General features: G+C 71.9%; 30 protein-coding genes (1 of these 30 running past the window's edge). 19 read left to right on the forward strand and 11 right to left on the reverse strand.

Annotated elements, in window-relative coordinates; genetic code table 11:
• Window positions 1-10: 10 nt before the first annotated feature.
• From ACIBMZ_RS10340 to ACIBMZ_RS10350, 3 genes are read left to right on the forward strand one after another with little or no spacing between them, the layout of a single operon-like run.
• Complete coding sequence (locus tag ACIBMZ_RS10340) at window positions 11-298, forward strand: YbaB/EbfC family nucleoid-associated protein (RefSeq protein WP_396692270.1); 288 nt, start codon at window positions 11-13, stop codon at window positions 296-298.
• A 9-nt stretch (window positions 299-307) separates the two neighbouring features.
• The gene (locus tag ACIBMZ_RS10345) at window positions 308-1,009 is read left to right on the forward strand and encodes a hypothetical protein (protein WP_396692271.1); all 702 of its coding nucleotides are present in this window, start codon (window positions 308-310) and stop codon (window positions 1,007-1,009) included.
• A gap of 41 nt (window positions 1,010-1,050) precedes the next feature.
• Entirely contained in the window at window positions 1,051-2,502 is a 1,452-nt protein-coding gene (locus ACIBMZ_RS10350) for a hypothetical protein (protein ID WP_396692272.1), read from the forward strand.
• 10 nt (window positions 2,503-2,512) lie between these two features.
• Here ACIBMZ_RS10350 and ACIBMZ_RS10355 read toward each other — a convergent pair whose 3' ends face one another.
• Entirely contained in the window at window positions 2,513-3,211 is a 699-nt protein-coding gene (locus ACIBMZ_RS10355) for a LuxR C-terminal-related transcriptional regulator (RefSeq protein WP_396692273.1), read from the reverse strand.
• Window positions 3,212-3,374: 163 nt separating this feature from the next.
• Between ACIBMZ_RS10355 and ACIBMZ_RS10360 the strand changes: the two genes are divergently transcribed.
• From ACIBMZ_RS10360 to ACIBMZ_RS10385, 6 genes are all read left to right on the forward strand, one after another.
• Window positions 3,375-6,344 carry a hypothetical protein gene (locus ACIBMZ_RS10360; protein WP_396692274.1) on the forward strand — a complete coding sequence of 990 codons (2,970 nt, stop codon included), beginning with the start codon at window positions 3,375-3,377 and terminating at the stop codon, window positions 6,342-6,344.
• Window positions 6,345-6,437: 93 nt separating this feature from the next.
• Entirely contained in the window at window positions 6,438-6,992 is a 555-nt protein-coding gene (locus tag ACIBMZ_RS10365) for a sigma-70 family RNA polymerase sigma factor (protein ID WP_396692275.1), read from the forward strand.
• Between the two features lie 57 nt (window positions 6,993-7,049).
• The gene (locus ACIBMZ_RS10370) at window positions 7,050-8,696 is read left to right on the forward strand and encodes a S8 family serine peptidase (protein ID WP_396692276.1); all 1,647 of its coding nucleotides are present in this window, start codon (window positions 7,050-7,052) and stop codon (window positions 8,694-8,696) included.
• 7 nt (window positions 8,697-8,703) lie between these two features.
• Window positions 8,704-11,445 carry a right-handed parallel beta-helix repeat-containing protein gene (locus ACIBMZ_RS10375; RefSeq protein WP_396692277.1) on the forward strand — a complete coding sequence of 914 codons (2,742 nt, stop codon included), beginning with the start codon at window positions 8,704-8,706 and terminating at the stop codon, window positions 11,443-11,445.
• A gap of 25 nt (window positions 11,446-11,470) precedes the next feature.
• Entirely contained in the window at window positions 11,471-12,850 is a 1,380-nt protein-coding gene (locus tag ACIBMZ_RS10380) for an EsaB/YukD family protein (RefSeq protein WP_396692278.1), read from the forward strand.
• Window positions 12,851-13,014: 164 nt separating this feature from the next.
• On the forward strand, window positions 13,015-41,073 hold the full coding sequence (locus ACIBMZ_RS10385; RefSeq protein ID WP_396692279.1) for a hypothetical protein: 28,059 nt from the start codon (window positions 13,015-13,017) through the stop codon (window positions 41,071-41,073).
• A 245-nt stretch (window positions 41,074-41,318) separates the two neighbouring features.
• On the opposite strand, the gene ACIBMZ_RS10390 is transcribed toward ACIBMZ_RS10385, so the two are convergent.
• Window positions 41,319-42,167 (reverse strand): SDR family oxidoreductase, encoded by an 849-nt coding sequence (locus ACIBMZ_RS10390; protein ID WP_396692280.1) that lies wholly within the window; start codon window positions 42,165-42,167, stop codon window positions 41,319-41,321.
• A 120-nt stretch (window positions 42,168-42,287) separates the two neighbouring features.
• Here ACIBMZ_RS10390 and ACIBMZ_RS10395 point away from each other — a divergent pair, with 120 nt between their 5' ends.
• The gene (locus tag ACIBMZ_RS10395; protein WP_396692281.1) at window positions 42,288-42,650 is read left to right on the forward strand and encodes a winged helix-turn-helix transcriptional regulator; all 363 of its coding nucleotides are present in this window, start codon (window positions 42,288-42,290) and stop codon (window positions 42,648-42,650) included.
• A 63-nt stretch (window positions 42,651-42,713) separates the two neighbouring features.
• On the opposite strand, the gene ACIBMZ_RS10400 is transcribed toward ACIBMZ_RS10395, so the two are convergent.
• Window positions 42,714-43,313, reverse strand: coding sequence for a ClpP family protease (locus ACIBMZ_RS10400; protein WP_396692282.1), 600 nt, complete (start codon window positions 43,311-43,313; stop codon window positions 42,714-42,716).
• Window positions 43,314-43,523: 210 nt separating this feature from the next.
• Window positions 43,524-44,171 carry a helix-turn-helix domain-containing protein gene (locus ACIBMZ_RS10405; RefSeq protein ID WP_396692283.1) on the reverse strand — a complete coding sequence of 216 codons (648 nt, stop codon included), beginning with the start codon at window positions 44,169-44,171 and terminating at the stop codon, window positions 43,524-43,526.
• Between the two features lie 157 nt (window positions 44,172-44,328).
• On the opposite strand from ACIBMZ_RS10405, the gene ACIBMZ_RS10410 reads away from it, so the two are divergent.
• Window positions 44,329-45,342 carry a potassium channel family protein gene (locus ACIBMZ_RS10410; protein WP_396692733.1) on the forward strand — a complete coding sequence of 338 codons (1,014 nt, stop codon included), beginning with the start codon at window positions 44,329-44,331 and terminating at the stop codon, window positions 45,340-45,342.
• Window positions 45,343-45,355: 13 nt separating this feature from the next.
• Here the strand turns inward: ACIBMZ_RS10410 and ACIBMZ_RS10415 are convergent, their stop codons facing one another.
• Window positions 45,356-45,838, reverse strand: a complete 483-nt coding sequence (locus tag ACIBMZ_RS10415; protein ID WP_396692284.1) for a MarR family winged helix-turn-helix transcriptional regulator — start codon at window positions 45,836-45,838, stop codon at window positions 45,356-45,358.
• A gap of 83 nt (window positions 45,839-45,921) precedes the next feature.
• On the opposite strand from ACIBMZ_RS10415, the gene ACIBMZ_RS10420 reads away from it, so the two are divergent.
• Window positions 45,922-46,563: an FMN-dependent NADH-azoreductase gene (locus ACIBMZ_RS10420; protein WP_396692285.1), complete on the forward strand. Its 642-nt coding sequence runs from the start codon at window positions 45,922-45,924 to the stop codon at window positions 46,561-46,563.
• 68 nt (window positions 46,564-46,631) lie between these two features.
• Here the strand turns inward: ACIBMZ_RS10420 and ACIBMZ_RS10425 are convergent, their stop codons facing one another.
• The gene (locus ACIBMZ_RS10425; RefSeq protein WP_396692286.1) at window positions 46,632-47,666 is read right to left on the reverse strand and encodes a 2-oxoacid:ferredoxin oxidoreductase subunit beta; all 1,035 of its coding nucleotides are present in this window, start codon (window positions 47,664-47,666) and stop codon (window positions 46,632-46,634) included.
• Complete coding sequence (locus tag ACIBMZ_RS10430) at window positions 47,659-49,506, reverse strand: 2-oxoacid:acceptor oxidoreductase subunit alpha (protein ID WP_396692287.1); 1,848 nt, start codon at window positions 49,504-49,506, stop codon at window positions 47,659-47,661. The genes ACIBMZ_RS10425 and ACIBMZ_RS10430 overlap by 8 nt, the downstream gene beginning before the upstream one ends.
• A gap of 329 nt (window positions 49,507-49,835) precedes the next feature.
• On the opposite strand from ACIBMZ_RS10430, the gene ACIBMZ_RS10435 reads away from it, so the two are divergent.
• Window positions 49,836-50,213 (forward strand): NADH-quinone oxidoreductase subunit A, encoded by a 378-nt coding sequence (locus ACIBMZ_RS10435; protein ID WP_396692288.1) that lies wholly within the window; start codon window positions 49,836-49,838, stop codon window positions 50,211-50,213.
• Window positions 50,214-50,244: 31 nt separating this feature from the next.
• Here the strand turns inward: ACIBMZ_RS10435 and folP are convergent, their stop codons facing one another.
• Window positions 50,245-51,114: a dihydropteroate synthase gene (folP, locus tag ACIBMZ_RS10440; RefSeq protein ID WP_396692289.1), complete on the reverse strand. Its 870-nt coding sequence runs from the start codon at window positions 51,112-51,114 to the stop codon at window positions 50,245-50,247.
• A gap of 143 nt (window positions 51,115-51,257) precedes the next feature.
• Between folP and ACIBMZ_RS10445 the strand changes: the two genes are divergently transcribed.
• Complete coding sequence (locus ACIBMZ_RS10445; RefSeq protein WP_396692290.1) at window positions 51,258-51,965, forward strand: DivIVA domain-containing protein; 708 nt, start codon at window positions 51,258-51,260, stop codon at window positions 51,963-51,965.
• Window positions 51,962-52,459: an SRPBCC family protein gene (locus ACIBMZ_RS10450; protein ID WP_396692291.1), complete on the forward strand. Its 498-nt coding sequence runs from the start codon at window positions 51,962-51,964 to the stop codon at window positions 52,457-52,459. Before ACIBMZ_RS10445 ends, ACIBMZ_RS10450 begins: the two co-directional genes overlap by 4 nt.
• A gap of 127 nt (window positions 52,460-52,586) precedes the next feature.
• Here ACIBMZ_RS10450 and ACIBMZ_RS10455 read toward each other — a convergent pair whose 3' ends face one another.
• Entirely contained in the window at window positions 52,587-52,814 is a 228-nt protein-coding gene (locus tag ACIBMZ_RS10455; protein WP_396692292.1) for a hypothetical protein, read from the reverse strand.
• A gap of 186 nt (window positions 52,815-53,000) precedes the next feature.
• Here ACIBMZ_RS10455 and ACIBMZ_RS10460 point away from each other — a divergent pair, with 186 nt between their 5' ends.
• Window positions 53,001-53,591 carry a DNA-3-methyladenine glycosylase I gene (locus tag ACIBMZ_RS10460; protein ID WP_396692293.1) on the forward strand — a complete coding sequence of 197 codons (591 nt, stop codon included), beginning with the start codon at window positions 53,001-53,003 and terminating at the stop codon, window positions 53,589-53,591.
• Between the two features lie 4 nt (window positions 53,592-53,595).
• Window positions 53,596-54,219 (forward strand): hypothetical protein, encoded by a 624-nt coding sequence (locus ACIBMZ_RS10465; RefSeq protein WP_396692294.1) that lies wholly within the window; start codon window positions 53,596-53,598, stop codon window positions 54,217-54,219.
• Between the two features lie 10 nt (window positions 54,220-54,229).
• Here the strand turns inward: ACIBMZ_RS10465 and ACIBMZ_RS10470 are convergent, their stop codons facing one another.
• Together ACIBMZ_RS10470 and ACIBMZ_RS10475 are read right to left on the reverse strand one after the other, a co-directional pair.
• Window positions 54,230-55,021, reverse strand: coding sequence for an enoyl-CoA hydratase/isomerase family protein (locus ACIBMZ_RS10470; protein WP_396692295.1), 792 nt, complete (start codon window positions 55,019-55,021; stop codon window positions 54,230-54,232).
• Window positions 55,018-55,842 carry a PaaX family transcriptional regulator C-terminal domain-containing protein gene (locus ACIBMZ_RS10475; protein WP_396692296.1) on the reverse strand — a complete coding sequence of 275 codons (825 nt, stop codon included), beginning with the start codon at window positions 55,840-55,842 and terminating at the stop codon, window positions 55,018-55,020. Before ACIBMZ_RS10475 ends, ACIBMZ_RS10470 begins: the two co-directional genes overlap by 4 nt.
• A 191-nt stretch (window positions 55,843-56,033) precedes the next feature.
• Here ACIBMZ_RS10475 and ACIBMZ_RS10480 point away from each other — a divergent pair, with 191 nt between their 5' ends.
• Together ACIBMZ_RS10480 and ACIBMZ_RS10485 are read left to right on the forward strand one after the other, a co-directional pair.
• The gene (locus ACIBMZ_RS10480; protein ID WP_013283866.1) at window positions 56,034-56,201 is read left to right on the forward strand and encodes a DUF3117 domain-containing protein; all 168 of its coding nucleotides are present in this window, start codon (window positions 56,034-56,036) and stop codon (window positions 56,199-56,201) included.
• 142 nt (window positions 56,202-56,343) lie between these two features.
• On the forward strand, window positions 56,344-57,671 hold the 5' portion of the coding sequence (locus ACIBMZ_RS10485) for a leucyl aminopeptidase family protein (RefSeq protein ID WP_396692297.1). Its footprint extends 139 nt past the window's final position; the window shows 1,328 of its 1,467 coding nt (coding positions 1-1,328); its start codon is at window positions 56,344-56,346; its stop codon lies off the right edge, out of view.

Genomic DNA, 57,671 nt, shown 5'->3' on the forward strand with positions numbered 1-57,671 from the left:
TTTCAGCGAGATGTTGGCTCGGACCCAGGCGCTTGAGCACGAGGTCGCCGAGCTGGCGCAGTCGATGAGCAACTCCGAGGTGGTCGGGTCGGCGGTCGGCGGGGGCGTGACGGTCACGTTGGCCGACAACGAGTTCCAGGCGGTGCACATCGACCCGCGCGTGATGGAGACCTGCGACGCCGACGAACTCGGCGACCTGGTGCTGGCGGCGCTGCGGGACGGGACCGAGCAGTTGCGGGTGAAGGCTGCCGAACGGATGGCGCTGCTGACCGAGTCGATCAACAGGCTGGCCGGGTAGCAACCGATCGTGGACCCCACCGAGGCGACGCAGACGCCGGCCCGGCGGACGGTGCGGTGGCGATCGGACTTCGTCACCGCGTTCGTCGAGCACGCCGGGTCGAAGCCGGCCAGTGACCGGCTGTCGGTCAGTGTGCCGACGCTGATCACGGTGACTGCGGTGTGCGTGCTGATCTCCCTGGTGGTGGGGATCTTCTGGCAGCTCATCAGCCCGCGCTCCAAGGCCGGGGCAGCCGACCCGGGCTACACGGCGACTGCGGGCTGGGGCTGCGACACCAGCGACCGGCACGGGTTCGACGTGCAGGGTCGCACCGACCAGTGGCGTACGGTGGCGGACGGCGGATGGTCCGAGGGCGGCTGCCGGGGCACCTTCCAGACCCTGCCGATCAGCACCGGCACCGACCAGTTCGTCCAGTGGTGGTTCGTCCCGTCCAACGGCGGGCAGTGCCGCGTCGAGGTGTACGTGCCGCGTGACCTGTCCAGTGCCGGCACCTGGGTGACCAGCGTCCGCTACGAGGTGCTGGCCGGGCGCGGCGGTGCCGGGTACGCCGAGTTCGAGGTGAACCAGGCGCAGAACACCGGACGCTGGGTGGACGTCGGCGCGTTCCCGCTGCGCGGCAGCGAGTTGGCGGTACGCGTGACGGCGCAGGCGGCGGGAGAGGCCGACGCCCGGCTCGCGGTCTCCGCAGTCCGGGCCACCTGCGGCCGGTGACGGTCGCCTTCGGGCAGCGAGTCGGAAGAGGGAGGGGAACAGTGCGAGGGCTGCGTCGGATCGTCGTGGTGTGCCTGACCGCCCTGGCCGTGCTCGGACCGGTCGGGCCGGTCCACGCCGCCCCGGCCGATCCTCCGCCCGCCCCGGCCGGGTCCAAGTACTACATCGTCGGTGAGCCGGTCGCCGGCCAGCGCGAGTCGCTGTACGAGATCGCCGCCCGCACCCTCGGCACCGGCCGACGGCACCTGGAGATCTTCGAGCTGACCAAGGGCCGTCCGCAGCCGGACGGTGGGAACCTCACCGACCCGATGGTCCTGAAACCCGGGTGGATCCTGACGCTGCCCGCCGACGCCAGCGGCCCCGGCGTCTACGACGAGTACCCGGTGGCGACCCAGGCGGCGCCCCCGGCGGCCCGGGACTCGGCGACTCCGGGACGGCAGGGCGCCCCCATCTTCGAGGCCATCGGCGTGTTCGCGGCCGTCATGCTGTTCGCGGTGGCGGTGGCGGTACTCCGTGGTGGACGGGGCACAAGGGGAGTCACCGCGCAGGCGGTGTCCGCTGGGCCGCCGCCGTTGTCGGACCCGCCGCCGCTGTCCGACCCACCCGCGTCGTCGGATGCGCCACCGGCACCCGGTCGCCCGGGCCGGTCCGGCCCGCCGCCGACCGACGCCGAGCGCGAGCTGGTGCTGGCCGGTGCCCACTCCTCCGCGCCGCCGGTCGTGGACCCGTACCCGGCGACCGCCACGTCACGGGCACCGCACCTGCCGCCGACAGCGCCCGAGCGACCGGTGGCGCCGGAACGGCCGACGGCCCCCGAGCGTCCGGCCCGTCCCTCGCTGGGCGGTCGCCTGCGGCCGATGGGACCGCCCTCTCCCGAACTGCCGCGCCGGACGCCGACGCCGGCCCCGGTGCCGCTGTCGGAGCCGTCCGCCGGACCGGAGCGGCCGGAGGTCGGCGACGCCACCGAGCTCAGCGCCGACCTGCAGGTCGAGGGGCTCAACCTGAGCGTGTCCCTGAACGGGGCCCGGGACGCGGCGGCAGCGCCGTTCGGCTGGTACGGCCCGGGTGAGGCACCACCGGCCGCCACCCTGCCGCTGCTGCTCGGTGACCGCGACGGCTGGCGGCTCTACGTCGACCTGGTCCGCTGCCCGGACGTGCTCACCGTCGCCGGCAACATGCCCGACGGGCAGCGGTACGCACGTCGGCTGATCCGGCAGGCCCTGGCCGACGGCAACGAGGTGACCGTGGTCGGGGACGTGCTCGGCGACTCCCTCCCGAACGGCTGCAACCGGGCGGCGCAACTGTCCGACGTGGAGCCCTCGCCGACCCCGGGCATCGTGGTCTGCGCCCGGCTCGGCGGCGGCGACGCACGGGTGGCCCGCGAGTTGCGGACAGCCGGAGTCCAGGTGCCGGTGGTGCTCGGTGAGGTGACGCCGTCCCGCTGGTCGATCTCGGTGCGGCCGACGAGGGAGCCCGATGCCGAGCTGTCCTGAGTGGAGCGGGCTAGGAGGCGGCGCGCCAGCCGTGGCTCAGGTGACCGTGGGTCAACCGGCCGTGCGCCACGCGTCCCTGGGTCACGTGGCCCAGCTCGATCGCCATCCGGGTCAGCTCCGCCTTGTTGGTCACGTTGAGCTTGGCCCGGATCCGCTTGGCGTACGTGTTGACGGTCGCCTGGGACAGCCCCATCCGGGTGGCGATCTGCGCGTGGGTGAGCCCGAGCGCGATCCAGCGCAGCGTCTCCACCTCGCGTGGGGCCAGTCCGTTCTCGTCGGCGTCGGCCGGGCGCGACAGGTCCGCCGTGAACCGGTCGGCCAACTCCGCACCGATATGCAGCCCGCCGGTGGCGACCACCCGCAACGCCAGGCGCACGTCGGGTTGCTCGGCGTACCGGGTGATCACGCCGCGGGCCCCGGCCCGGACGGCGGAGAGCAGGCCCGGCGGCTGCTCCCAGGTGGCGCAGACCAGCGGGGCGCCACGGGTGGCGAGCTTCCCGATCAGCTCCAGCACGCTCGCACCGGGCAGCGCCGGCAGGTCGATGAAGATGACCCGGTAGTCGGCCGGTCCGGCCTGCTCCAGCTCACCGGCCGAGCCGACCGAGGGGCCGAGCGCGAGACCCGGCTCGTCCTGCACCAGACGTTCCATCCCGACCCGCGACAACGGCTGGTCGCACACGATCGCGACCGTACCCAGATCCTGTTCCATGGCCGTACCCCTTCTCTGCCCGGTGCATCACACGACGGACGCGGGACCCGCCGTGTTCAGCGGGGTGATGGCACGGACTCGCCGACGTCGGATTGAGAAAACCAGGCACCGCCGTCCGTTGAGAGGACGTGCAAGGGGGGACATCGAGGAACGGACGAGCGTCATGACCGGCAGGCTGCCGCCGACACCGGCCACCCGGGCACGCCCGGAACACCGCCGAATCGACGGGCTCTACGACATCTGGCTGCGTACCGGCCCGGACGGTCTCCCGGTCGCGCTGCGCGGCAGTGGGACGCCGCTCGACGCCGGACAGCTCGCCGACCTGGTGCGCCGGGGCGGTGGAGCGGGCGACGACGTCCGGATCATGATGGACGGTGCCGAGGATCACGCGGAGATCTTCGCCGAGCTGGCCGGGATCCTCGGGCGGGACGTGCTGATCAGTCCGGTCGGCAGCATGCTGCGTTTCGACGGGGACCGGGAGCCGGAGCCCAGCCTGGTGGACGCCCGGACCGGGCGACCGGTGGAGTGGCTCGTCGTCCAACCCCCGGCGATGGCCACCGACCTGCCCGGCTGGTACGAGACGACCGGCGGCGTGCTGCGCCCCCGGTCCGGTGTCGTCGCCGCGCCACTGCCCGGTGGGCTGACGCTGGCCACCCGCGCCGACTTCGTGGCCCGCCGGGCCGCTGCGGTGGACCTGGCCCCGGGGCACCCGGAACTGACCACGATCGGGGTGTCGGTCCGGGGCGGTGGCTTCGTGGTCGGCGACTACACCGGCTCCTATCGGGTGACCGGTGGGCGTCAGCTCGCCGCTGCCCTTTCCGACGTGCCGTTGTACGGCAGCGAGATCCGGATGTGGCTGCACTGGCCCTCCGACCCGGAGGAGCGGCAGCGCCTGCACGCCAATCTGGCCGCGTTCGCGGACAACACCGGGGCGATCGTCTGGGCGCCGGAGCGTACCGCCGCCCTGGAGGTCCTGGAGAGCTGCCAGGACCTCAGTGCGGTGGACCGGGCCGGCGGCCCGGCCGAGTGGCGTACCTATCTGCCGCCGATGGCCGCCTCGCCGCGCTTCGAGCCGGACCAGGATGGTCGGCTGTCCCCGGCCGGGCGGATGGTCGTCACGCCCTATCCGGGCGCACCCCTGGTCAGCGTCGCACCCGCCCGCCAACGGGCGATGAACTCGCGGTACAGCAGCCTCCAGGCCCAGCACGGGCTGTTCCGGATCGACCTGACCATCCTCAACGACGGCCGGTGGGCGGTGCAGTACGCCGACTCCGGGCCGCACGCGCTCGGGCCACGGGTGCTGCAACGGATGCTGCGCACCGCCGGATGGCAGGGGGAGGACCTGTTGCTGCTGGCGAGCTATCCGGCCTCCGCCGAGGCCGGGGTCCGCCACTACGGCAGCCGGTTGGTGGAGGGGCTGCGCGCCGAGGTGTGGGTGCTGCCGCCGGGGGCCGCCTTCGACAGCGTCGACGGTACGGCCCGCGCGGTCGACGAGCGGGGTCGTCCGGTCGACTGGCAGCGCCTCGACCAGGACGACTCGCAGCGCCGCTGGCAGAGCGACGACGGTGTGCTGGTCACGGCGGAGAGCAACAGCCGGAGCACCACCGTCGAGGTGACACCGTCGGTCGACCGGCAGCAGGCGGGTGAGCCCGGGGCGTCGGCTGTGGCCTCGGCCTCCGACGTCCGGGCGTACCCGGCGCCGTCGTCGGTGGGCCGCGTGCCGGCGGTGACGTCGGACCCGGTGCCCCCGGTCCCGGTGCACGCCGCCCTGCCCCTGCCCGTGCCGACGTCCCCGGCCCCGGAGCTGCCCCCGGCCCCGGAGCTGCCCCCGGCCCCGGAGCTGCCCCCGGCCCCGGAGTCGCCCCCGCCCCCACCCCCGCCGCCGTTCACCCCACCTCCGCCGTCCACTTCTTCGACTGCACCGACCCGGGCGGGCGGCTGGGCCCAGCCCAACCGGACCGAGCCGAGGCGCGTCGAGCGGCAGGTCGGGCCACCACGACCGCTGGTCGGACCGGTGGCGGGCCCGCGTCCGGCGAGCGGGCCGCGCGTCGAGGCCGGTCCGGTGCGGGAACCCGATCCGCGAGCGGAGCGACGCCCTGGTCCGGTCGTGGAGCCCGGGTCGGGGACGCCGCGACGGCCCGGTAGCGGCCCGGTGATGGAGCCCGGGTCGGGGCGGCGGCCCGACCGGCCCGCCCCGCCGCCCGGGCCGGAGCTTCCGGTCAGCGCCGCACCTAAGCTCGGCACGGTACGTCGGCCGGTGTCGCACGCGATCTACTGGATCGCCGAGCGACCGACCGTGAACGCCGATCCGGTCGAGCTGTACGTGGTCGCCGGCTGCTCGCCGACCGAGGCCACCGGCACCGGCGTACCCACCGCGAACCTGTTCCTGGTCGGCACGCTCCGCCCGCCGGTGCCCGCCGCGCTGCGGGCGGACGAACACCTGCTGCGGGTACGCGTCCTCGCCGGTGGCGCGGTGGACATGTCCTCGATCACCGTGCACGAGCCGCCGGCCCTGCACGAACTGCTCGTCGACCGGGACGAGTCGTACCTGCTCCCGGGTGGTCTGCTGGACCGAACCCAACTCGTCGCCGGGTTCGGTGTCGACGCGTCCGGGCGGTACGTGGAGCAGCCGGTCGCCCCGTCCACGCCGCCGTTGGCGCTGCGCTGCACCGGTGCCGGGCACGGCGTCGAGGGGTTGCCGGCCGACCTGCCCCGCTGGCCGTACGAGGCCGACGCGCTCGCCTACGCGCTGGTGCGCGATCCCGGGTCGACGATCCGGAACCAGGGACTGGTGCTGCTGCGCAACCGGCCGCGTGCCCGTCGGGGGCGGCTGCTGGTGCAGGTGCGGGTGCCGTGGCGGTGCGCGGTCGACGTACGGGCGACCGTGGCGCAGATCGGCGACCTGCCGCAGATCCGGTCGGCGGCCGGTTCGATGCTGGAGGCCGGCGCGGGCCTGCTGCTGCCCCGGGAGGCGAACGAGGAGGTCGAGGTCGTCCGGCTGCTCTCGGCGGGCCGATTCGGTTGGCGGACGGTGGGCGAACCGGAGATGTCGTTGGCCGACTTCCTCGCCAGCCGGGCCGACACCACCACCCGGCCGGGCAGCACTGCTGGGACCAGACCTGGGCCCCACTGAGTCCTTCGGCTCACGCCGCCCGCCGCCCGAATCACTAGCGTCCCGATTGAGCGGTGCGGGGCAAGGGTCCGGGTCCTGGGGAGGGCTGCAGCGATGGGTGCCAACGTTGGTGTGCAGGAGCGGGTCGAGACAGATGTCGACCTCGATCACCGGATGCGGCGTGTCTTCGCGGACAACGCCCAACCGTTGTACTACTACCTGCTGCGGCTGACCCGGGGGCAGGGCCAGCTCGCCGAGGACCTGTTGCAGGAGACCATGCTGCGGGCCTGGTCCCGGCTGAGCGAACTGCCCGCCGACGACGCCACGATCCGCCGGTGGCTGTTCATCGTGGCGCGGAACCTCTCGATCGACACCGCCCGTGCGCGGGCCGCCCGACCCACCGAGGTCTACGGGATGGACGTGAGCTGGGCCCACTCGCCGGACGACGAGTTCGACGGCCTGCTCGACCGGTTCGCCCTGGCCGACGTGCTGCGCAAGCTCACCCCCGAACACCGTGCGGTGCTGGTCGAGCTCTACTACGGCGACGTGTCGGTGGCCGAGGCGGCGGCCCGGATCGGCATCCCGGAGGGGACCGTACGATCGCGGTCGTTCTACGCTCTGCGCGCCGCGCGGGGCATCATCGGCGGGCCCGGCGCACTGGCGGCGTGATCGGAAACTCCCGACGCGGCGACTGAACGTCGTGGCGACCGGGACCGTCGTGGAGTCGTGAGTCCGGACCCGGACGGGCACGACGAGGGGGCGAGGGAGATGTTGGTCAGCCGGTACCCGTCACGGGTGGGACGGTACGTGGTGGTGGTGCTCGGAGTACTGCTGGCCGCACTGCCCGTCCTCCCGGCCCGCGCCCAGGCCGCACCGTACGTCAAGTACTACACGGTGGAGTCCGCGTACGCGGGCAAGCCGGAGGGTCTGCGCGACATCGCCGAGCGTTTCCTCGGCACCCGGGACCGCGCGGAGGAGATCTTCAACCTGAACGTCGGCCGGGCCCAGCCCGGCGGCGGTGCCCTCACCGACCCGAGTCAACTGCGTGCCGGCTGGCACCTGGTGCTGCCGTGGGACGCGGTCGGTGACGGGGTGGAGCGCGGCTCGCTGCCGTCCCCGTCGTCGCCGTCGGCCCGTCCACCGTCGGGCGGGGCCTCCGCCGCACCACCCGCGACGAACCCGCTGCCCCGCCCCACCCTTCCCAGCCCCAGCCCCAGCCCCACCCCGAGTCCGAGCGGGACCAACAAGCCCGGTTCGGGGGGCGCCAAGTGCGGCACTGCGACACGGGGCGACAAGGACCGCGCGGACTGGGCGGAGCGGCGGATGTCACCGGAGCGGGCGTGGTCCCGGAGCCGGGGCGAGGGCCAGATGATCGCGATCGTGGACTCCGGTGTGGACGGCAGCCTCGCCGAGCTGCGCGGCCGGGTCACCCAGGGCATGGACGTGGTGGCCGGTAGCGGCCGGGGCGACGTCGACTGCCTCGGTACCGGCACCGCGATGGCCGGTATCGCCATCGCCCAGTCCGGCTCGAAGGGCAAGGTGACGGGAGTGGCTCCGGAGGCGACCGTGATGCCGGTCCGGGTCGTCACCACCAAGGCCGAGTCGCAGCCGGCGGACCAGGCGGCCGGTATCGAGGTGGCGGTGGCCGCCGGTGCCACCGTGATCGCACTCGGGTCGTACGTGGACCCGAACGTCCCGGCGGTCGCCGAGGCGATCGCCACCGCCGTCAAGCACGACATCGTCGTGGTCTCCGCCGCCGACCTGGAGTCGAGCGACCCGGAGTCGGGGCTGCCGGACCGGGGCATGCTGCGGGTCGGCGGCATCGACGGCGACGGCAAGATGGCGGCCAGCTACCGTGCCGGGGGCGTGGACGTGGTCGCGCCCGCCGTGGACGTGGCGAGCCTCGGCATCGGCGGTGCGGGCGAGTTCGTCGGCAGCGGCACCCAGTACGCGGTGGCGTACGCGGCGGGTCAGGCCGCGCTGGTCCGGTCCGCGTACCCGAACCTGTCGGCCGCTCAGGTGACCGAGCGGATCCGCAGCACGGCCAGCCGCACCGCGGAGACCTCGGAGGATCCCGCCTCCTACGGCGACGGCGTCATCGACCCCTTCACCTCGGTGAACGCGGCGATGGAGAGCGACGGCGGGGCGGCTGCCCCGAACGGCCCGCCGGCCGGTGACAGCGACTCGTCGACCAGCGGCGGCCAGGTGGCCATCTTCGTGCTCATCGGGTTGGTGCTGGTGGCGGTGACGGTGCTGTCGGTGATGCGGCTGCGGACCGTGCTGCGCTCCGACGACCGCAAGGACCCCGAACCGGAGCTCGACGCGCCCGCGATGCGTCCGGCCGACCCCTCCGATGCGCAGCGGTTGAGGTGATCGCCAAGTGACGGGGCAGCCAGCGGTCTCCGTCCCGGCCAGCGCGCCGTCCGGCCGCATCGAACGGGTCTCCACCCGCCCGTGGAGCCGGCACCGCACCATCTCCTCGGCGATCCGGGCGGCCCGTGACGGCGGCGTGGTGTCGGTGGTGGCCGGCGTGTACCGCGAGTCGTTGACCGTGGACAAGTCGGTGACGCTGGTGGCCGAGAACGACGGCGGCGCGGTCGAGCTGGTCGCGCCGCACGGTCCGGCGCTCGCCGTACGGTCCGGGTCGGCCACCGTCCGCGGGTTCGTGCTCAGCGGCTCCGGTGCCGTGGTGGTCGCCGCCACCGGCCGGATCGCGCTGGAGTCGACCACGGTCACCGGAGGCGCGGTCCAGGTCAGCGGGGACGCCTCGGCGACCCTGCGGGACTGCGCCATCCTGCGTACCGGGGCGGCTCCCGGGCTCATCGCCGCCGACCAGGCGACGGTGGAGGGCACCTCGGTCGAGATGACCGAGACCGGGGGCGCCGCCGTCGAGGCCGCCGGTAGTGCCCGGGTCACCCTGGCCGACAGCCGGATGGGCGGTGTCGGCGCCGGTGCGCTGGTGGCGGACAACGCCACGCTGACGCTCACCCGGTGCGAGATCGGGCCCAGCGGCGGGGTGGGTGTCGAGGTCAGCGGCGGCGGGCAGGCCCGACTGACCGACTGCCAACTGCACGACCTGGCCGCCGAGGGGCTGCGGGTCAGCGGCAGCGCGACCTTCGGTCCGGACTGGTGGCCGCCGCTGCGGCCCGAACACGCCGGGACCTCGGGCACGGGGGAGACCGGCGAGACCGGCGGGGTGCTCGTCCGGCGGTGCACGATCAGCCGTGCGGCCTCCGCTGGAGTGCTCCTCGCCGGGTACGGCCACCTGCACCTGGACGAGTCGACCGTGGACGCCGCCCGAGGTCCGGGCGTGCTGGCCGGCGGCGACAGCCGGCTCTCGATGGCCGGCAGCCGGATCAACCAGGCCGGTCAGACCGCGCTCGCCGTCCGGGACCGCGCCGAGGTCCGCCTCACCGGGGGCACCTTCGCCGACTCGGCCGCCAACGGGCTCTACGCCGCCGACGACGGGCGGATCCTGATGCACGGCAGCGAGGTGCGGCGCTCCGAGTACAGCGCGGTGCACCTCACCGGTACGGCCAGTGCCGCGCTGGTCGAGTGCACCATCGCGGACACCCCCGAGTTCGGGGTACGCGCCTCGGACCGGGCCCTGCTTCGGGTGGAGGGCGGCACCATCACCGGTGCCGGACTCGGCGGCGTGCAGATCGACGGTGGCGCCGACGCCGAGTTGCGCGGGCTGACCGTCACCGACTCCCGGGCCGGCGTACGCGTGGACACCCCGCACCGCCCGCTGCTGACCGACTGCGAGGTCCGCGACGTCGAGCAGACCGGGATCGAGGTCGCCCCGCACGCCGCGCTGCTGGCCCGGAACTGCCGGATCGCCTCCTGCGGCGCGGCCGGAGTGCTCGTCGACGCGTACGCCACACCGACGCTCGAAGAGTGCGAGATCACCGACATCGGCGGCAGCGGGCTGGTGCTCTGGGAGGGCGCCGCGCCGATGATCCGCAGCCTGACCGTGCGGGAGTGCCGCAAGAACGGCGTGTACGTCGGCGACGGCGCGCACGGCAGCCTCACCGACTGCGACATCTCCCGGACCGACTACCCCGCCGTGCACGTCGGCGCCGACGCCGATCCGGCGTTGTTGCGCTGCCACGTGCACGACGCCGGGGCCGACGTCGACCAGACCGACCAGGGCCGGGCGACCTTCGAGGAGTGCTGGAGCACCGACGTCGCCGAGGCGACCCTGCCGACCGAGCCGGTCGCCGCCCGCGCGGTGCCGGCCGGTCCCGGTCCGCGTCGCCCCGCCGCCGCACCCCGAGCCGGTGCCACCAGCAAGGTGCCGGAGTTGGCCGACCTGCTCGGCCAGCTCGACGACCTGGTCGGGATGGCCCGGGTCAAGCGGGACGTGGGCACCATGGTCAAGCTGGTGCAGACCGTCAAACGTCGTCGGGAGGCCGGTCTCGCACCGCCGCCGATGTCCCGGCACCTGGTCTTCGCCGGCAACCCCGGCACCGGCAAGACGACCGTGGCCCGGCTCTACGGGCAGTTGCTCGCCGCGCTGGGCATGCTCGAACGTGGACACCTGGTCGAGGTGGACCGGGGCACGCTGGTCGGCGAGTACGTGGGCCACACCGCACCGAAGACCCAGGCGGCCTTCCGCAAGGCCCTCGGCGGGGTGCTCTTCATCGACGAGGCGTACGCCCTGGTACCCACCGGGGGCGGGACGGACTTCGGCCAGGAGGCGATCTCGACGCTGGTGAAGCTGATGGAGGACCACCGGGACGAGGTGGTGGTGATCGTCGCCGGTTACCCGGACGAGATGCGGCAGTTCGTCGCGGCCAACCCGGGCCTGTCCTCGCGCTTCTCCCGGACGCTCAGCTTCGAGGACTACTCGTCCGTGGAACTGGTCCAGATCGTGGAGAAGCAGGCGAGCCGACACCAGTACCACGTCGCGGAGGGCGGCCGTGCCGCACTGCTCACCTACTTCGACGGCGTCCTGCGGGGCGAGGGCTTCGGCAACGGCCGGTTCGCCCGCAAGGTCTTCCAGATGATGACCGAGCGGCATGCCGCCCGGATCGCCGAGATGGACGCGCCCAGCACCGCCGAGCTGAGCACGTTGGAGGCCGACGACCTGCACGCCGACGACCTGGAGGTGGCCGGATGACACGGCTCGGGTGCCGGGAGGGCCGATGAGCGGCGAGCGGAGCCGGATCACGGTGGTCGGCACCCGCCGCCGACTGGACGTGTCGGTGCCGTCCGGGGCACCGGTCGGCGAGTACTCGGCCCGCCTGGCCGAGATGTGCGGCCAGGACCGGGCCGACGTGCTTCCGCCGGCCTGGTCCCTGGCTCCCGCCGGCCATCCGCCGCTGCCGCTGGACGCCACCCTGCTCGATGTCGGCGTGGTCGACGGCCAGGTGCTGTACCTCCGCGACGCCGCCCAGGAGCCGAACGACGCGCCACTGGTGGAGGAGATCGAGGAACTCGTCGCCGACGAGACCCACCGGCATCGCCAGCAGCGACTCCGGGGTGGCACGACCGTCCTCGGCCTTGGTCTGTTGTGGACGACGGTGGCCGCGATCACCGCGGGACTCCGGTTCGAGGGCGGTGCCGGCACCGCCGCCGGGCTCGTCCTGGCCGCGTTGGGCCTGCTCGCCGGAGCGTGGAGCCTCACCCAGCACCGCGAGGTGGTGCCGGACTGGCTGCGGATGGCGGTCGCGTTGACCTCGGTGCCGTGTCTGGCGGCGGCCGGCATGCTGGTGACCCGGGTGCTCGGCGCGACGGCGTACCGCTGGGACGGCGCGGTGTTCGGCGCCTGCCTGGCCGCGCTGATGGCGCTGGTGGTCATCCCGACCGCCGCATTGGTCGTGGTGCAGTTGCACCTGACCGTCGGCCTGGCGCTGGTGTCCCTGATCCGGGCGCTGGACACCGACCGCGCCGGTGCCGCCGCGGTGGTCACCGTGACGGCGATGGGGATCATCGCGGTGGCCCGGCGGATCGCCGCCACCGTGGCGTCGTGGGGACAGCGCCGACCGCCGGACCAGTCGGCCGCCCTGCCGGTCACGATCGGGCTGGTCGACCGCTCCCACCGACTGCTCTCGGTGGTGCTCGTCGGTCCGGCGCTGGCGCTGACCGCCGCGCTTCCGGTGCTGGCCTCGAACGGCGGCGGCTGGGCGGTCGCGTTGACCGCGGTGGCCAGCATCGCCCTGATGGCCCGCTGCCGGCTGGTGGCGTTCTCCGCCGAACTGCTCCTGCTCGGCACCGCCGCACTGGTCGGCTGCTTCAGCCTGATCCTCGCGGTCGTCGGGATGCTCGGCGCGGGCCCCGGCGCGACCCTGGTCGTGCTCGTGCTGGCCGGGCTCGGCGTCGCCGGAGCCGGGGTGGCGCTGAGCCTGTTGCGTCCCTCGACACCCGAGCCGCCACGCGACGGGCCGATGGTGCACCCCTCGGCCCGTCGCCGCAGCCGGGCCGAGGTGTTCGGGGTGATCACCAGTCTGCTCATGGTGCCGTTGGCGCTGGGCGTGCTCGGCGCGTTCCGACACATGGTCGAGGTGGGTCGCAACATTTTCTGACCCCCAGGGGGACGGGACCACAGCCCGAATGGGGACTTTCGGGCATCCCGCTTAGGGGTGCCATGGTGTACGACGGGTGCGGCGTGCCGCAGTGGCGGCGACCCGCATGAAGTGGCGACGAGGCGAGGTATCAGGTGCCCGGCGGCGACGGTTGCAAGGAGATCATGGCCGTTCCGGGCCGATTCGTGCTCACCGGCGCGATGACCCAGCAGGAGCACCCCCTCGCCCGGGCGGTCGCGGTCGCCACCCCGACGCCGGACGACGGCACGCTGGTCTACCTGATCGAGGAGACGCCGCGCTCCGCCGCCGGCCTGAACTACCTGCGTGTACAGCCGTTCCCCGATGCCCTGGTGCTGGTGCCGTGGGAGCTCGACCGCTGGGCCACCGGGGGGCAGCCGCTTCCGGACGACCCGGAGGGCCTCGGTCGCCTCGCCGACCTCTACCGCCTCCAGGTGCAGGTGCCGGTGGGTGAGGCGCGTGGACCGCAACTGGTGCCGGTCGACGCGCACGGCCGGGAGGCGTCCTGGGACGACGCCACGTCGGTACGGGTGCTGCCGTGGTCACACGTGGCCGGGCGGGCAGGGCTGCAGAGTGCGTACGGACGGATCAGGGCCGGGGAGAAGCCGGGCCGCCAGCGGGTCGACGCCCTGTTGGCGGACCTGGCGGAGATCCAACTGGCGCTGCGGGACACGATTCCGCCCGGGAGCCTGGCCGCTGCCGTGCACCTGGCCCGGGCGGGCAACGAGGCCGACGCGGAGACCCTGGCCCGGAAGGTGCTGCCGGTCGCCGCCTCGGACCTGCCGGATCTGGTCGGCGGCACCGCACAGCCGATCGCCGCCGACGTGCTCCTCGATGCCCTGCGCAACACCCCGGACTCGGCTGCGCTGGTGTCGTTCCTGGCACCCAACGGCGGGCCGACGGTGGCGTGGCTGCTGCCGGATGGCGAGGACGTGCTCTGGATCGGGTCGCCTGAGTCGGACGGAGCGCCGATCGTCACCCGGGTCACCGACGACTGGCGGATGGTGGCGCTGCGCGACGGTGCCACCACGGTGGTGCTGCTCGACGCGGACCATCGGCCGGTCGGCGTGGACGTCGACACCTCGCCCGCACCTGCCCTGTCCGGCGACACTGTCGAAGAGTGGGCGGATCACCCGCCGGTGATCGCCCAGCGTTCCACAGAGGTGGAGGCGCGCCTGGCCGAGATGCGGCGCGTATTCATCGAGACGGGCACCGAGCTCCGGGAGTTGCGCTCCGCGCCGAGCGCCGTCGACCGGGGCCGCGACGCCGAGGAATCGACGACCTCCGCCGGGGCTGCCGATGTGGCGGCACGGGAGTGGGAGATCGCTGCCGAGGTCGATCGTCAGCGGACGCGAATCGCCGAGCTGACCAAGATCACTGAGCACGAGCCGATCGAGGAGACGCCGGACGGCGTTCTGCACGGCCACGTCTGGGTACGGCAGGCGGTGCAGGGCCGCACCGGATACGTCCGGATCCCGGTGGTCGTCGACGAGGCGGGGGTGCACAGCATCCACCCGGGCACGGGCGAGATGACCGGTGACCTTCGCCTGGTCGACGGCGAGTGGATGCCCAGGGTGCTCGGCGGCGCGCCCGGCTCGTCGCAGCGACGGGTTGGTTCGTCGTCAACCCGGCAGGGCGGTTCCGGCTCGTCGTCAGCTCGGCGTAGCGGGCCTGGATCATCGTCGGCGGCAAGGACGGCCGCGTCCGGTTCGACAGGTGCTCCCGTCATCGTGGTGCCCCCCGGTTACACCGAGCAGGACCTGCGGCGGAACTGGCCCGACCGGTATGTCGAGCGCCGACGGTCGGGCTGGGAGACGGAGACGCTCTGGGCCTCCGTGCCGATCCCGCCGGAGCTTGCCTTCACCACCGGTTTGCAGCAGCGCGTACACGACGGCCCGGACGGCGTCATGCCGGTGTTCGACGGTGTAGCGGGCATGGCGAACGGCCTGGTGGGCTTCGGGGTCGACCGGTTGCACCGGATGCCCGCCGACGGCGAGATGGTGTACGCGGTCATGGCGCCCGGTGGTATCGACGTGAGGAGGAGCCCGGCCACGGCAGCGGCACCGCCGACGGCACCCGACGTCCTGGGGCAGTTCCCGGGGAGCACCGTTGTCGCCGGATGGCTGGTCTCGGTGAACCCCGGCACCGGGCAGATCATCCTGGGACCGGTGGCGCCGAACCCCCATCTGGCGGTGTTCCGGCGGAGCGCGAACGGGTCCGCGGAACCGGTATCCCCACCCGAGCTGGCGCGTCTGGACGGTGCGCTCGCTGCCCGACTCGCCAACCTCGCGAGAGAACGCAGCACGACCCTCGTGCGTGGGGGCGGAGAGTGGAAGCCGAGTACGGCCGTCGAGGACTACGGGCTGTTGCAGGCGAGGAGCCCGGCCTACTGGGCGGAACTGCGTCGTCAGGCCCGGGTGGACTACCCGGCGCTGGGCGGCGGGCACGGGCCGAGCCGTGCCTGGCAGGAGAAGAGCGACCTGCTCTTCCAGTACCTCAGCGTCGGTACCCGCGGCATCCCGTCGGCCGGTACGACTGTCATGGACCAGGAGGAGAAGCCCTACGTAGCAGCGGCGTTCGACGGCGGACGATGGGCCATGGAGGTGGTCGAGTCACGCCCCGTCGACTACCGGCTCGCCACCTTCGTGCACGAAGGAGTCCACGCCGAGCAGTACGCGTTGATGGGTCGGCTCGTCGCCGGTGCCACCAACGACCCTGAGGTCATGGACCACGTCACCGATAACGAGGGCGCGCGGCAGGCGCTGTGGGCACAGCCACTCGGTCGCGACGATCCACGCTATCCGTTGGCGCTGCGCACGTGGTGGCAGCACCACGCCGGACTCGATTCGGACATCGACCGCATGCGGGCCCGCGCGATGTCACTGGCCGAACGGAACGCGGACCAGGTGGTCAAGGCCAGGGGGATCCCGCAGTTCAGTCCGCTCGTACGCGAGCTGCTGGAGGCACGGATACCCGGCCTGGCGGCGCGTGACTTCGAACTGGGCGCCCTGGTGCTCCGGTCTGGTCTGGAAGGTCCGGCATACCGTGCAGGTCTGGAGTTCGAGACCGGCGGATCCGTGCGGGACTGGCGGGAGGACCCGACCGCCCTGGTGCCGCCGCTCTCGGGCTACCTGGCCGAGAGCGACGCCTCCGGGACACATCTGTGGCGTGTTCTCCATCAGCGGCAGGACCGCTTTGCACGTCTGGTGCATCACTCCCGTCCCACGATCGTGGTGGAGCTAGGTCGGGCCGGGAACGCGGCGGCGCGTCTTGCCGGAATCGTCTCCGCGCTGCCGGAGGACGCCCTGATCGAGGTGGTGACCTCCGACCCGTTGACGCCGACTCAGGCGGTGGAGCTGGCGGCGACTGTCGGCGCGGGTCAGATGCTGGCCGTCGCGGTCCCGACCGGTTTCCGCGTCGGCACCGACGATCCGCTGTTCGACCACTTCGTTCCACACTCGTGGTGGCACGCGCGCTCGATGAGCCTCTTCGCCGACTACTTCACGGTGCACACCACACCGCAACGGCCCGCGCTCCGACTCAACAAGTCCGTTGCGCCGCTCACCAATGTCGGGCGTGGGGTCTTCGTGCGGAAGCACGTGGCGGACTGGCAGATCAGGCCGGTGGGGCAGACGGTCTGGGTGCGTGCCGCCGACGGGGCCTCGGGGGCGGTGCCGGTGCCGGTGGAGCGCGATCTCGGCATGCCGAGGATCGTCGTCGGCGCACCCGACCGGGACACGCCGTGGGCGATCGTCCAGCTCGGACTCCTGCTGGCCGAGCAGCTTGCCGGAGTCGCCGACAGCCGCGGTGACCTGCGCCTCGTGCAGATCCACCGGCCCGTCCTCCAGCCACCCGACCTGGCGGATCTGACCTCTGGTCTGGCCGCCGGTCCGTGGACCGGACAACTTCTGGTCAGCGCCTTCGGTCAGCAGGGCGCCGGAGACACCGAGTTCGCGCACGTGTCGGACGTGGACGACTTCGACATCGACCCGTTCATGGTGACGGCCGCACTGGTGGGTGCCGTGGAGCAGGCACCGCAGGCGATGTCGCAGTCCCAACTCGTCGACGTGCTGACCGGCTTGGCCGCCAGGCTCGGCGTCGGCCGTGCGGAGTTGCTCGCGGTCGGCTTCGCCACGGCGTACGCCTTCGGTATCGGCCACGTCACCGTGCCGCGCCTGACCGTGACGAAGCGGGCTCTGCTGGCCCTGCCCGGTAAGCGGGCCGAGGATCCGATCGACCGCCGGCTCGTGGACGAGTTCCGCCGCCTGGTTCCCGACGGCGACGAACGGCGCGCCAAGCAGGGACTCACGCGACTTCTGGAGTGGCTCGGGCACCCGGGCACGACGTGGCCGCCTGCGGGGTTGACCGCCGAGAACGTGAGCCAGATCTTCGGTATGGACCGGAACTGGATCGACCGGTCGCTGTCGCAGCCGGACGGTACCGGTGTCTGGTGGCTGGGGCCGGCGGCGCAGCGGCAGCTCGTGGGTCCGGTCGAGGGCGCTCTCGTGCTCGCGTACGAGGCCGGGGCTGATCTCCTTCCGGTGGGGTTGCCGGTCCCCGGGGGCGCGGCGCTGCTGGTGCGGGTGGGTCAACTGATTCGGCGGCAGTTGCCCGAGGACGAGCGTGAAGCGCCGGTGCTCGTGGTGCCGGTGACCTCGGCGCCGGTCGAGAACGACTGGTTGCGGGCGGACCTGGCGGAGATCGAGGACCGGCTGGGCCTCGGGGTGACGATGGCCGAGCCGGTCGTCCTGAGGTCGGCTGTCGAGATCGACGGGGTTCCCGACGCGATGAGCCTCGACGAAGGCGGGGCCGGCTCGGCGCTCACGCAGTCGTCCGAGAACGCCGGTGAGGTCGCCTTGGCGGCGATGCGGCGGGATCTCATCGGGTGGGGTCAGCAACTGAGCCGACTCACCACGGCCGGGCCGAGCGGCAGCGCCGGCAGCGGGGAAGAGGTGGCGCGGGCCCAGGCGGAGATCGACCGGTTGCGGGAGCGCATCACCGAGCTGACCGAGGTCGTGGCGTACGGTCCGGTCACGGCGACGGGGAGTGGGCTTGTCGGTCGCGTCTCCGTGCGACAGTGGATGGCGGGCCGCTTCCAGCGGGTCGAGATCCCGGTGTTCATCGACGACTCCGGGGTGCACGGCCTGTACCCGGAGACCGGCGAGCTGACCGGTGACCTTCGCCTGGTCAACGGCGAGTGGATGCCCCGGGTGCTGGGCGGCGCGCCCGGCTCGTCGTCACGGCGGGATGGGTCGGGATCGCCTTCGGCGGACACGGCTGCGGCCGACTCAGCACCGGACGTTCCCGAAATCGTGGTGCCTTCGGGGTTCACCGAGAGGCAACTACGCAGCGAGTGGCCGGACTTGTTTGCCGAGAGCCGGCGGCGGGGCTGGAAGACGGAGACGCTCTGGGCTGCCGTGCCGATCCCGCCGGAGCTTGCCTTCACCATCGGCCTACAGGAACGGGTAGTCGACACTCCGGACGGCATCATGCCGGTGTTCGACGGCACTGCGGGCATGGCGGACGGGTGGGTGGGCTTCGGCGTCGACCGGTTGCACCGGATGCCCGCCGACGGCGAGATGGTGTACGCCGTGGTGGCGCACGGTGGCATCGACGTGAGGGAAAGCCGGGCCACCAAAGCGGCGTCACCGACCACCGCACCCGACGTATTGGGTCAGTTTGCGGGAGAGAACGTCATCGCCGGGTGGCGGGTCTCGGTGGACCCGGACACCGGTGAGGCCACCTTGCACAAGGTGGCGAGGAACCCCGGCTTCTCGGTGCGCGACAGGGGCGAGTACGTCCCCCGGGCATCCGATTCCGAGCTTGCCGAACTGGATCGTGCGCTGGCGACCATGGTCGGCGAACTCGCGACGGAACGTAGTGCGACCCTCGTCCGCGGGGGTGCGGAGTGGAAGCCGGGCAGGGTCGCCGCCGACTACGAGTTGCATCGAGCGGTGAACCGGGACTACTGGGCCGATCTGCGACGTCAGGCCCGGGAGGAGTACGACACCCTGGGTGCCGCGCGCGGCCAGACAGCAGCCTGGCAGCGTCAGACCGACCTGCTCTTCGCGCATCTCGGTACCGGCACCCCATACGGATTCTCGTCGGCCGTCACCCAAGTCAGGGACATGTCGGGCGAGGACAGCCATGCCGCCTTCCACGGCATGAGCTGGTCCATGTCGCTCCCGCGGCCGGAATCCGTCGACGAGAAGCTCCGGCTCTTCTCGCACGAGGGGCTCCATGCCGAGCAGCGGGTGCTGATGGGCCGGCTGGTGGCCGGCGCCACCAACGACCCCAGGGCCATGGATCAGATCACCTTGGCCGACCCCGTGCGCGACGATCTGTGGGACCAACCACTTTGGCGCGATGATCCGCGCTATCCGTTGGCATTGCACCTGTGGTGGCTGATGCGTCTGGGCCTCGACGAGGAACTCCACCGCGAGGCCGAGCAGGCAGTGACGCTGGCCGTCCGGAGCTCGGAACAGGCAGTCAGAGTCAGAAAGATCGAGCAGTTCAGTCCGTCCGTGCGGGAATTGCTGGAAGCGCGGAGGATCGGCCGGGCGGCACCTGCGTCCCTACTGCAAATGATGATCGTTCGGCTCGGTCTGGAAGGTCCGGCGTACCGTGCGAGTCTGGAGTTCCCGGCCGAGGGCTCCGTGCGGGACTGGGAGAAAGTCTCGTCCGCCCTGGTGCCGCTGATCTCCGGCTACCAGGCCCGGACGAGCGAGGTCGGCACACACCTGTGGCGGGAACGACAGGAGCCGCAGGACAGCGTCGCGCGACTGGTCCACCATTCCCGCCCGATCGTGGTGGCGGAGGTGGGCCGCGCCGAGAATGCACTGGCGCGTCTTGCCGGCATCGTGCCTCGACTGCCGGCGGACGCCCTGGTGGAGGTGGTGACCTCCAGCCCTCTGACGCTGGCGCAGGCCGTGGAACTGGCGGCGACGGTCGGCACGGGTCAGATGCTGGCTCTTCCCGTTTCGGCCGGCTTCCAGATCGATCCGGCCGATCCGCTGTTCGACCACTTCGTCCCGTACTCGCGGTGGCACACACAGTCGATGAGCCTCTTCGCCGACTACGTCACCGTGCACACGGAGCCGCGACGGCCCACGTTCCACCTCGGGGTCCCGGTCGCAGATCTGACCAATCTCGGGCGTGGTGTCTTCCACCGGCCGAACCAGGACGACTGGCGGATCAGGCCGGTGGGACGAACGCTCTGGGTACACGCCACCGATGAGCCGTCGGCGGCGGTGCCAGTGGCGGTGGAGCCCGATCGCGGCATGCCGAGGATCATCGTCGGCGCTCCCGACCGGGACACCCCGTGGGAGATCGCGCAGCTCGGACTGTTGCTGGCCGAGCGGCTCATGGCCATCCCGGACGGTCGCGTCGACCCGGATCTGGTGCAGATCCACCGGCCCGTCCTCGACCCACCCGAGTGGGTCGACCTGACCTCTGGTGACGCTGCCGAGCCATGGACGAGACAACTCCTGATCAACGCCTTCGGCGAGGGCGCCGTCGACGATTCGCAGCTCAAGCACAAATCGGGTGCTGGCGACTTCGACATCGACCCGTTCGTGCTGACGGCCGCCCTGGTGGACGCGGTGGAAGCGGCACCACAGGCGTTGTCGGAGGTCCAACTCGTCGAGGTGCTCGACGGCCTCGCCGCCAGGCTCGGCGTCACCCGTGCGGAACTGCTTCCGGTGGGCTTCGCCACGGCGTACGCCTTCGGTATCGGCCATGTCACCGTGCCACGCCTGGCCGTGGTTACGCGGGCCCTGCAGAACGTGAACGGCTATCGGTCCTACCTCGATTTCGGTGACGGATACCAGTCGAGCACGCCCTGGGCCACCGGGGGGCCGATCGAGAGCTGGCTCATCCGGGACTTCGAAGAACTGGTCACGGCGGGCGACGAGCGTCGCGCTAAGCAGGAGCTCGCCCGGCTCCTGGAATGGCTCGCCCATCCGGACACGACCTGGCCCGCCGAGGGACTGACCTCCGAGTACGTGCAGCAGGTCGTCGGTCAGGACACGAGCTGGGTCGACCAGGTGCTGTCGCGGCGTACGCCGGATGGCAGTGGGGTTTGGTGGTTGGGGCCGGTGGGCCAGCGGGACCTCGTCGCTCCGGTCGAGGGTGCGCTCGTGTTCGCGTACGAGGCCGATGCTGATCTTCTGCCGTTGGGGTTGTCGGTCCCGGGGGGTGCGGCGCTGCTGGTGCAGGTGGGTCAACTGGTGCGCCAGCAGCTACCAGTGAAGAAGCCGGACAATCCGGTCCTGTTCGTGCCGGTGACCTCTGCGCCAGCCGAGAGCGACCGGCTGCGGGCCGAGTTGACGGAGTGGGAGAACCGGCTGGGCTTCAGGGTGACGATGGCCGAGCCGGTCGTCGCCGCCGTGCCGGGTGATGCGGCTTCCGCTCCGGCGGACCCCGACGAGAGCGTGGCCGGCCCGGCGACCGGGCAGCAGCCCGAGGACGTCGGTCAGGTGCGCCTGGCCGCGATGCGGGGCCTTCTCATCCGGCGGGCGGAGGATCTGACGCGGCTGCGTGCGGACGGTGCGGGCGCTGACGTGCCGCATCAGGTTGCGCAGGTCCAGTCGGAGATCGACCGGTTGCGGGAGCGCATCACCGAACTGACCGCGATCGTGGCCCACGCCCCGGTGGCGGCATCGAACGGAGGACTTCGCGGTCGGGTCACGGTGCGGCAGTGGGTGGACGGCCGCATGGATCGGGTCGACATCCCGGTTACCTTCGACGACTCGGGAGTGCACGGCCTGCATCCGGAGACCGGTGAAGCGACCGGTGACCTCCGTCTGGTCAACGGTGAGTGGACGCGCCGGCTGTTGGGTGGTGCGCCCGGCTCGTCGGGGCGGCGCGCGGCGTCTGGGTCCGCGTCGGCACGGTCTGCGTCCAGATCTGCGCCGAGTGCGCCCACGGCCCCTTGGGTGCCGTCCGGGCTGACGGCCGAGGCTCTGCTGCGCAGTCGGCCCGACCTGTTTCGGGAGAGACTGCCGTCGGACTGGGCGACGCAGATTCTCTGGGCCTCCGTCGCGATACCCCCACAGTTGGGCTTCACCACAGGTCTACAGCGGCGGGTGAACCGCAGTGACGATCCGAATGACATGCAGTCGGTGTTCGACGGTGCCGAGGGCATGTCGAACGGGCTGGTGGCGTTCGGTGCAGGCCGGTTGCGCCGGATGCCAGCCGATGGTGAGACGGTGTACGCGGTCGTGGCGGACGGCGGTGTGGACGTCCGGAACAGCCCCGGGCTCGCGGGGGTGTCTCAGACCGGGCCCGACGTGCTGGGCCAGTTCGCTGGGGCGAATGTCGTCGCCGAGTGGCAGGTTGCGGTGGACTCGGAGACCGGCACGGTCGCACTGGGACCGGTGGTCGCGAATCCGTTCTTCGAGGTGCGGGACCAGGACGGGGAGCCGGTGACGCCTCCCGATCCGGACGGTCTGGACAGCGCTCTCTCCTCGATGCTCGGGGACCTGGCAGCGAAGCAGAGAATGACGCTCACTTTGGATGGTGGTCCGGAGTGGCGCCCGAGTATGACCGCAGGCGATCAGACGCTACGGACCACCGACCCGATGTACTGGGACGAACTGCGGCGCCACGCGCGAAGTCGCTATCGCACCCTGACCGGCCAGCGTGGGACGGATCGGCAGCAGCGCGCCTGGCAGGAGATGACCGACCATCTGACGACGACACTGAACCGCAATGCGGACAGAGCGGGTCGCATGCCTTCCATCGACTTCGTTCCGGAACCTTCCGGCAGCGAGTATGAGGGCAGCTTCTCTTCCTACGCGTGGTCGATGGCCCTACGGCTGGATCGCACCGTCGACGATGTGCACGAGACGTTCGTCCACGAGGGCGTGCATGCCGAGCAGTACATGCTGGCGGCTCGGCTGGCCGCAGGATGGAGCAACTCTCGCGAGGTGTTCCGGTTGGTCACCGATCGCAGCGATGTGTCGGAGAAGTGGTGGCGGCATCCGCTCTCGCCCGATGATCCGCGCTATGCCGTTGCGCTGGACGCCTGGTGGCATTTCAACGTCGATTTGACGGCGAACTATGGATCGATGTTCACGGTGGCGAAGCAGGCGGTGGGGGGAGGAGTTTTCTCGCTCGAGAAGGCGGACGCCCCTGGCTTCAGCCAGTCGGTGGCCGATCTGCTTCGGAGTCGGCTGTATCGGGACGCCTACTGGGCGAACGTGTTGCACATGCTTGTCTCCCACGTCGGAGTCGAGGCGCCGGCGTACCAGGCGGCGAGGATCTATGCAAGCGGCGGCTCGGTGCGGGACTGGCGTGCGGTCTCCGAGGCGAAGGTGCCGCGAATCTCCGGTTACCAGGCGGAGGGCAGCGCATCCGGGACGCATCTGTGGTCGGCCTCGCGTTCGCCGCGAGATGACGGCGAGCGATTCGCGCATCCCTCTCGTCCGATCGTGGTGGTGGAGATCGGTCGTGCCGCGACTGCTGCTGAGAAACTGACCGCTCTGGCGAGGCGGCTGCCGGAGACCGCAATGGTCGAGTTGGTGACCAGGGACCAGCTCACGCCGACACAGGCGGTGGAGCTGGCGGGACTTGTCGGGGCGGAGCGTGTCCTGGCGATTCGCGCCACACCGGATTTCTCGATCACCCCTGAAGAAATCCTCTTCGATCATTTCGTGCCGTACCTGTCGTGGCACAAGCAGTCGATGAGTCCCTTCGCCGATTACTACACCGTGCACCGTGACGCCCAATTCCCGAACATGCGGAATTTGCCCGGCATACCGCATCTGATCAATCTCGGCGGCGGCGTCTTCGAGCGTGAGCGCCAGCCGGACTGGCAGATCGTCACGGTGGGCGAGACGCTGTGGATCCGTCCTCCGGATTCCGCCGACACGGCGAGCCCGGTCGCGACGAATGCCGAAGACGGCCTACCGAGGATCGTCGTCGGCAGTCCGGACCGGGAGACGCCGTGGGCGGTGGTCCAGTTCGGCTACGCGTTTGCCGAATACCTGACCGGCAGAGTTGACGCCAGATCCGATGCGAGCCTCGTGCAGGTGCACTGGCCGGCAGCACGGCGACCCGAACTGAGTGAGATGCCGCAGGACGGGGGTGTGGCCCCCTGGGACGCTGATCTGCTCAGCATCGCCTTCGCCGACGAGCCCTATGCCTCCGAATATCGATACGAGTCGACACAATCCGATGTCGCTATCGACGAGTATCTGCTGACTGCGGCTCTCGTGGGGGCGGAGCAACCCCAGACGGACGGGCTGACGCGAGCGGAGATCGTCAACATTCTGCACCGGCTCGCCGGTCAGCTCGGGGTGACTCGCAGCGAGCTGCTGCCGATCGGCCACGTGACGGCGCTCGCGTACGGCATCGGTCATGTCACCGTGCCTCGACTGTTCGCCGTGACGCAAACCCTGCGCGCCCTGCCGCGGCTGGACGATGATCCGATCGGTCACTACGAGGTCTCGCAGCTCCGCGAGCTGGTGGACACCACAGACGAGCGCAAGATGAAGGAGCGGCTCGCCCGACTGATCGAGTGGAGCGAGGGTCTGGGACCGAGTTGGACTGCCAACGGCCTCACCGAGGACCTCGTCGAGTCGGCGGTCGATAGCGACGACATATGGATTGACGAGATGTTGTCCCGCCCCGGGCCGTCCCTCAGCGGCGGCGTGTGGTGGATCGGATCGGCTGTCCCCCCACGCCTGGTGGCTCCGGTCGCGGGGTCGCTCGTGGTCGCGTACGCGGCCGACAGCCGCCTGATGCCGGTGGAGCTGCCGGTGCCGGGCGGAGCCGCGTTGCTCGCGAAGTTGGTCAGGCGGCTGCGGCGTGAGGTTCCCCGTTCCGAGCGGCAGAAGCCGGTTCTGCTGGTACCGGTCACGGCCGGACCGGTACAGACCGACGTGTGGCGGTCCGGGCTGACCGAGCTCAGCGATCGGCTGTCTCTCGACGCGACGATGGCCGAGCCGGTCGTCCTGGATCCGACCGACGTCGACGTCGACGCGGCATTCGCGCAGATGAACCTGGACGAGACAGCGGCCACGGTGGGGCGGCCTTACGGTTGGCGAGCCCCGGACGAATCGATGTTTCCGGACTATCCGTCGGAGTGGACCGGCAGTCCGGTGGATCCCGATGAGGAGCCGGTATCGATCACCCCGCCGCCCGTTCCCGGCCGAACGAGCGGGGTCGAGGACGAACTGGTCGTGACCCGGGCGCAGGCACGGCTGGTCAGTTGGGCGGTGCCGGACCGGCTCGTCGAGCTGCGGCGGTTGGCCGACGAGGGCCGTCCGGGTGCCGGCGAGGCGCTGGCCGACCTGGAGAAGTACCGGGATGTGCTGGCGCGGGTCACCACGCCGACCCAGCAGCAGGACGGGAGCGCGCGGCGGGACGTCGCTGCGGTGGCGACCGCCTATCGTGTCGTGCACGACCGGCTGACGGCGTTGGCGTCGGCGTTGGACCTGCCGCATCTGGCGCCACCTGGCCCACCTTCCGTCGCGGCCGACGACGGCACCGTGCCGGTCGACGCGGTGCCCGTGCCAGCCTTCCCGGTGGAGCTGGTGCCACCCGGTTCCAAGAAGGCACCCGGTTCCAAGAAGGCACCTGGGTCCGAGGAGGCACCCGGGTCCGAGGAGGCAGCCGGTTCCAAGAAGGCACCCACGATCGCCGACCTGGTGGCCGACCCGGCGACGCGGGAGTGGCTGACCTCGAACACCATCCCACCCCACCAGGTCGCGCGCCTGGTGACCGGCGGACGTCTGCGCTTCGACCCGGGACAGGTCGACCAGGCGGTGCGGATGCTGGGCGCGGGGGCAGACGCCCGGCAACTGGTCGACCTGGTCGAGGTCCTCGGCACGGTGCCGCTGGACCTGCGGGAACGGTCCGAGGCGGCGGGGCTCGCCGGGCCCGGTCCGCTGTTCGGGGTGGTCCGTGAACTGGCGGTGTCCCCCGCGGACGTGGCGGTGCTCGGCGACGTGCTGGCCCGGGTGGCGGACGGCTCGTCCGAGGTCGATCCGGACAAGGGCACCTGGGTCGACCGGCTCCGGCCGGCACTGGCCGACGCGGGGGTCCGCACCAACAGCGACCTGGTGTGGCTGATGCGGCTGACCCGCCGGATGGACCTGGCCCCCGCCGACCGCAGGTGGTTGGGCGAGCTGCGCGACCTCGGGGTACCGCTGGAACTGCTGCACGAACTGCCCGACGAGTACGTCCGGGCGGCGCTGGACGGCCGGCGTCGGGCCGACACCGGTCTTGCGGGGCTGGTCGCCGACACCGGCCTCGGCGGCCCGGCCGCGGTGGAGGCGGCGGCCGAGCGACTCGGCGTACCCCCGGTCGACCTGGCCCTGGCCCTCGGCGACCGGCTGCGGGCGGCCGTGTCCGATGCTCCACCGCTGTCGGACGCGGGGCCGGACGACCTCCGGGAGCAGGGGCAGCAGGTCGCCGATCGCGTTCTGGCCCAGGTCGCGTCGACCGGACCCGGACTCGACCGGTGGGTGCGCTGGAGTGCGCGGCTCGGCTTCCCGGTGGACCGGCTCCGCCCGCTGGCCGAGATTCCGATGCTCGAAGGTCTCATCTGGGAGGCCCTGGGGGACGTGCCCGGGGGCCGGGTCGCCGAGGTTCTCGTCCCGTTGGTGCCGGAGGTGGCAGCCCCGGCGCCGATCGCTGCCCAGCACACCGCTGTGCCCACCCCGGACGAGTTGGCCGCGTGGTCGGCAAGACTCGGTGTGCCCGACTACTACCTGCGGCGGGTGCTGGTCATGCCCGGCGTCGACGGGCGAGCGCTGCCGGCGTTGGCCGACCGCCTCGCGTTGCCCCCGGACCAAGCCGCCGCACTGGTCCGGCTGGTCGAGGTAACCGGTCGGGTGTCGGCGGACGACCTGCTCATGTTCGCCCACCGGCTGGGCGTGCCAGAGGGTCCCTATCTGCTGGTCTGGCTCGCCAGCTACTGGGAGATCCATCCGCGCAGGCTGATGCCGTTGCGTCCGCTGTTCGCACGGATCGCGCAGATGCCCCGTCAGGGGCGACCGCCAATGCAGGAGATCGAGGAGCTGGTCGGTCGTTGGGCGGACCCGGGCCGCGCGGGCGCGGGGTACCACGCAGAGCCCGCTGCCGACCTCACGGACGGACTGCTGCTCGACCGGCACGACACCTTCGACAACGACGACCAGTTCCAGATGTGGCCCACCGCCGAGGAGACGGCGGCCAGCGTACGCGGGCCCCGGGCCGACACCCGGACCGCAACTGACAGCGACGACGACTCGGACCGCAGCTCGTCGTCCGAGTCGCACCGCTCACGTAGCCTCCTGTCCGACTTGGACGATGACGAGCAGCAGGTACAGCACACGAGCCTGGCCGCGCTCGTCTACAGCGGTCGCTCGACCTGGACCAGGGCGGACGGTGCCGGTCGGAGTCGCCGGAACGCCTCCGCACTGTTCTGGGCAGCCGGTCTCGGGTCAGGCCCGGAGGGGGCCGGGCTGGAGGTCCTGGACCGCCTCCGGACGTTCGTGCCGACGGCGGTCCGCGATCGTCGTGACAAGCTGCGTCGGTGGGCGGAGATCAGTTTCGTCGAGGCCGAGGAACTGTGGCAGGACACCGAGAAGGTCGCCGCCGACCCCGACCTCGGGACGCTGACCCGGCAGGCCACGATCGTCGCTTCGGCGGCGACGGCGGCAGTCCCCGCGCTGACCCGTGACATCACCTCACCCGACGTGGCGGAGGTGGTTCGGGGAGCCGTCCAGGCCACCGACGCTGTGGTCGACGCCGTACGCGCCTGGACCGAACGGCACCTCGACCGACCGATACCCTCGGCCGGAGACGATCCGGCACGGCCGGTGCGGGTGCCCGACCTGGTGCGGGCGCTGGCAACCAGCGGGGGGCGGACCCCGGTGCCCGCCGGTCGGGACGACCTGGCCGCGATGTTGACCGGGGTACGCGCACTGCTCCACGCGTTGACTCGGACGACCGAGGTGGGCCACGTCTATCGGACGGCTGCCATGGTGATCGAGGTGGCGGCCACGCACATCGCCCGTCTGGTGGTGGGAGCCGGCACCACCGCTCCGCCCGGGGCGGCGTTGATCGCGAACGCGGTCGCGGCCCAGGCGGTCGAGGCCGCTGCGCGGCTCACCGCCACCGTGGCGGCCTGGGACCTGCTGGCCGGTGGCCTCTCCGCGGCCGAACTGGCCGCAGCCGTGAGCGACGGTCAGGCGGAGGCCCGAAGCCGAGCGGAGACCGACGAGCGGAGCGCGGACATCGTCCTCGCCCCGACGTGGGCCACGCTCATCGACGTACCCGAGAGGGAGATCGAAGACGATAGATATCTTCGTCCCTGGTTGGACCACCTGGCAGTCCTCCAGACGGCTGACCGGATCCAGATGCCCCCCGCCGTGCTCTACGAGTACGCCCGGCGCAACGAGTACCTCTCCAAGCGTGTACCGGAGCTGCTGAGTACCTGGAACCTGGGACGGAAGCCCGAGGGCATCTACCGCCTGGCGAACGAGGAGTCGGTGCCGGTGCGGTTGCTCTCGCCGCTCCGGACCCTGCTGAACGCACGGACCCGGACCACCGATCCACGGCAGGTGAAGCGCTCCCTGGAACGCGTCGAGCTACCTGACCGGATCGCGAAGTCACCTCGGCGTCGGCTTGCCTTCCTCACCGACGTCGACGTGCGCACGACGGCCCTCGCCGAGCTCTCTCCCGGCCAACTCGAGGAGTGGGCTCACCGGTGGGAGGCCGACATCCTCGGCATGGACCCCGAGGATCTGGACGGCGCCGACGGGGTCTCGCTCCGGTCGCTTCTCGATCTCGTCGACCTGGTACGCCGCGAGTTCGCCGCACGGGAACCCGACGGCAACTGGGAACCACACGACATCGAGTCCCTGGCGGACGCGCTCGGACTGAGCAGGTACCTGGTCACCGGCCACAGTGTCCGGATGGGCCGGGTGCCGGTGGAGCTGGCGGCGAAACGCGACGGCGGCTACCTGTTCCTGCTCGCCAACGCACTCCGTGTGGACTCGCGTGAGGTGCCGAAGCCCGTCCGAACGCAGTTGACCGAAATGGTGGAGGGTTCGCGTTCGCTGCCCCGGCAGGTCGTGGTGGACCGGACGATCGCGCGGATCCGGGCGAAGGGGCAGAACCTGGCGCCCAGGGAGTCCCTCACCGGCAAACTGCTCCGGATCGGTGTGGCCTCGAACGACTTCGTACCGCGACACCTGGGACTCCTCGCGCAGCAGGCCGGTCTTTCCGCGATGGAGCTGGTCGAGACGGCATACCAGGCCGGCGAGGTCGACCTCTGGCTGACCGCCGACGCCATCGGACTGACGGCGGGCTCCCGTCCCGTACCCCAGGACCGGCCGGAGGCCGAGGTGCCCCGCATCACCGGCGACCTCGCGGTACTGCCACGCATGGTCAAGGAGTGGGTCGACTGGCTCGGCGGAATCGCCGCGGCGTCCCCACGCCTGTATCCGGCGATCACCGCACAGGCGCGGTGGGTCGGCTGGACGTTCGACGAACTGTCGGCGCTGCCCGCGGACGAACGGGCGAAGGTCCTTGAAGCCCTCGCGGCGTCCGCCACGGAGGCGGGGCTCATCGGGGACTACCACGACACCGTCTCGCGGCACGACCACGACGCCGAAGACCTGCTCCAGGCGCTGACCGGATTCGTCGACAGGGTCGCCGACGCTCGCATCGAGCTGCCGATGCCGCAATGGGCCGAGCTCTATTCCGGTGTGCGCGTGAACGTTCGCGTGCCACAACCGGTCGACGCTGACCTCGCTGCGTTCGCGGGTATCGAGACGCGGCGGGAATGGTTCCTCACCGATGAGCCCGACACCTGGAAGGAGATGGAGGAGGGCCTGCGTGCGCTCCAACGGGACGGGACCCGTGTCGCTGCCGCGACCGTCTTCGACTCCGACTTCTCCGAACCGGTCGCGCGGATCGCGGAACTGGACCTGACGCCACTGGCCGTCAGCGCGTTGCTCGCGGTGATCTTACGCCCGGGCGGCCTGACGAGGTACCCCGAGCTGCTGGGCTATCTGGGGTACGAGGTCGACCCGCACGACTCGACGCGACTGGATCGTCGGGTCAGCCGACCTGAGCCGATTCGCGTCGACCCGTTCTGGTCGATCGACCATCTGCCGACCGTTGCCGTCGTCATGGCGGCGGCGATCGCGCGCCTGCGGCAGCCGGGGCCCCTGGTCGCCGCTGCCCGCCCGACTACGACCCTCACCTGGTTCTTCGACGGCGAGGATCCCGCATTCGTCGGTGCCGACGAGCACCACCTGGTGCCGAAGGACGTGGGTGACGCACCCGGCAGCCTGGTCCGGGCCGTTCTCGACGGCGCCCGCGCCCAGGGGCTGCGGCTACCGTCGCAGGTGCGCGACGAGGACGACCTGATCCGGCACGTACGGCAGGTGGTCCAGGACGACCCGAGCAGGTTCCCGTTGCGGACCATCGGGGAACTGGTCGCCGAAGACCTCGACGACCGGGCGCTCCTCGGCCTGGCGGAGGCACTGCCGGTCACGTCGGAGAGACCTCTGGATTCGGCCGTCCTGCGGCGGAGGATCACCCAGTTGGTCAACGAGCGCGACCCGCGTCTACGGAGACTTCTCAGCACCGCCGTCGCCGTGCCGGGCAGCGGCGCGGCATGGGTACTGCGCCGCGTGGGTGGGAACGGCACCACGGGTGCCAGCCACCTCGCACACCTGTTGCCCGAGGCGATCGGCGACCCGGCCCTGTGGGACTCCGCGCTGATCGACGAGGTCATCGGTGCGATCGCCGTCGCGCTGGAAGTCGACCTGGTCGTGGTGGAGGACGAGGTTGCCCGCCGGTTCTCGGGCGGACGACACTCCACCCTCCACCTGCTCCGGGTCGAGCGGGACCTGTTCCGGGCCTACCACCCCGCCCCGGTGCCGGCCCAACTCACCGCGATCGAACCCGCGCACGTGATCTTCGGCGAGTACGACGCGGCCACCGACTCGGCGCGTCTGCCACTCGTGGTGACGGGGCTGGACGGCCGGCGCCTGAGCGACCTGACCGCCGACCTCACCGGCCAGGAACTGATCGACCGCTGGGCGCTCCATCCCGCCGGGGAATCACCGCCGCTGCTCCTGGTCATGGGCGGGGCCGCCGACGAGTCCGGCCCGCACGGTGCGCTCGCCCGCCGCTTCCGGGACCGTTTCGCCACCCCGGTGATCGCCAGCACCGTCGACATCATCCTGGGTGCCGACGGAAGGGTCTCGGCAGCCTCCGTGGTCCGCGCCCCGGACGGAACCGTCGACCACGCTCGGACGCAGCCCGGCGAGTTCCGCTACTTCCCGCCGGTCGGAGACGGGTCGGAGCCGCTCGGAGACGACCTCGCGGTGGGTGGGGACTCGCTCGGGCTGCGAATCGTGGTGAACCTCCCGATCCCCGACGTCGGGGTGACCGTCCTGGCGGCCCGACCCGATCGACCGCCGGCTCAACCGGATCGTACGACGGCTCAACCGGCCAACCCGTGGCTTACGAGCGCGTCGCGGGACCAGTTCGACGTCGTCGCCTCGGAGGCCGAGGAACCGACGGCCCAACCGACAAATCCGTGGCTCACGAGCGGTTCGCTGGACCAGTTCGACGTCGTCGCCCCGAAGGCCGAGGAAGCGCCGGTGCCGCACCGCTTGGTGGACGCGGCCCCCTCGGCTGAGTCGACGAGCGCCGGTCGCATCCGCCTCGGCGAGGTGCAGCGTGCCTTGGTCGACAGGGCGAAGGCATTCAGGAAGCTGAACGCCGACCGCGCGGCTCTTCAGCATGACGTCGACTCGGGAGAACTCACACTCACGGCAGTCGCTGCCCAGATGGCCGAGCTGTCGGACAAGATCGACCGCGCGCAGAAGGAGATCCGCAGCCTGCGGGAACGCGCGACCGAGCTGAGCGAGATCGTCCGGCACCAGCCGGTCGAGGCGACGCCGGAGGGCTTGACCAGCCACATCTGGGTCGAGCAGTCGGTGTCGGGCGCCGATCGGTGGCTGCTCGTGCCGGTGCTTATCGACGACACCGGCGTGCACGGCCGGCACCCGGAGACCGGTGAACGGACCGCCGACTACTTCCTGACCGCGAGCCGGCAGTGGCTGCCCCGCCTGCGCGGTGGCGCACCCGGTGCGATCCGTGACGCGTCCGTCGAGGCGCCGACCGCGAGCCGGACCGACACGGCACCGGCCGGGACGAGCGCGCCCCCGGCGGCGCCCGGCGTAGTGGCCGATGCCGGCCCGCTGCCACCCCGTGGGGCGGCTGGTGCCGCCTCGCCGTCGGCGTCCGATCTGCCAGGCGCACTCGCCACGACCGAGGCCCAGGTGCGATTCGTCGCCTGGGCGATACCGGATCGGCTGGCGGCCCTGCGGCGGCTGGCTGCCGAGGGCCATCCCGGGGCCGGTGCGGCCTCGGCAGCCGTGGACGCACACCTGCGCGTGTTGTTCGGAGCTGCCCACGGCCCGGCCCCGCAGGTCTCCGAGGCGGATCGCACCACCAGCTACCAGCGCATGCACGAGCGGTTGGTGGCACTGGACCTGCCCTACCTGGCGCCGCCGACGACCGACCCGTCGGGGGGTGACGACGCCGTCGCGTCGCTGCCCGTCGTGCCCGAGACGGACTTCCCGGTCGTACTGGTCGCCCCCGGAGCGGAGTCCGACCCCGACGGCCGCGCGACGGCCACCGAGGACGACGGCCCCGACGGCCGCGCGACGGCCACCGAGGACGCGCGATGGTTGCAGGGTGTCGGGATCACCGGCCCTCAGGCGGCTCGCCTGCTGGACGACGGGGAACTGCCGTTCGACCGGGCCGAGGTCGACCGGCTGGCGCAGCGGCTGGCCATGGCGGGCGACGAGGTCGCCGAACTGGTGAACCTGGTCGAGGTGCTCGGCACGGTGCCGCTCGACCTGGGCACCCACGCGCGAGGGATCGGGCTCGCCGGACCTGGGCCGCTGTTCGGTGTGGTCCGCGACCTGGGGGTGCTGCCGGAACTCGTGGTGACGGTGGGCGACGCGCTGGCGCGCGTCGCGGCGGGCTCCCGCGAGATCGAGCCGGACGAGGGGTCCTGGGTCGACCTGCTGCGCACGGAGCTGGCCGGGGAGGGCGTCCGCACCGACAGCGATTTGGTGTGGTTGATGCGACTGGTCCGCCGGTCGAAGCTGTCCCCCGCCGACCGGTCCGCGCTGGGGGAGCTGCGCGAACTCGGCGTACCGTTGGAACTGCTGCACGAGCTGCCCACCGCCCACGTGCGTGCGGCGCTGACCGGCCGAAGCCGGGCGGCCGGGAGCCTGGCGACGTTGGCCACGGAGTCGGGCCTCGCCGGCCCGGCGGCTCTGGAAGCGGCGGCCGAGCGGTTCGGCGTACCCCCCGTCGAACTGGCGCTGGTCCTGGGGGACCAGCTCCGGGTGGCCGCCGCATCGGTGCCCGTCGACAGCCCGGAGGACACGGCGCTGCTGCGCCGGCAGGGGCAGCGGGTCGCCGAGGCGGTGTCGGCGCTGCTGCCGGCGGGCGCCGACGTCGTCAGATGGGTGCGGTGGACCGCGCGCCTCGGGTTCCCCGTCGAGCAACTCCGTCCGCTGGTGGACTCCCCGGCGATCGCGGAGTCGGTCTGGGCCGCCCTGGGCGACGTGCCGAGCGAGCGGGTGGCCGATGCCCTCGTGCCGGTGGCACCCGAGACGGTGACCACGGCCGAGCTGACTCGGGCCCTCGCCCGGAAGCTGGACGTTCCCGCGCCCGACCCGACCGACCTGACACAGTGGGCGGAGCGACTCGGTGTGCGGGTCGCCTATCTCCGTCGGGTGACGGCACTGCCGGGAGTCGGCGGCGCGTCCCTGTCGGGGTTGGCCGACCGCCTCGGGCTGTCGGCCACGCAGGCACCGGCGTTGGTACGACTGGTCGAGGTGACCCGTCGGGTACCGGTCGAGCTGCTCTGGATCGCCTACCGGCTCGGCCAGATGCAGCTCCCGTACGCGGTGGTCTGGCTGGCGGCCACCTGGGAGACGGACCCGCGCGGGCTGCTGTCGCTGCGCCCGCTGTTCGACCGGATCCGGAAGATGCCCTCCGAGGTACGGCCCAATCCGGGACAGATCGAGGAACTCGTCACCCGGTGGGCCGCGCCCGGCCGGCCGGGAGCGCGTGGCGACGGCGGCGGTGACGCACAGGAGCGGCCGGACCGGAGCGACGCGTCGATCATCAGCGAGTCCGCCGCCGACGATCAGCGGCCACGGTACGTCCGGGAACTGCTGCGGTTCGCCGGCGCCGGCACCGGTCAGCAGGGCGGGGGACTGCACCTTGCCGATCGCCTCCGGGCCGTACACGTCGCGGAACTGACACGCGATGTCGAGCAGTTGCGCCGGTCGCGGGATGTCGCCGTGGCCGACCCGAGCGCGGTGTGGCAGGAGGTCGACGCGGTCGCGGACGATCCGTACGTCGGAGCGTTGACCCGGCAGGCGGCGATCATCGTCGGTACGGCCCGCTCCGTGACCCTGACGCTCCATCACCCCGTCGCCGACCCGGGCGACGTGATCCAGGCAGCCACCCGCGCGGCCGGTGCCCTGACCGCCGCCGTCCGGTGGTGGACGGAGCACCACGCCGACCGATCTATACCCGGCGTGGACGAGACGACCACGCCGGCTGGTCTCGCCGACCTGGCGGCTGCGCTACCCGGGCCGAAACCGGGCGGGCGACGGGACGCGGCCGTGCAGATGCTGGCCGAGATGCACGCCCGACTCGAACCGCTGAGCCGACCCGGCCCCACCTGGCACAGCCACCGCAGCGCCGACCTGGTGATCCGTACGGCGGCGGTGCACGTCACCCGACTGCTGGTGGCGGCCGGTGCCGCCGCGTCGCCGTTGGCGTCGCTGATCACGGCTGCGGTGGCGGACCAGGTGGTCGAGGCGGCTCGACAACTCGCCACGGCGATGCGGACGTGGGACCGATTGACCGGCGGTATGTCGGCAGCGGAGGTGTCGGCGACGGCGGAAGCTCCGCACGGTGCCGACGATCTCCCGCCCGCGCAGTTCGTGGACAACCTGCTGGCCGCGTCCTGGGCCACGCTGTTCGCTGTCCATCAGCACGACATCGAGGGTGACCGACGCGAGCGTTCGTGGCTGGACCCCGAGATGGTGTACTCGCTGGCAGTCGAGGAGCAGGTGCCGTCGGGGCTGGTCTACCGGCAGGCCAGGGCGCAGGAACATCTGTCCGAGCGGACCCCCGACCGGCTCCGGGCATGGGGTGTGCAGCCGCCGTACGAGGCGGTCTACCAGTCGGCCCTGGATCTGCAGGTGCCGGTGCGGCTGTTGCAACCCTTCCTGCGGGCCGGTGGGGTGGCGGCGCATTCCGATGCGGCCTGGATCCGGGGCGTTCTCAGTGACATGGCGCAACGGGCAGGAACGGTCATCGAGGAGCCGAGCCGGCACCTGGCCTTCCTGACCGACCTCGGCTTCGACGCCAACCAGCCGGTGACCGGGCGCGAACTGGACTCTGCGGACCGGCAGTGGACCGCCGACGTTCTGGGCATGGACCCGTCGGACCTGGACCGGATCGGCACGGCGAGGTTCGACGACCTCGCGCGGGTCGTCGAGAAGATCCGTGAATACCACGACGGGAGGACGCCCGGCGGTTCCTGGGGCCGACACGAGATCGAATCCCTGGCGGACGCGCTCGACCTGAGCTACCTGCTGGTGCTGGGACACAGCGTACGGGTCGGCCGGGTGCCGGTGGAGCTGTCGGACGACCCGTACGGGTCCTGGGTGTTCCTGCTCGCGAACCGGGGTCGGGTGGACGCGCGCGACCTGGCACCGATCCGTGGCGAGATCGCGGTCCACGTCGACCGTGGTGGTCCTCGGCACGTGGTGCTGGACGAACTGGCCGCCCTGCTGCGTGAGCACGTGGGCGGGGTGCCGCCGCGCGACTCGCTCACCCGTCGTCTGCTGGGAGTCAGCGACGCGGAGGAACTGAAGTTGCTCCACCTCAGGGAGCAGTACCAGCTCGTGGGTACGCCCATCGAGGACGCCCTCACGGTCGCGGAACTGGCCGAGGTCACGCTGGACGTGGCGCTGGAGTTCATCACCATGGCGGCGGGCCACCTCCAGTCCGGCGCGGACGGTGCGGCGGCACGCGGTACCGCCGAGCTACCGTCGGCCCCTGAAACGCCCGAGGCGACGGCGACCCGGCTCCGGGAGTGGGTCGCCCGGTTGGACGGCATCCAGGACTTCGACGGCGACGTCGCCGAGGTCCTCTGGGGCGCGCGGGACGCCGGCTGGACCCTCGAAGACCTCTCGGCGCTGTCGGTCGACGACGCGGAGCGGGTGCTCACGGCCCTGTCGATGGCCCTCAAACTGGACGTCGAGTTCCGGAGCATCACCGTCGGGTACGGCCGCGACGTCGGGGCGATGTTCAGTCGGCTGAAAGAACTCGTCGAGTACGCCGCCGACAGCCGGTTCGACCAGCGGAACCTCATGTGGACGGACGTCGCACTGACCGGGGTCCGGATCGACGTCGACCTGCCCGGGGCCACCGGTGCGGAGCCGGAGTCCCGCGGCTGGGATCTGGAACGCGAGCCCGACCGGCGGTCCGTCAACGCCGAACTGAGCCGACTGCACGGCGCCGGGACCACGATGGTCTCCGTGTCCTTCAAGACCCCGGCCGGCGACGTCATCCGGGTGGCGGAGGTGGACACCGTAGGACCGGTCTTCGGTGCGTTGGCCGCGATCCACGGGCTGCCCGGCGGGCCAGCTCGTCATCCCGACCTGCTGGCTCACCTCGGATACGAGTTCGCCCCCTACGACCACAATCGACTGGACCGCCGGGTCAGCGCGGTGCCACCGCTGGCCCTCGCTTCCTTCGCGCGGGTGGCGAACCCGTCGATTCGCGCCGTGATCATGCTGGCGGTCATCTGGCGGGAACGGCAGTCCGCGCCTCTCGCCCCCGTGGGTCGGGTGGAGCCGCTCACGACCGGTCCGCTGGACGACGGCGATCCCACTGTCGCCGCCGAGTGGGAGTACCACCTGGGTGCCCGGGACCTGGGCAGCGAGCCCGGCAGCCTGATCCGGGCGGTGCTCGACAGCGCCCGCGCGCAGGGGCTGACGCTGCCGGCGCACGTACGGGACGAAGCCACCCTGCTCCAGCACGCCGGACAGGTCGTCCGCGCCGATCCGCACCGGTTCACGATCCGGTCCATCGGTGAGCTGATCATCGGCAGCCTGGCGGACGAGGCGGTCACCCTGCTCGCCGGGGCACTGGGCCTGAACGAGCCGTACCCCGGTGAGCCGTCGCTGCGCACCCGGTTGGTCACGATGGCGGACGAGGACACGACCCGCCTGTACCGGTTCCTCGGCACCACGTTGCTCACTCCGGACGCCGACGCGGCGGGGGCGCTGGTGCGAGCGGGGTCACCCGAGGCGAACCCCGCCCGGGATGCCGCCGCGCTGCTGGTCGCGGCGATCGGTGCGCCCCGGATGTGGAACTCCGCCATCCTCGACGAGGTCGCCGCGGTGTTCGCCGTCGTACTGGGAGTCGACTTGGTCGTGCTGGGCGACGAGGACGCCCGCACGTACCCGGGCGGCGGCCCGACACTGTTCGTACGCCGGGTGAGCGGAGACGTCTTCCAGTCGTACCGACCGACCGGCTCGTGGGGTCAGCCGGCCGCCTTCGGCCCGTCGCCGACCCTGCTCGCCGAGTACGACCCGACCACGGACGTGGCGCGCGTGCCGGTGGTGCTCGACGGCCGACGCCACCGGGACGTGACCGCCCGGTTCACCGGAGCAGACCTGATCGACCGCTGGGCGGCGCGGGCACCGGACACCTCGGCGCCGCTGGTCCTGCTGGTGGGTGGTGCCGCCCGTGGCGGCGGCACGCACGGCCCGTTGGCGGATCGCTTCCGGGACCGGCTGCGGCAGGGCGTGGTCGCTCCCCTCGACGACATCGCACTCGACCCGCAGGGACGGGTGTCGGCGGTGCGGGCGGACCGGCGTCCCGACGGCACGGTCGATCTCCACGACGCACAGCCCTCGGAGTTCTGGTACTTCCCCGCCGACGGCGGTACTGCCATACCGCTCGGCGGTGACCTGGTGACCGGTGCGGCCACGGTCGGCCTGCGGCTCATGGCGGGCCTGCCGACGACCGGCGAGGTGCGTACCGCGCTGACGCTGCGGCCCGAACCTCCGCTCGGCGACGACGTGCCGCCCCCGAGGCTGTTCGTGGACGGCGACGGCGCGGTCCGGCTCGGTCGTCTCGCCTCACCGCCGGAGGGCTGGTGGCCGGTCGGCGACGCGTCGCCGCTGCTCGCCCTGCGCTGGCTGATGGCCGGCGGACCGGCCGACGGAATCGACCCGTCGGCCCTGGAGCAGCCGGACCTCCAGGTCGCCGCCGAGCAGGCCACCCGGTTGCACGAGCAGCAGATGGCGATGATGGACGTGCCCTACCGGATGCGCTCGCTGCTCGCTGCGGAGTCTCCACGCGCGACCGTGGTGGACGACACACTTCCCGCGTTGCGACGAGGCGACGGGGCCATCTTCGTCAGTGCCTCCGGGCAGGCGCAGGCAGCCACCCGACTACGCAACGGTGACCTGCTCACCTACCGGCCTGCTCGCAGCGACACCTCCACCGAGCGACTGTCCTGGGCCCGGTTCGTCGAGGAGGCGGGCGAGGGCTGGTTCCTGGTGCAGCATCGCGCGGCGGACCCGGTGCCGATGGTGCTCCCCACCGACGGCCCCGTCGATCCGACCGCCTCACGGTGGTACGACCGGCCGGAGAACCTCGGAGCCTTCGTGGTGCCGGAGATCGAGCAGGCGCCGCAGAGCGGTGCGGTGTGGGGCCACGCAACGGAGGGACTCGACGTCCGGCTCAATCCGTTGTGGATGCCGTTGGCCGACTTCACACCCGAGGTCTGGGCCGAGCGTCCGGGCCACAACTGGCTCTTCCTCGTCCTGGAACGCGGATCGTACGCCGAGGCCCAGGAGGGTGAGGACGCCCGCGACCTCCTGGTGTTCGTCGGCTCGGAGACCGCGACCGACGCGATGTCGCGAGGTCAGCTCGACGACCTGCTCACCTCGTTGCGGAAGGTCGACCCGAGCATCACCCTGGCCGACGTCCGAGACATGCTCGACGGTCCCGGACATCCCTCGTTGGCCGCGAGATTCGCGCCTGACGGCGCCGCGCGACTGACCCGGGCCGGGGTGGCCGGGAACATGCGTCGGGATCCGCAGACCGGCACCTGGGCGCTGGACGGTGTCACCGGCCGGTACTCGCCGGGCCGTCTCGGGCCGCTTGCTCATCTGGATCGGTGGTTGCGCGAAGCGGCCCGGCTCATCGCCGACCAGGTACGCGAACCGGTCGCGCCGAGCGTGACGAGCCGCATGGCGAAGGTCGAGTCACGGTACGAGTTCGACTCGAAGATCTACTACCCGCACCCTGAGGACTCCCTGGACACGTTCCACGCGGTGCGGCGGATGCCCGACTTCCGGCCGGGGGTGTGGTCGGTCTACGCCACGCTGGATCCGCAGACGGGCGAGGTGGTCACCCGCAACGGACGGTACGGTCCCCGGAACTTCACCCGCGAGTTGGCGCGCAGCAGCGCCAGGTTCGAGGGCGCGCTGCTGTTGGTGCTCTTCCTGCCCGGCGATGCGGAGGGCACCGAAGCAGAGCTCAAGGCTCTGTTCCGCTTCGGGGAGCGAGTGCAGGAGGCGCGCCGCACCGACGTGACGGTGTCGGTCGGGACCGCCCACATCCTGCCCGGAGACGGGGACGTGCGGTTGGGAACGCTCACCGCCGACGTCGTCGGTGCGCCGATGGTCGAGCCTGCGGGTGCGTTCGTCCGGTTCCGGCAGCCGGAACCGGGGAAGGAATCGGACCCCAAGCCTCCGCCGGAGTTGCTCTACGCGTCGGCCGACGCGTCGATGATGGCGCTGCTGGTGATCGGCTACCCGTCGGGCGTGCACGATGCGTTCCAGCGGCACCCGGTGCCGTTCGGGGCACCCCGGATCGCCGCACCCCGGGGTGCCGCGTACGACGGCGGGTTGCTGGTGGTGGGCGACGTCGACAGGTGGCGGCAGCGACCGGTCGCCGAGGCGGTCGCGCGGGCGGCCCGCGCGGTGCGGCGTCCGGTGGTGGTGGTCGAGGTCGGTGCCGGAGTCGACGAACGAAGTGCCGTGCTGACCGTGCTCGGCATGACGCTGATCAAGCTCGGCGAACGGCACCTGCAACCGATCGTGGTCGCCACCGCGCCCAACGCGGCCCTGACCGCACTGGTGAACCGCTACGACCTTGCGCTGATCAGTCCAGAGAGCACCGCCGCGGACTCCGGTTGGCAGGTCACCGGGCCGGACGGTGTGCAACGCTGGTCGACGTCGGCGTTCGTTCCGACGCTGCTCATCACCGCCGGTCAGGTCACCACAGGCCCGGTCGCGCGGTCCGGATCGGTGACCCTCTCCAAGTGGCTGGGGCAGCCCGACTGGCCCACCGCCGAGGAGTACCTCCGCGAGTACGTCGCAGACCTGCGGCACCCGTACGTCGCCGACGAGCTCGCTCACCTCCAGGCGCGGGACCCGGACAACCGACTGCTCTCCGCCCACAAGGCGGTGCTCGAACTGGTCGAGGCGGCGAACGGGGTGATCGACCCGGCCGAGTCCCGCTACCAGCCGAGCGAGCCGATCCAGAAGTTCGCCATGGAACCCCGCACCAGTGTGCAGGGTCCGATGACGGTCACCTTCGCCCTCGACTACCTCGAACCGAAGCCGGATGCGCTGTCCCGCAAACCCTGGGACGACCGCCTGCTCCGCCTCATGTACACCGACGACCGGGCCCGCGCGCTGGCCGCCGCCCTGGCCGCCGGGGTCGTCGGCGAACAACAGGACCGCGTCGACGACGGACGCTGGAACGCCACCGTGTTCGGCGCGGTCGCCCTCGTGCTGCGGATGACCCGGGAGGAAGCCGGCGTCGTCTACGCCTGGCGCAAGACCATGGATATGGAAGCCCGCACCGGCGTCGTCGACGCCTGGCTCAAGGCACTGGAGGACGTCGCCTGCTGCGAGGCGAACCCCACCCACCGCATGTACTGGGTGCCCCGCATGGACGAGCTCCGCCGCGAGATCCACGCCCACAATATCCTGGGCCACAGGGACGAGTCGGCGAAGCACTACGCGGATCTGGTGGAGGCGATCACCGACACCATGGCCAACTGCAACCCTGGCCAACTGCTGACCGGCCGTCAGGAGCCGGGCAGGATGCCGTAGCTGTTGCGGTAGACCTTGCCCGGCTTGGGGTGGGTGAACCTCAGGCCGGCCCACACCTTGTCCACCCGCAGGCAGGTGCTTTCGACCAGCCCGAAGTCGAAGGACCGGGAAACGGTGCCGCATCTCCTCCTGTGTGGTGACGAAGAGGTGCAGGTAGTCGAACTCCCGGTGCCGCCGCTGACGGACTCGCCACCAGCGATGACGACGGCCCGCCGCCACCGACGGCGACGGCGGGCCGTCCGTGGTCAGAGCGCGGTGCGGATCGCCTCGGCGAGGCTCACCGGCGGCCGTCCGATCAGGGTGGCCAGGTCGTCGCCCTCGACGTACAGCTCACCCTCGGCGGCACCCCGGTCGCCGTCGGCCAGCACCTCCGCGTACCCCTGCGGCAGCCCGGCACCGACCAGCACCTCCACGTACTTCTTCACCGGCAGGTCGAGGTAGCCCACCTCCCGACCACTCTGCCGGGACAGCTCGGCGGCCAGCTCGCCCAGGGTGAACGCCGGACCGCCCAGCTCGTACACCCGGTTGGTGTGTCCCTCGCCGGTGAGCACCACGGCGGCGGCCTCCGCGAAGTCCGCGCGGGCGGCGGCGCTGATCCGGCCGTCACCCGCCGCACCCGCCACCCCGTGCTCCAGGTACGTCGGCACCTGCGGGAGATAGTTCTCCAGGTACCAGCCGTTGCGCAGCAGGACGTACGGCAGCCCGGAGGCGACGATCTCCTGCTCGGTGGCGCGATGCTCGGTGGCGAGGATCAGGCTGGACGTGTCGGCCTTCGGAATGCTGGTGTAGACGACCAGCCCGACGCCGGCCTCCGTGGCGGCGGCGACCACGTTGCGGTGCTGCGCCACCCGCCGGCCGACCTCGCTGCCGGAGACGAACATCAGCTTCTCGGCACCGGCGAACGCGGCCCGCAGCGACTCGGGATCGTCGTAGTCGGCCTGCCGCACGGTGACGCCACGCCCGGCCAGGTCGGCGAGGCGGGCGGTGTCCCGGCCGAGCGCCACGATCTCCCCGGCCGGTACGCCCCGGTCCAGCAGCGAGGTGACGATGAGCCGGCCGAGGTGCCCGGTGGCACCGGTGACGACGATGGACATGGGTACTGCTCCTTCCACGGAAACTGCCTGACGTCGGAGGCAACCGGAAGATCGCCTGACCACTTCCCGTTGGAGAGTAGGCACCTTGAAGTGCGCCACATCCTGATGGAGAGTAATAGCGTGGAACCCGACCTGTACGACCGGAAGTGCGGCAGCCGACAGGTCCTCGACCGGATCGGGGACCGGTGGAGCGTCCTGGTGGTGCTGACCCTCGCAAAAAGCCCCAAAAGGTACGGCGAGCTGGCCCAGCGGATCGACGGCGTGAGCCAGAAGATGCTCACCCAGACGCTGCGTGGCCTGGAACGCGACGGCCTGGTCACCCGTACCGTGCACGCTACCGTCCCGCCCCGGGTCGACTACGAGCTCACCGACCTGGGACACGACCTGCGATCACTGGTCGCCGGCCTGGAAGCCTGGGCGACCGACCACCTCGCCGAGGTGGAGGCCGCCCGCGCCCGTTACGACGCCCGCCAGCAGGCGTAGCCACCCTTTCCGGCCCGCCGGTCCGCGTGGCCCTGCGCTCTCGACCCTGCCGACGGCGCAGCGCTAGCCGGCGGTCAGGGGCGTCGGGAGGTCGGTGGCGGCGCGGACCACCTGGTCGATCAGGCCGTACTCGCGGGCCTCGTCGGCAGTGAACCAGCGGTCCCGGTCCCAGTCGCGTTGGACCTCCTCCAACGGGCGTCCGCTGTGTCGGGCGATCAGCTCCAGCATGGTCCGCTTGACGTGCAGCATGTTCTCCGCCTGGATGGTGATGTCGCTGACCGTGCCGCCGAAGCCGCCGTGCGGCTGGTGCATCACCACCCGGGTGTGCGGCAGCGCGTACCGCTTGCCGGCGGCACCCGCGCAGAGCAGGAACTGGCCCATCGAGGCGGCCAGGCCCAGCGCCAGCGTCGCCACGTCGTTGCGGACGAAGCGCATCGTGTCGTAGATCGCCAGTCCCGCACTCACCGAGCCACCCGGCGAGTTGATGTACAGGTGGATGTCCCGGTCCGGGTCCTCCGCCGCGAGCAGCAGCATCTGGGCGTTGATCCGGTTGGCGACCTCGTCGGTCACCTCGCTGCCGAGGAAGACGATCCGCTCCCGCAACAGCCGCTCGTACACCTGGTCGCCGAAGGACCGCTGACCGTCGTCCAGCATCGTGACCATCTCGTCCACCTCCACCCGCCGGTGGGCGACGTCCGCGCTCGGGAACCGGCCCGTCCAGCGTGCGCCGGTCGGGTGGCCGGTCCCCAGCACTTCTGCCCCGGGCAGATCGGCCCACGGCAGAACGGACCGACCGTGCCCTGGCGAGCAGCCGGCGCGGACCCTCGCCGATCTCGTGGATGCCACGCAGACGCCCATGAGGGCGTGGGCGGATCAGCTCGACAGCGGTTGCAGGTGACGTCCGGCCGGTTCGGATGTGGCCTGGTCGGGACCGTCGGCTCCCGCGTCGACCTCTGCGGTGTCGCCGAAGACGATGATGCGGAGACCGCCGCCGAAGCCGAATCCGCCGCTCGGTCCGGCAACGACACCACCAGCGCCACCGGCACCGACCTCGTCGGCCAGGTGCGTGAACCCACCGATCGTCGTCGTCCCGCCGCTGTGCCGGAACCCGCCGGCCAGGCCGTTGCCGAGTGACGCGGTGTCGACCAGGCTGCTGCCGAACCCGATGCCGCCGAACTGCGCGACCGGGTGGGCGGAGCCGTCCGTGCCGCGCGGGACGGAGACGGTGGGGTTGCCACCCCGGACGGCCGGGACGTAACCGCCCTGGGGGGTGGTCGGGGTCGGTCGCTCGACCCGGCGCAACTCGTCGCGTACCTCTCCGAGCAGGTCCGACAGCGCAAGGCCGAGCGCCCGGGAGACGGCGCCGAGCACCTCGGAGGAGGCTTCCTTGCGCCCCCGCTCGACCTCGGAGAGGTAGGGCACCGACACGCCGGCGGCTTCGGCCACCTCGCGCAGCGTACGGCGCTGTCGTTGGCGCTGGCGGCGCAGGACAGTACCGATCACCCGTCGCAGCAACGTCATGCCGGGGCCTCACTCTCGCCGGTCTGCGCTGACCGTACCCATCATGCCGGGCCGCCGTCCGTCGCGCCGCCCCTCGCTGCGCCACCCGGCCGTGCGGATCGGCGAGCAGGGGCTATCTTGTGGGCGTGCAGTCGACCGAGCCGGGCCGGGCCCCGCGGTGATCCACTTTCCCGCGCAGCGGCGCGGCCCGCTCAGCGCGTTGAGCATGCGGCTGGCCGCCGCCGTCGGGCTGGTGCTCGCCGTGGTCGCGGTGGTCTACCTCGACCGCGACGGATACCGGGACGTCAACGAGGACGGCCTCACGCTGCTCGACTGCTTCTACTACGTGGTCGTCTCGCTCTCCACCACCGGGTACGGCGACATCACCCCGGTCAGCGACTCGGCACGGCTGATCAACGTCCTGTTCATCACACCGGCCCGGGTGCTGTTCCTGATCATCCTGGTCGGCACCACCCTGGAAGTCCTGACCGAGCAGTACCGGACCGGCCGCCGCCTGCACCGGTGGGAGAGAAAAGTGAAGGATCACGTCATCATCTGCGGCTACGGCACCAAGGGCCGTAGCGCGGTCTCGGCGCTGCTGGAGAACGGGTTCGAGAAGTCCCGGATCGTCGTGGTGGAGCGCAACAGCGCGGCGCTGCGGCAGGCCACCTCGAACGGGCTGGTCGCCATCGAGGGCTCCGCCACCCGGTCCTCGGTGCTCAACCAGGCGCACGTCCGGACCGCCAAGGCAGTGATCATCGCGACCGACAGCGACGACGCGTCGGTGCTGGTGGCGCTGACCGTACGGCAGCTCACCGCCGGTCAGGTCCGGATCATCGCCGCCGCGCGGGAGGCGGAGAACGCGCCGCTGCTCAAGCAGAGCGGTGCCCACCACGTGATCGTCTCGTCGGCGACCGCCGGGCGGCTGCTGGGTCTGTCGACCTCCGCGCCGCCGCTGATCGACGTGGTGGAGGATCTGCTGACCCCCGGTCAGGGGATGGCGCTGGCCATGCGCTCGGCCGAGCGGAACGAGGTGGGCCGGAATCCGCGCGAACTGGAATCCCTGGTGATCGCCCTGGTCCGGCGCGGCAAGGTGGTCACCCTGGCCGACCAGGCGGGCGCGGTGGTCGAGACCGGCGACATGCTGGTCCACGTACGCGACGACCGGCCCACCGCCAACACCCTGCCCTGATCGCCGATCCGGGTCAGCAGAGGACGTCGGGGTTGTCCTGGATGGCCTCCGTGCAGGTCGCCGGCCCGCCGCTGCTGGCCCGCCGCAGCAGGTCGTAGAGCGTGTCCCGCTCGGCGGGGTCGAGTGCGGCGAGTACGTCGTCCTCGGCTCCGGCCAGGGCACACTCGGCCTCGTTGAGCCGTTTCGTCCCGTGCTCGGTGAGGCTGACCACGTGTCGACGGCGGTCCTCGGGGGAGCGGCGACGCTCGACGAGCTCCGCCGTCTCCAGGTCGTTGAGCAGCCCCACCACGTTCGTGCCGTCGAGTTGCAGGCTGCCCGCCAACGCCTGCTGACTCATCTCGCCGGCCTCCCGCAGCACGGTGAGCGCCACCAGGTGGCGGGGGCGCAGGCCGAGCGGTGCCAGCACCGACTCGGACCGTAGGCGCATCCGGCGGGCCAGGAACTCGAGCAGGGCACCGGAACGGCGCTCCCTGTGCTCGGTCGGCCCGGCAGTCATGTGACCGAGTTTACCCTCACCGCGAAACATTGGCCTGCTATAAATGGTTGGCGCTACACAAACCATCTGTGAGGGGTTAGCCAATGCCGCACCTGTTGCACATCGACTCGAGCATCCGGGGAGAGCAGTCGGTCAGCCGCCGGCTCACCGCCCGCGCCGCCGCCGCGTGGCAGGCCGCGCACCCCGGCGGCACGATCACCTACCGCAACCTCGGCAAGGAGCCGCTGCCGCACCTCGACGAGGCCGCCGAGACGGCCCGCAGAACGCCGGCCGACCAGCGCACCCCGGCCCAGCACCGGATCTGGGAGCTGACCGAGCAGGTGGTCGCCGAGGTGCAGGCCGCCGACACCGTGCTGCTCGGGCTGCCGCTCTACAACTACGGCGCGCCGAGCAGCGTGAAGACCTGGGTGGACCTGCTGATCGCGCCCGGCCTGTCGTACGACCCGGCCACCGGCGCCGGGCTGCTCGGCGGCCGGGAGTTCGTCGTGCTGGCCTCCCGGGGCGGCGGCTACGGCTCCGGCACCCCGCGCGAGGGCTGGGACCACGCCGCGCCCTGGCTGCCGCACGGCCTGTCGATGACCGGCCTGGAGCCGAGGTTCATCGGCTGCGAGCTGACCCTGGCGCCGAGCGTCCCGGCGATGTCCGAGCTGATCCCGCTGCACGAGGAGAGCCTCACGGTGGCGCAGCGGAGCATCGACGAGCTCTGGGTGCCGGCCACGGTCTGACCCGGTCCGGACAACGGCCGGGCCGCCCCCTCAGGGAGCGGCCCGGCCGTTTTCGGTGACTCGGTGGGTCAGAGGATCGTCCAGGTGTCGCCGCTGCCCAGCAGACCGGCGAGCTGCTGCTCCGGCGTTTCGGTGACCGTGGCCCGCGCCTCGGCCACCTGCTCCTGGACCACGCTGTCGTACGACGGCCGACGCACCGAGCGGAACACCCCGATCGGAGTGTTGCGCAGGTCGAAGCCGGGCAGCCGGGACAGCGCGAAGGCGTACGCCGGGTCGTCGACCGTGGCGTCGTGCACCACGATCTCCTCCGCCGGGGTGGACGTGGTCTCGCGGACCTCCAGGCCGAAGCCGCGCGGCGGGTGCACCACGCAGAACTGCCCGTCCTTGCCGAACGTGATCGGCTGACCGTGCTCCAGCCGGATCAGGTGGTCGTCCCGGACACCCGGGTCCTTGAGCTGCTCGAACGCGCCGTCGTTGAAGATGTTGCAGTTCTGGTAGATCTCCACGAAGGCCGAACCCTCGTGCTCGGCCGCCGCCCGCAGCACCGACTGGAGGTGCTTGCGGTCCGAGTCGATGGTGCGGCCGACGAAGGTGGCCTCCGCGCCCAGCGCCAGCGACAGCGGGTTGAACGGCGCGTCCGCCGATCCGACCGGCGTCGACTTCGTGATCTTGCCGACCTCCGAGGTCGGCGAGTACTGGCCCTTGGTCAGACCGTAGATCCGGTTGTTGAACAGCAGGATCTTGAGGTTGACGTTGCGGCGCAGCGCGTGGATCAGGTGGTTGCCGCCGATGGAGAGCGCGTCACCGTCCCCGGTGACCACCCAGACCGACAGGTCCGGACGGGAGACCGACAGGCCGCTGGCGATCGCCGGGGCACGCCCGTGGATCGAGTGCATCCCGTAGGTGTTCATGTAGTACGGGAAGCGCGACGAGCAGCCGATGCCCGAGACGAAGACGATGTTCTCCCGGGGGATGTTCAGCTCCGGCATGAACTGCTGGACGGCCGCGAGGATCGCGTAGTCACCGCAGCCGGGGCACCAGCGCACCTCCTGGTCGGACTTGAAGTCCTTGGCGGTGAGCTTGAGAGCGACGGGCTCAGACATTCTTCAGGACCTCTTCCAGCATCGACTCCAGCTCGGCGGCGGTGAACGGCAGGCCGCGGACCTGGTTGTAGCCGATCGCGTCGACCAGGTAGCGGGCCCGGATCACGTGCGCGAGCTGGCCGAGGTTCATCTCGGGGATGACCACCCGGTCGTACGCGCCGAGCACCGTGCCGAGGTTCGCCGGCATCGGCGCGAGGTGCCGCAGGTGGGCCTGGGCCACCGGCAGCCCACGCTGGCGCAGCGCCCGACAGGCGGCACCGATCGGACCGTACGTGGAGCCCCAGCCGAGCACCAGCACCCGGGCGTCGCCGTCCGGGTCCTCGACCTCGACGTCCGGCACCGGGATGGTCTCGATCCGGGCCGCCCGGGTCCGCACCATGAAGTCGTGGTTCGTCGGGTCGTACGAGATGTCGCCGGTCTTGTCGGCCTTCTCCAGTCCGCCGATCCGGTGCTCCAGGCCGGGGGTGCCGGGCACCGCCCACGGCCGGGCCAGCGTCTGCGGATCGCGGAGGTAGGGCAGGAAGGTGGTGCCGTCCTCGCCGTTCGGCGCGGTGGCGAACTCGACCCGCAGGTCGGGCAGGGACTCCACCTCGGGCAGCAGCCACGGCTCGGAGCCGTTGGCGACGTAGTTGTCCGACAGCAGGATCACCGGCGTCCGGTAGGTCAACGCGATCCGTGCCGCCTCCAGCGCGGCGTGGAAGCAGTCCGACGGCGACTTCGGGGCGATCACCGCCACCGGCGCCTCGCCGTGCCGACCGAACAGGGCCATGTTCAGGTCGGCCTGCTCGGTCTTGGTCGGCATACCGGTCGACGGCCCGGCCCGCTGCACGTCGACGATGACCAGCGGCAGCTCCAGCGCCACCGCGAGCGAGATCGTCTCACCCTTCAGCGCGACACCGGGACCGCTGGTGGTGGTCACCCCGAGCGCGCCGCCGTACGAGGCGCCCAGCGCCGCACCGATCGCGGCGATCTCGTCCTCGGCCTGCATGGTGGTGACACCGAACCGCTTGTGCTTGCTCAGCTCGTGCAGGATGTCCGAGGCCGGGGTGATCGGGTACGCCCCGAGGAACACCGGCAGGCCGGAGCGGACCCCGGCGGCGACGAGGCCGAGCGAGAGCGCGGCGTTGCCGGTGATGTTGCGGTACGTCCCGGCGGGCATCTTGGCCGGCTTGACCTCGTACCGGACGGCGAAGTCCTCGGTGGTCTCGCCGAAGTTCCAGCCCGCCTTGAACGCGGCGATGTTGGCCGCGACCAGCTCCGGGCGCTTGGCGAACTTGCGCTCCAGGAACCGCAGCGTGGAGGAGTACGGGCGGGAGTACATCCAGCTCAGCAGCCCGAGGGCGAACATGTTCTTGGCCCGCTCGGCGTCCTTCTTGGACACGTCCTGCTCGGCCAGCGCACCGATCGTCATCGAGGTCAGTGCCACCGGGTGCACCGCGTACCCGTCGAGGCTGTCGTCGTCGAGCGGGTTGCTCGCGTACCCGACCTTGGCCAGGTTGCGCTTGGTGAACTCGTCGGTGTTGACGATGATGTCGGCCCCGCGCGGCAGGTCGGCGAGGTTGGCCTTGAGCGCTGCCGGGTTCATCGCCACCAGCACGTTCGGCGCGTCGCCGGGCGTGAGGATGTCGTACTCGGCGAAGTGCACCTGGAAGCTCGACACACCCGGCAGGGTGCCGGCGGGTGCCCGGATCTCGGCCGGGAAGTTGGGCAGCGTGGAGATGTCGTTGCCCAACTGCGCGGTCTCGGAGGTGAACCGGTCACCGGTCAGCTGCATGCCGTCGCCGGAGTCCCCGGCGAACCGGATGACCACCCGCTCCAGTTGGCGGATCTGCTTGCTCACGGCCGCACCCCGCTCCGTCGTGCGTGGCCCGCTCGGCTGAACTGGATGGTGACCTCGCCTTGCCCGGCCACGAGACCTCCTTGACGTGCCGCTGCACCGGCCGTCCGCGAAAGGTCCGGCCCGCCTGTCATCCCTCACCCAGAGCCTACGTCGGATCGAGGCTCCGCCTGCCCAGGAGGTCCGCCGACTGGGACTGGATTGTGGGGGTTTATGCGGCCCCTTGGGGGGTTTCGCCCGGCACGCCGTAATCCAGATCACCGCCCAATCCGGGCGGACCGCCAGGGATTGACCCGACCGGCCGAAGGCTCTCGCCGGTAGGCTGACCGATCGTGACCGGTTACCTGGGCTCGTACGCGACGCTCGGGCTGTTGCTGCTCGCCGGCGTCCTCTTCCTCGTCGTCGCCTTCGCCGCCAACCGGGTGCTGCGCCCGGCCCGCCCGGCGGACCCGCCCGGCAAGCGGGCCAACTACGAGTGCGGTGTCGACCCGGTCGGCGGTGACTGGGCGCAGATGCAGATCCGCTACTACGTCTACGCCTACCTCTACGTGCTGTTCGCGGTCGAGGCGGTGTTCCTCTTCCCCTGGGCGGTGGTCTTCGACCGGCCCGGGTTCGGCCTGGTCACGGTCGTCGAGATGGCGATCTTCGTGGCGGTCCTCGCGCTCGGCCTGCTCTACGCCTGGCGTCGCCGGATCCTCGACTGGACCTGACCCCGGCCGGGCCCGCACCGCCGCGGTCGGGTCAGGCCAACCCGCGCCGGGTGACCGTGGGCGGGCGGGTGCCCCGGATCGACGCCACCATGTCCAGCACCCGGCGGGTCTGACGCACCTGGTGGGCCCGGAAGACCCGCGCGCCCAGCCAGGCGGAGACCGCCGTGGCGGCGAGCGTCCCCTCCAGCCGCTCGGCGACCGGCAGGTCCAGCGTCTCGCCGACGAAGTCCTTGTTCGACAGGGCCACCAGCAGCGGCCATCCGGTGTCGGCCAGCTCACCGAGCCGCCTGGTGATCTCCAGCGAGTGCCGGGTGTTCTTGCCGAAGTCGTGCGCCGGGTCGATGAGGATCCCGTCGGGGCGTACCCCGAGGGACACCGCCCGCTCGGCGAGCCCGGTCACCGTCGTCACGACGTCGGCCACGACGTCGTCGAAGGCCGCCCGGTGCGGCCTGGTACGCGGACTCAGCCCACCCGCGTGCGAGCAGACCAGCCCGGCCCCGGTCCGCGCGGCGACCCGGGCCAACGCCGGGTCCGCACCCGACCAGGTGTCGTTGAGCAGGTCCGCCCCGGCGGCGACCGCCTCCACCGCCACCTCGGCCCGCCAGGTGTCGATGGAGATCACCACCTCCGGGAAGGCGGCCCGGACGGCGGCGATGGTGTCCACCGTCCGCCGGATCTCCTCGGCCACGTCCACCTCGGCACCCGGCCCGGCCTTCACCCCGCCGATGTCGACGATCCACGCGCCCTCGTCCACCGCGCGGGCCACCGCCCGCAGCGCGCTGTCCGCCTCGAACGTCGCACCCCGGTCGAAGAAGGAGTCCGGCGTGCGGTTGACGATCGCCATCACCACCAGCTCGTCGGGACCGAACGTCCGTCCACCGAGCCGCAGCTCCCCGGCCACGCCGCCTCCTCCATCGCCGCACGCCGCCGGTCGCTCGCCCGTCGGCCTCCACGACGCTATCCGGTGCCAGGTCGCGGGCACCGTCCGGTACGGCGCGCCGGGTGGGGTCGCTCCGGGGCCGTCGACATGCCACGATCAGTGCTATGGGTCAGCTTCTGCTCCTGCTGGTCGTGGCGGTCGCCGTCGCGGCGGTGGTGTTCGGGGTGACGGTGCTGGTCACCGGCCGGGATCCCGGCCTGGTGCCGGTCGAGGCGGACGGACGCGCGCTGCCGCTGCCCGGGGACCGTCCACTGCGCGAGTCGGACGTGGGCGAGGTACGTTTCGACACCGCGCTGCGCGGATATCGAATGGCCCAGGTCGACCAGGCGCTGCGCCGGGCGGCGTACGACATCGGCTACAAGACCGAGCTGATCGGTGTGCTGGAGGCGGAGGTGACCGCGTTGCGCGACGGGCGGACGGCCGAGGCCGACGCCCTGCAGCGCGCCCGCGAGCAGTCCGCCGGTCTCGCCACCGGCCCTGCCGCCGACACCGCCCCGGCGGCCCCCGACGCGTCCACCCCGTCGGTCTCCGACATCTCCGTCACCCCGGCGAACGCCGCCGCGTCCACCGGCACCGCCGCTGCGTCCGGTACCGGCGGGTCTGCCGCGACGAAGGCCAAGGACGCGCCGACGACTGCCCCGGCGGCGACCGCGCCGACCGGCGGCCAGGGTGCCACCGCGACCGGTGGTGAGGGCGGCACGCCGACCGGCGATCAGCAGATCACCCCGCCCGTCGAGGCGGCAGGACGCACCTCCGACGACGCGCCGGAGGCCGAGCCGCGCGGGCCGGTGGTCCGCTCGGAGTCGGCGTGAGCGATCCGGAGGGGCAGGACGATCTTCGCCAGGCGGCTCAGCCGGGCGCCGGCGAGGTCACCGCGACCGTGATCGTCGACGCCCCGGCCGAGAAGGTCTTCGCGGCCCTGCTCGCCTGGGAACGGCAGTCCGACTGGATCCCGTTCACCAGAGTGCGGGTGGTCGAGGGCGACGGCGGCGAGGGCAGCCTGGTCGAGGCGGTCACCGCGCTCGGTCCGGCGGTGCTGCGGGACAAGATGCGGGTCGTCCGGGTGGACACGCCGTACGAGATCGGCGTGGTGCACTGCGGCACGCTGCTGCGGGGCCCCGGTGTACTGCGCTGCACGCCGCTGGCGGGCGGGCGTACCCAGGTGGTCTGGCACGAGTGGTTCCACCTGCCCGGTGGCACCGCCGGTCGGGCGGCCTGGCCGGTGCTCTGGCCCGGTTCGAAGTTCAGCCTCACCCAGGCGCTGCGCCGGTTCGCCCGGCAGGTCGAGCAGGGCCGCATACCCTGACCCGGTGCACCCCGCCGATCGCTGAGCCGCCTCACGGTGTCCGGCGGTGGGGTGGGCGCTCGATCTGTTCCGCTTTGGGCAGACCCGCGAGCACCACGAGCTTCCTCGTCAGCGGGCGGCGTGTAGATCAGATCGGGCGGATCGTGATGAGGTCTTCGAGCCCTGCGAGATCCTCGGCGTTGCGGGTGTACACGGCGGCGTCATGAGCGTGTGCGGTTGCCGCGATGAGCAGGTCCATCCCCCTCGCTCGCGGCTGGCGGCCGTTCTCGACGACACGTGCGGCGAGCCGTGCGTAGCTATCGGCGATCACTTCGTCGATGGGAAGTGGATCAAATCGACGTTGGATGGCACTCAACCGTGCCAACCGGAGCGCCCTCGTCGGTGGCGATAAAGGATGCGGGTGTCGAGGATGCCGCGACTCACCGCTCGACCCACGGATCTGTGATGGCGTCGTCGAGCAGGTCCCGATCACCAATCAGTACCTCGCTGCGGCCGATCCTTCGGGCCGCGACGGTCACCCCCGCGACGTAGCCTGGGCGCCGTGACTGAACTGGTGATCGGTGCCGACGGGCTGCCCCGCTGCGCCTGGGGAGCGAGCACGCCCGACTACGCGGTCTACCACGACACCGAGTGGGGTCGCCCGCTGCACGGCGACGACGCGCTGTTCGAACGGATGACGCTGGAGGCGTTCCAGTCCGGGCTGTCCTGGTTGACGATCCTGCGGAAGCGCCCGGCGTTCCGGACCGCCTTCGCCGACTTCCGGATCGAGGCGGTGGCCGGTTACGGCGAGGCCGACGTGACGAGGCTGTTGGCCGACGCGGGCATCGTCCGCAACCGCGCCAAGATCGAGGCGGCGATCGCCAACGCGCGGGCCGCGCTGGAGCTGCCGGAGGGGCTGTCGGCGCTGCTCTGGTCGTTCGCGCCGTCCGCCGACCGGGCCCGTCCCACCGCGCTGACCGGGGTGCCGGCGTCGACCGACGCCTCCGCCGCGATGGCCAAGGCGCTCAAGCGGCGCGGATTCCGGTTCGTCGGCCCGACCACCGCGTACGCGCTGATGCAGGCGACCGGGATGGTCGACGATCACCTGGCGGGCTGCCACGTCGTGGCGACCCGGGCGAACGTGATGAGATGAGGACATGACGACCGACACCGCGCACCGGCGCAGCGGCGCGAGCCACGCGGAGGGCACCGGAGCCTGGGCGGTGCTGCTGCCGCCCGGCAGGTACGACGCCGAGCGGCTCGTGCACCACGACACGCTGGAACTGACCGGGCTGGACGACCGTCTCCTGCCCGGCCCCGGCGACCAGATCGCGGTGCTCGCCGACGAGCCGCCCCGGCTGGTGGCGCTGGGCCGGGTCGCCGTGCCCACGGGTCAGGGTCCCGACGATCCGGAGGATCCGCAGTCCGACCGGGGGCCCGACGCGCTGGTGGTCACGTACACCCGGCGGGCCTTCGACGAGCCGGTGCCGGCGGAGACACTGACCCTCGACGGGCCGGTCACCGCGCTCGACCCGGTGACGTTCCGCGAGTTGGCCGACCGGCTCGGCCCGGCGCCGCAGCGGCGGACCTGGCTGGTCAGCCTGGACCTGCCGATCGAGGCCGACTCGCCGGCCGAGGCGGTCCGGCTGTTCTGGGCGTACGTGCAGGAGTTGGGCCCCCGGGAGCTGCCCGCCTTCGTCTCGCCCTCCGGCGACGAGTTGGCCATGCAGGCCTTCGTGCTGGGCGCCGAGGCCAACCAGGACCCGGAGGAGGACGACTGACCCGCCCGGGTCAGCGTCCCTCGAAGACCGGCTTCTGCTTGTTGACGAAGGCCACGGTGGCCGCCCGGTGGTCGGCGGTGCCGCCGCAGATCGCCTGCGCCTTCGCCTCGGCGGCCAGCGCGTCGGCCAGCGTGCCGGCGTCGGCGACGGAGAGCTGACGCTTGATCGCCGCGTAGGCCACGGTCGGGCCGGCGGCGAGCCGGGTGGCGAGTTCCTGCGCGGTGGTGAGCACCTGCCCGTCGTCGTCGAGCAGGCGGGTGAGCAGGCCCAGCCGGGCGGCCTCGTCGGCGCGTACCGGCTCGGCCAGCATCAGCAACTCGACGGCCTTGGCGTGGCCGACCAACCGGGGCAGCGTCCAGGACGCGCCGGTGTCGGCGGCGAGCCCGACCTTGGCGAACGCCATCAGGAAGCTGGTCGACGGCCCGCCGACGCGGAAGTCGGCGAGGAACGCCAGCGAGGCGCCCGCACCGGCGGCCATCCCGCGTACCGCGGCCACCACCGGCTTGGCCAGGTTGGCCAGTCGGGCGGCGATCGGGTTGTAGTGCAGCGCCACCGTGTCCAGCGGTCGGCCCGCGCCGTCTTCCAGCGTGGTCACGTGTTCGCGCAGGTCCTGACCGGCGCAGAAGTTCCCGCCGGCACCGGCCAGCACCACCGCCCGGACGCTGCGGTCGGCCTCCAGCTCGGCGAGGGTGTCCCGGAGCGCCTCCTTGAGCGCCACGTCGAGCGCGTTCATCGCCGTCGGGCGGTTCAGGGTGAGCGTGGCGACGGCATCCGTGCGGTCGACGATGAGCGGCTCTGTCACGTGTGGCGACCCTTCTGTCGTGCGATCCGGTGTCCTCCGTCGAGGCACTGCTCGACGTACCGGTCGGCGGCCGGCCGGAGCCGGGCCGCGTGCCGGTCGAAGAAGCCGGCCGCGGCGGTGCCGGGCCAGCGTTCGGGGAGCAGCGCCGGTGGTAGCTGCGGGTCCCGGAACAGGAACGTACGCCACGCGTGCACCAGCCGGAACCGGGCCGCGTACGCCTCCTCGTCGCCACTGCGTGCGGAGACGCCGCCGAGCAGGGTGCGCTGCTCGGTGACGAACTGCTCGTACGCCCGGCCGATCTCGGCGAGGTCCCAGGCCCGACGGACCAGGCCCATCGCGCCCGGCGTCCCGGCGGCGTGCGCGGCGCTGAACCGCTCGAACCGGACGCCCGCCTCGCTGAGCAGCAGGTCGACGTCCTCGGCCGGGCGGGTCGCCACCCAGGTCTGCTCGTCGAGCGTGCCGTAGCCGAGGTACCGCAGGTTGGCGGCAAGCCGCTGGCGGTCGCGTCGTGCCGTGGGTGCGTCGAGCACCAACAGGTCGAACCGGCCGTCCCAGGTGACCCGTCCGGTGCGATAGATCCGGGAGGCCGCCTCGTCGAGTCGCCGGGCCGCCTTGGGTGTGATCGAATAGCCCGGCCCGGAGGTCAGTTTGACCGGTTCGAGCCAGCCCTGACGGACCATGCGGGAGACCGCCGTCCGTACGGCGGGTGGGGCGATCCCGAGCGGCGCCAGCAGCTTTACCAGGGCGGCAACGGGTGCGCGGCCACCCCGGGGCCGAAGGTGGTCGCCGTACAGGTCGAAGAGTGCCGACCGTGCCTGCATGACCGCACATTGTGACAGGCCAACTCGCGATAAGCTAGATGCTGTTACATCAATGCTGCTTCGGTTTGGGTCCGGCGGTGTTCATCAGGGAAAATCGTTGCTCGACACCTCCCGTGCACATCGCGGGTGGTCATGGCGAAGTGGCTGTGGGGCAACCCACCGACCCTGGTGTAGGTCTGAGGGGAGACAACATGGCGGCGATGAAGCCGCGGACGGGCGACGGTCCGCTGGAAGTCACCAAGGAGGGCCGGGGCATCGTCATGCGGGTCCCGCTGGAGGGCGGTGGCCGGCTCGTCGTCGAGATGACTCCCGACGAGGCGACGGCGCTCGGTGACGCGCTGAAGGCGGCCGCCGGCTGAGACAAGGCCGGTTCGTCGGCGACGCTCGCCGCCGCGGACGGTTCGTCAAGCCCTGAGCCACCGGCTTAGCCGGTGGCTCAGGGCCTTCACACCATCTCGCCGGGCACCCGACCCGCGAAAATCCCAGGAGGTACGGCTCCGCGTGCTCGCCATCCGTCTGACCGCCGAGCCGGACCGGCTCGACGTCCTGGCCCTGCCCGTCCGATCCGCTGCCGGCGACGACTCGTCGGCCGAGCCGGTGCCCACCGGGGCGACGCTGCCCACCGGGATCGCCGACGAGGCCGCCGCGCTGGTCGGGCCGGCCCGGGTCACCGGCCGCGCCGGTCAGGTCCACACCCAGGTACGACCGGGCGGCACCCCCGCCCGGCTCGTGCTGCTCGGTGTGGGTGCGGCGGACGAGGCGGCCTGGCGCGCGGCGGGTGCCGGACTGGTCCGGGCGGCCCGAGATGAGACTCATGTCACAGTGGCGTTGCCGACGCAGGTGACGCCCGACGCGGTGCGCGGACTGGTCGAGGGCCTGCTGCTCGGCTCGTACCGGTTCCGCCTCGGCGACGACCCGGACGCCCCGACGCTGACCGGGGTCGACCTGGCGGTCACCGACCCCGACGCGTACGCCCAGGCCGTCGCCACGGCCCGGACGACCGCCGAGATGACCCGGCTGGCCCGCGACCTGACCAACACCCCCTCCTCGGTCAAGAACCCGCAGTGGTTCGCCACCCAGGTCACCGACGCCGCCGCCGACCTGCCCGGACTCCGGGTCCGGGTACGCGAGCCGGAGCAGTTGGCCGCCGAGGGGTTCGGCGGGATCCTCGCGGTGGGCGGCGGCTCGGCCAGCGCCCCCCGCCTGGTCGAGATGGACTGGCATCCGGCCGACGCCCGGACCCACGTGGTGCTGGTCGGCAAGGGCATCACCTTCGACACCGGCGGCATCTCGATCAAGCCGGTGCCGGCGATGAAGCTGATGCGCAAGGACATGGCCGGAGCGGCGGCCGTGGTCGCGGCCACCCTCGGCGCGGCGGCCCTGAAGCTGCCGGTCCGGATCACCACGCTCACCCCGTTGGCCGAGAACATGGTCAGCGGCTCGGCGTTCCGCCCCGGCGACGTCATCCGGCACTACGGCGGCCTGACCAGCGAGACCACCAACTCCGACGCCGAGGGACGGTTGGTCCTCGCCGACGCGCTGGCGTACGCCGTGCAGGAGCTCAAGCCCGACCTGCTGATCGACCTGGCCACGCTGACCGGGGCGAACGCGGTCGCGCTCGGCACCCGCATCGGCGCGCTCTACAGCGACAACGACCAGTTGGCCGCAGACCTGCTGACGGCCATCGACGCGGCCGGCGAGTCCGCCTGGCGGATGCCGCTTGCCGCCGACTACGTCGAGCACCTCGGCAGCGACGTGGCCGACCTGCACAGCGCACCCACGCAGGGCGCCGGATCGGTGCTGGCCGCGCTCTACCTGCGCGAGTTCAC

Source organism: Micromonospora sp. NPDC049900 (assembly GCF_044461025.1).
Taxonomy (GTDB): domain Bacteria; phylum Actinomycetota; class Actinomycetes; order Mycobacteriales; family Micromonosporaceae; genus Micromonospora.

Excerpts from the sequence above, each read along its gene's own strand:
- ACIBMZ_RS10340 (WP_396692270.1), top strand. The coding sequence starts at position 11 with ATGTTGGCTCGGACCCAGGCGCTTGAGCACGAGGTCGCCGAGCTGGCG.
- ACIBMZ_RS10355 (WP_396692273.1), bottom strand. The coding sequence starts at position 3,211 with ATGGAACAGGATCTGGGTACGGTCGCGATCGTGTGCGACCAGCCGTTG.
- ACIBMZ_RS10360 (WP_396692274.1), top strand. The coding sequence starts at position 3,375 with ATGACCGGCAGGCTGCCGCCGACACCGGCCACCCGGGCACGCCCGGAA.
- ACIBMZ_RS10365 (WP_396692275.1), top strand. The coding sequence starts at position 6,438 with ATGGGTGCCAACGTTGGTGTGCAGGAGCGGGTCGAGACAGATGTCGAC.
- ACIBMZ_RS10380 (WP_396692278.1), top strand. The coding sequence starts at position 11,471 with ATGAGCGGCGAGCGGAGCCGGATCACGGTGGTCGGCACCCGCCGCCGA.
- ACIBMZ_RS10385 (WP_396692279.1), top strand. The coding sequence starts at position 13,015 with ATGGCCGTTCCGGGCCGATTCGTGCTCACCGGCGCGATGACCCAGCAG.
- ACIBMZ_RS10390 (WP_396692280.1), bottom strand. The coding sequence starts at position 42,167 with ATGTCCATCGTCGTCACCGGTGCCACCGGGCACCTCGGCCGGCTCATC.
- ACIBMZ_RS10400 (WP_396692282.1), bottom strand. The coding sequence starts at position 43,313 with ATGGTCACGATGCTGGACGACGGTCAGCGGTCCTTCGGCGACCAGGTG.
- ACIBMZ_RS10405 (WP_396692283.1), bottom strand. The coding sequence starts at position 44,171 with ATGACGTTGCTGCGACGGGTGATCGGTACTGTCCTGCGCCGCCAGCGC.
- ACIBMZ_RS10415 (WP_396692284.1), bottom strand. The coding sequence starts at position 45,838 with ATGACTGCCGGGCCGACCGAGCACAGGGAGCGCCGTTCCGGTGCCCTG.
- ACIBMZ_RS10420 (WP_396692285.1), top strand. The coding sequence starts at position 45,922 with ATGCCGCACCTGTTGCACATCGACTCGAGCATCCGGGGAGAGCAGTCG.
- ACIBMZ_RS10425 (WP_396692286.1), bottom strand. The coding sequence starts at position 47,666 with ATGTCTGAGCCCGTCGCTCTCAAGCTCACCGCCAAGGACTTCAAGTCC.
- ACIBMZ_RS10445 (WP_396692290.1), top strand. The coding sequence starts at position 51,258 with ATGGGTCAGCTTCTGCTCCTGCTGGTCGTGGCGGTCGCCGTCGCGGCG.
- ACIBMZ_RS10465 (WP_396692294.1), top strand. The coding sequence starts at position 53,596 with ATGACGACCGACACCGCGCACCGGCGCAGCGGCGCGAGCCACGCGGAG.
- ACIBMZ_RS10475 (WP_396692296.1), bottom strand. The coding sequence starts at position 55,842 with ATGCAGGCACGGTCGGCACTCTTCGACCTGTACGGCGACCACCTTCGG.
- ACIBMZ_RS10480 (WP_013283866.1), top strand. The coding sequence starts at position 56,034 with ATGGCGGCGATGAAGCCGCGGACGGGCGACGGTCCGCTGGAAGTCACC.